This is a genomic window from Streptomyces sp. NPDC059785 (assembly GCF_042732375.1).
Classification (GTDB): domain Bacteria; phylum Actinomycetota; class Actinomycetes; order Streptomycetales; family Streptomycetaceae; genus Streptomyces.
This window is the reverse complement of the sequence record NZ_JBHWHV010000073.1, coordinates 1-45,891: the sequence shown is the minus strand read 5'-3', so window position 1 is coordinate 45,891 and position 45,891 is coordinate 1. Positions and strand designations below refer to the sequence as shown.

Annotated in this window: 39 protein-coding genes; 24 read left to right on the top strand and 15 right to left on the bottom strand. The window is 73.7% G+C overall.

The features are described 5' to 3' along the window. From treS to glgB, 3 genes are all read left to right on the top strand, one after another. A partial coding sequence (gene treS / locus ACFV6E_RS37090; RefSeq protein ID WP_385467739.1) for a maltose alpha-D-glucosyltransferase occupies positions 1 to 1,297 on the top strand: 1,297 nt, incomplete at its 5' end. Positions 1,298 to 1,322: 25 nt separating this feature from the next. Continuing rightward, positions 1,323 to 2,714 carry a maltokinase gene (locus ACFV6E_RS37085; RefSeq protein WP_385467737.1) on the top strand — a complete coding sequence of 464 codons (1,392 nt, stop codon included), beginning with the start codon at positions 1,323 to 1,325 and terminating at the stop codon, positions 2,712 to 2,714. Further along, positions 2,645 to 5,068 (top strand): 1,4-alpha-glucan branching enzyme, encoded by a 2,424-nt coding sequence (gene glgB, locus ACFV6E_RS37080; protein ID WP_385467734.1) that lies wholly within the window; start codon positions 2,645 to 2,647, stop codon positions 5,066 to 5,068. The genes ACFV6E_RS37085 and glgB overlap by 70 nt, the downstream gene beginning before the upstream one ends. 87 nt (positions 5,069 to 5,155) lie before the next feature. On the opposite strand, the gene ACFV6E_RS37075 is transcribed toward glgB, so the two are convergent. Further along, a complete protein-coding gene (locus tag ACFV6E_RS37075; protein ID WP_385177727.1) occupies positions 5,156 to 5,938 on the bottom strand; it encodes a PIG-L deacetylase family protein in 783 nt (260 codons plus the stop codon). 137 nt (positions 5,939 to 6,075) lie between these two features. Here ACFV6E_RS37075 and ACFV6E_RS37070 point away from each other — a divergent pair, with 137 nt between their 5' ends. Next, complete coding sequence (locus ACFV6E_RS37070; RefSeq protein WP_385467731.1) at positions 6,076 to 6,984, top strand: Gfo/Idh/MocA family protein; 909 nt, start codon at positions 6,076 to 6,078, stop codon at positions 6,982 to 6,984. 83 nt (positions 6,985 to 7,067) lie between these two features. Here ACFV6E_RS37070 and ACFV6E_RS37065 read toward each other — a convergent pair whose 3' ends face one another. The 4 genes from ACFV6E_RS37065 to ACFV6E_RS37050 form a co-directional block, all read right to left on the bottom strand. Then, complete coding sequence (locus ACFV6E_RS37065; protein WP_385467728.1) at positions 7,068 to 8,531, bottom strand: MFS transporter; 1,464 nt, start codon at positions 8,529 to 8,531, stop codon at positions 7,068 to 7,070. Between the two features lie 1,648 nt (positions 8,532 to 10,179). Beyond that, positions 10,180 to 12,285 carry a xanthine dehydrogenase family protein molybdopterin-binding subunit gene (locus tag ACFV6E_RS37060; RefSeq protein WP_385467725.1) on the bottom strand — a complete coding sequence of 702 codons (2,106 nt, stop codon included), beginning with the start codon at positions 12,283 to 12,285 and terminating at the stop codon, positions 10,180 to 10,182. A 28-nt stretch (positions 12,286 to 12,313) separates the two neighbouring features. Beyond that, a complete protein-coding gene (locus ACFV6E_RS37055; protein ID WP_385172976.1) occupies positions 12,314 to 13,312 on the bottom strand; it encodes an FAD binding domain-containing protein in 999 nt (332 codons plus the stop codon). Continuing rightward, positions 13,309 to 13,869 (bottom strand): (2Fe-2S)-binding protein, encoded by a 561-nt coding sequence (locus ACFV6E_RS37050; RefSeq protein ID WP_385172974.1) that lies wholly within the window; start codon positions 13,867 to 13,869, stop codon positions 13,309 to 13,311. The genes ACFV6E_RS37055 and ACFV6E_RS37050 overlap by 4 nt, the downstream gene beginning before the upstream one ends. A 720-nt stretch (positions 13,870 to 14,589) precedes the next feature. On the opposite strand from ACFV6E_RS37050, the gene ACFV6E_RS37045 reads away from it, so the two are divergent. The 10 genes from ACFV6E_RS37045 (at position 14,590) to ACFV6E_RS37000 (ending at position 26,741) form a co-directional block, all read left to right on the top strand. Further along, positions 14,590 to 15,771, top strand: coding sequence for a PP2C family protein-serine/threonine phosphatase (locus ACFV6E_RS37045; protein WP_385467723.1), 1,182 nt, complete (start codon positions 14,590 to 14,592; stop codon positions 15,769 to 15,771). Positions 15,772 to 15,934: 163 nt separating this feature from the next. Beyond that, positions 15,935 to 16,291 carry a hypothetical protein gene (locus ACFV6E_RS37040; protein ID WP_385172968.1) on the top strand — a complete coding sequence of 119 codons (357 nt, stop codon included), beginning with the start codon at positions 15,935 to 15,937 and terminating at the stop codon, positions 16,289 to 16,291. Between the two features lie 232 nt (positions 16,292 to 16,523). After that, positions 16,524 to 18,809 (top strand): hypothetical protein, encoded by a 2,286-nt coding sequence (locus ACFV6E_RS37035; protein ID WP_385467720.1) that lies wholly within the window; start codon positions 16,524 to 16,526, stop codon positions 18,807 to 18,809. A 291-nt stretch (positions 18,810 to 19,100) separates the two neighbouring features. Next, entirely contained in the window at positions 19,101 to 19,622 is a 522-nt protein-coding gene (locus tag ACFV6E_RS37030) for a hypothetical protein (RefSeq protein ID WP_385172963.1), read from the top strand. A gap of 160 nt (positions 19,623 to 19,782) precedes the next feature. After that, positions 19,783 to 20,979: a glycoside hydrolase family 64 protein gene (locus ACFV6E_RS37025; protein WP_385467717.1), complete on the top strand. Its 1,197-nt coding sequence runs from the start codon at positions 19,783 to 19,785 to the stop codon at positions 20,977 to 20,979. A gap of 153 nt (positions 20,980 to 21,132) precedes the next feature. Then, complete coding sequence (locus ACFV6E_RS37020) at positions 21,133 to 22,233, top strand: substrate-binding domain-containing protein (protein WP_385467715.1); 1,101 nt, start codon at positions 21,133 to 21,135, stop codon at positions 22,231 to 22,233. Positions 22,234 to 22,371: 138 nt separating this feature from the next. Next, the gene (locus tag ACFV6E_RS37015) at positions 22,372 to 23,406 is read left to right on the top strand and encodes a hydroxyacid dehydrogenase (protein WP_385467712.1); all 1,035 of its coding nucleotides are present in this window, start codon (positions 22,372 to 22,374) and stop codon (positions 23,404 to 23,406) included. Continuing rightward, entirely contained in the window at positions 23,403 to 25,292 is a 1,890-nt protein-coding gene (locus ACFV6E_RS37010; RefSeq protein WP_385467710.1) for a DUF2264 domain-containing protein, read from the top strand. The genes ACFV6E_RS37015 and ACFV6E_RS37010 overlap by 4 nt, the downstream gene beginning before the upstream one ends. A 64-nt stretch (positions 25,293 to 25,356) precedes the next feature. Further along, positions 25,357 to 26,031, top strand: a complete 675-nt coding sequence (locus ACFV6E_RS37005; protein WP_385172950.1) for an AIM24 family protein — start codon at positions 25,357 to 25,359, stop codon at positions 26,029 to 26,031. A gap of 83 nt (positions 26,032 to 26,114) precedes the next feature. Next, positions 26,115 to 26,741 carry an alpha-ketoglutarate-dependent dioxygenase AlkB gene (locus ACFV6E_RS37000; RefSeq protein ID WP_385172947.1) on the top strand — a complete coding sequence of 209 codons (627 nt, stop codon included), beginning with the start codon at positions 26,115 to 26,117 and terminating at the stop codon, positions 26,739 to 26,741. On the opposite strand, the gene ACFV6E_RS36995 is transcribed toward ACFV6E_RS37000, so the two are convergent. The 4 genes from ACFV6E_RS36995 to ACFV6E_RS36980 form a co-directional block, all read right to left on the bottom strand. Continuing rightward, the gene (locus tag ACFV6E_RS36995) at positions 26,707 to 27,033 is read right to left on the bottom strand and encodes a hypothetical protein (protein WP_385172945.1); all 327 of its coding nucleotides are present in this window, start codon (positions 27,031 to 27,033) and stop codon (positions 26,707 to 26,709) included. The two genes, ACFV6E_RS37000 and ACFV6E_RS36995, sit on opposite strands and share 35 nt — an antisense overlap. Before the next feature lie 19 nt (positions 27,034 to 27,052). Continuing rightward, complete coding sequence (locus ACFV6E_RS36990) at positions 27,053 to 27,637, bottom strand: TetR family transcriptional regulator (RefSeq protein ID WP_385172942.1); 585 nt, start codon at positions 27,635 to 27,637, stop codon at positions 27,053 to 27,055. A 5-nt stretch (positions 27,638 to 27,642) separates the two neighbouring features. Further along, positions 27,643 to 29,124 (bottom strand): MFS transporter, encoded by a 1,482-nt coding sequence (locus ACFV6E_RS36985; protein WP_385467707.1) that lies wholly within the window; start codon positions 29,122 to 29,124, stop codon positions 27,643 to 27,645. A gap of 111 nt (positions 29,125 to 29,235) precedes the next feature. After that, on the bottom strand, positions 29,236 to 30,432 hold the full coding sequence (locus tag ACFV6E_RS36980; RefSeq protein WP_385172936.1) for an FAD-dependent monooxygenase: 1,197 nt from the start codon (positions 30,430 to 30,432) through the stop codon (positions 29,236 to 29,238). A gap of 119 nt (positions 30,433 to 30,551) precedes the next feature. Here ACFV6E_RS36980 and ACFV6E_RS36975 point away from each other — a divergent pair, with 119 nt between their 5' ends. Further along, entirely contained in the window at positions 30,552 to 31,037 is a 486-nt protein-coding gene (locus ACFV6E_RS36975; RefSeq protein ID WP_385172933.1) for a hypothetical protein, read from the top strand. Positions 31,038 to 31,244: 207 nt separating this feature from the next. Continuing rightward, positions 31,245 to 31,697 (top strand): SRPBCC family protein, encoded by a 453-nt coding sequence (locus tag ACFV6E_RS36970; protein ID WP_385175229.1) that lies wholly within the window; start codon positions 31,245 to 31,247, stop codon positions 31,695 to 31,697. Between the two features lie 12 nt (positions 31,698 to 31,709). Here the strand turns inward: ACFV6E_RS36970 and ACFV6E_RS36965 are convergent, their stop codons facing one another. The 3 genes from ACFV6E_RS36965 to ACFV6E_RS36955 all read right to left on the bottom strand — a co-directional run bounded on the left by ACFV6E_RS36965 (position 31,710) and on the right by ACFV6E_RS36955 (position 34,433). Then, complete coding sequence (locus ACFV6E_RS36965; RefSeq protein ID WP_385175226.1) at positions 31,710 to 32,438, bottom strand: ribonuclease H; 729 nt, start codon at positions 32,436 to 32,438, stop codon at positions 31,710 to 31,712. After that, positions 32,419 to 33,459: a helix-turn-helix domain-containing protein gene (locus ACFV6E_RS36960; protein ID WP_385467704.1), complete on the bottom strand. Its 1,041-nt coding sequence runs from the start codon at positions 33,457 to 33,459 to the stop codon at positions 32,419 to 32,421. Before ACFV6E_RS36960 ends, ACFV6E_RS36965 begins: the two co-directional genes overlap by 20 nt. A gap of 176 nt (positions 33,460 to 33,635) precedes the next feature. Beyond that, positions 33,636 to 34,433, bottom strand: coding sequence for a VOC family protein (locus ACFV6E_RS36955; RefSeq protein WP_385175220.1), 798 nt, complete (start codon positions 34,431 to 34,433; stop codon positions 33,636 to 33,638). 170 nt (positions 34,434 to 34,603) lie between these two features. Between ACFV6E_RS36955 and ACFV6E_RS36950 the strand changes: the two genes are divergently transcribed. After that, on the top strand, positions 34,604 to 35,635 hold the full coding sequence (locus tag ACFV6E_RS36950) for a zinc-binding alcohol dehydrogenase family protein (RefSeq protein WP_385175232.1): 1,032 nt from the start codon (positions 34,604 to 34,606) through the stop codon (positions 35,633 to 35,635). Here ACFV6E_RS36950 and ACFV6E_RS36945 read toward each other — a convergent pair. Next, the gene (locus tag ACFV6E_RS36945; protein WP_385175217.1) at positions 35,622 to 36,839 is read right to left on the bottom strand and encodes an SGNH/GDSL hydrolase family protein; all 1,218 of its coding nucleotides are present in this window, start codon (positions 36,837 to 36,839) and stop codon (positions 35,622 to 35,624) included. The two genes, ACFV6E_RS36950 and ACFV6E_RS36945, sit on opposite strands and share 14 nt — an antisense overlap. A 239-nt stretch (positions 36,840 to 37,078) precedes the next feature. Between ACFV6E_RS36945 and ACFV6E_RS36940 the strand changes: the two genes are divergently transcribed. The 3 genes from ACFV6E_RS36940 (at position 37,079) to ACFV6E_RS36930 (ending at position 40,384) form a co-directional block, all read left to right on the top strand. After that, positions 37,079 to 38,014: an SGNH/GDSL hydrolase family protein gene (locus tag ACFV6E_RS36940; protein WP_385175215.1), complete on the top strand. Its 936-nt coding sequence runs from the start codon at positions 37,079 to 37,081 to the stop codon at positions 38,012 to 38,014. 66 nt (positions 38,015 to 38,080) lie between these two features. Then, a complete protein-coding gene (locus ACFV6E_RS36935; protein WP_385467701.1) occupies positions 38,081 to 38,488 on the top strand; it encodes a hypothetical protein in 408 nt (135 codons plus the stop codon). Between the two features lie 132 nt (positions 38,489 to 38,620). Further along, a complete protein-coding gene (locus ACFV6E_RS36930; RefSeq protein ID WP_385175209.1) occupies positions 38,621 to 40,384 on the top strand; it encodes an ABC transporter ATP-binding protein in 1,764 nt (587 codons plus the stop codon). A gap of 113 nt (positions 40,385 to 40,497) precedes the next feature. Here the strand turns inward: ACFV6E_RS36930 and ACFV6E_RS36925 are convergent, their stop codons facing one another. After that, the gene (locus tag ACFV6E_RS36925) at positions 40,498 to 40,980 is read right to left on the bottom strand and encodes a VOC family protein (RefSeq protein WP_385175206.1); all 483 of its coding nucleotides are present in this window, start codon (positions 40,978 to 40,980) and stop codon (positions 40,498 to 40,500) included. A gap of 90 nt (positions 40,981 to 41,070) precedes the next feature. Between ACFV6E_RS36925 and ACFV6E_RS36920 the strand changes: the two genes are divergently transcribed. The 3 genes from ACFV6E_RS36920 (at position 41,071) to ACFV6E_RS36910 (ending at position 43,647) form a co-directional block, all read left to right on the top strand. Next, on the top strand, positions 41,071 to 42,282 hold the full coding sequence (locus tag ACFV6E_RS36920; RefSeq protein ID WP_385467698.1) for an epoxide hydrolase family protein: 1,212 nt from the start codon (positions 41,071 to 41,073) through the stop codon (positions 42,280 to 42,282). Between the two features lie 125 nt (positions 42,283 to 42,407). Beyond that, entirely contained in the window at positions 42,408 to 43,043 is a 636-nt protein-coding gene (locus ACFV6E_RS36915) for an ATP-dependent Clp protease proteolytic subunit (RefSeq protein WP_385175200.1), read from the top strand. 1 nt (position 43,044) lies between these two features. Then, a complete protein-coding gene (locus ACFV6E_RS36910; RefSeq protein WP_385175197.1) occupies positions 43,045 to 43,647 on the top strand; it encodes a ClpP family protease in 603 nt (200 codons plus the stop codon). Positions 43,648 to 43,726: 79 nt separating this feature from the next. Here the strand turns inward: ACFV6E_RS36910 and ACFV6E_RS36905 are convergent, their stop codons facing one another. Next, positions 43,727 to 44,206 (bottom strand): helix-turn-helix domain-containing protein, encoded by a 480-nt coding sequence (locus tag ACFV6E_RS36905; protein WP_385175194.1) that lies wholly within the window; start codon positions 44,204 to 44,206, stop codon positions 43,727 to 43,729. Between the two features lie 175 nt (positions 44,207 to 44,381). Here ACFV6E_RS36905 and ACFV6E_RS36900 point away from each other — a divergent pair, with 175 nt between their 5' ends. Next, a complete protein-coding gene (locus ACFV6E_RS36900; protein WP_385467695.1) occupies positions 44,382 to 45,848 on the top strand; it encodes an FG-GAP repeat protein in 1,467 nt (488 codons plus the stop codon). The last annotated feature ends 43 nt before the right edge of the window (positions 45,849 to 45,891 follow it).

Here is a 45,891-nt window from a genome sequence, read left to right as displayed (position 1 = left end):
GGACGACGACAAGCAGTACCAGGACGCCCGCATCATCTTCGTCGACACCGAGGCGTCGAACTGGACCTTCGACCCGGTGCGCAAGCAGTACTACTTCCACCGCTTCTTCTCCCACCAGCCGGACCTGAACTACGAGAACCCGCGGGTCCAGGAGGAGATCCTGGCCGCCCTCCGGTTCTGGCTCGACCTCGGCATCGACGGCTTCCGCCTCGACGCCGTCCCCTATCTCTTCGCCGAGGAGGGCACGAACTGCGAGAACCTGCCGGCGAGCCATGAATTCCTCAAGCGGGTCCGCAAGGAGGTCGACACCCACTACCCGGACACCGTGCTGCTCGCCGAGGCCAACCAGTGGCCGGAAGACGTCGTGGACTACTTCGGCGACTATTCCTCGGGCGGCGACGAGTGCCACATGGCGTTCCACTTCCCGGTCATGCCGCGCATCTTCATGGCCGTCCGCCGCGAGAGCCGCTACCCGGTCTCCGAGATCCTGGCGAAGACCCCGGCCATCCCGTCGAAGTGCCAGTGGGGCATCTTCCTGCGCAACCACGACGAGCTGACCCTCGAAATGGTCACCGACGAAGAGCGCGACTACATGTACGCGGAGTACGCCAAGGACCCGCGGATGCGCGCCAACATCGGCATCAGACGGCGGCTCGCTCCCCTGCTGGACAACGACCGCAACCAGATCGAACTCTTCACCGCGCTGCTGCTCTCCCTGCCCGGCTCGCCGATCCTGTACTACGGCGACGAGATCGGCATGGGCGACAACATCTGGCTCGGCGACCGCGACGCGGTGCGCACCCCCATGCAGTGGACCCCGGACCGCAACGCCGGCTTCTCGACCTGCGACCCCGGCCGGCTCTCGCTGCCCACGATCATGGACCCGGTCTACGGCTTCCAGGTGACCAACGTCGAGGCGTCCATGTCCTCGCCGTCGTCACTGCTGCACTGGACCCGGCGCATGATCGAGATCCGCAAGCAGAACCCCGCCTTCGGTCTGGGCTCGTACACCGAACTCCAGTCCTCCAACCCGGCCGTCATCGCCTTCCTGCGCGAGGCCCCCTCGACCGAGGGAAGCACGGACGACCTCGTCCTGTGCGTCCACAACTTCTCCCGCTTCGCCCAGCCCACCGAGCTGGACCTGCGGGAGTTCGACGGACGCCACCCGGTCGAGCTGATCGGCGGAGTGCGCTTCCCCGCCATCGGCGAACTGCCGTACCTGCTGACGCTCGCCGGTCACGGCTTCTACTGGTTCCGGCTCCGTGCCCTCGCACCCCGCGTCATCCGGCGTTCCTGAACGTGCACACCTGAAAGGACGCGCCATGCCGAAGAGCACTTTGCTAAGACCGGGCGGCCCCGGCCTCGACCGCGCTCCGCTGCTGGGCTCGCTCGCCGAGCTGCTGCACGCGTGGCTGCCGCGGCAGCGCTGGTTCGCCGGGAAGGGCCGGACGATCACGGAGCTGACCGTGCTGTCGGCCACCGAGCTGCATCCGGGCTGTCTGCACCTGCTGGTGCGCGCCGGGCACGGGACGCCGGGCGGGCACGGACCGGGCGCCAATCAGCCCGACGACTGCTACCAACTCCTCCTCGGCGTCCGCGACGTACTGCCGCCCCGGCTCGCGGGCGCCCTCATCGGACGCGCCGACGAGGGCCCGCTCGCGGGCCTGATGGTGTACGACGCGCTCCAGGACCCGGAGGCGGCCGGGCTGCTCCTGGAGCGGCTGCGCCACCCGGGCACGGCGGGCCCGCTGCGCTTCGAACGCGACGCGCGGGTCCCCGTCCCCGGCGGTCTGTGCCCCCGGCTGCTCGACGCGGAGCAGTCCAACACCTCGGTGGTGTACGGGGACGCCTTCATCCTCAAGGTGTTCCGGCGCGTCCAGCCCGGCGTCAACCCGGACCTGGAGGTGCCGGAGGCGCTGGCCCGGCAGGGCTGCACCCGGGTGACCGCGCCCGCGGCCTGGTTCCGCACCTCGCGGCCAGGACCGGCGACGCTCGGTGTCCTCCAGCCGTACCTGCGGGGCGCCGCCGACGGGTGGGCGCTCGCGGTGGACTCGCTCGGCTCGGAACGGGACTTCTCCGCCGAGGCGTTCCAGCTCGGCCGGGCCACCGCCGAGGTGCATCTGTCGCTCGCCTCGGCCTTCCCGCTTCAGACCCCGGCCCGCCGCCACAACCGGCGGCTCGCGGAGGCGATGACCGAGCGGCTGCACGCCACCGCCCGTGCCGTACCGGCGCTGCTGCCGTACGTGCCAGGTCTGCAGAGCGCCTACGACGCGCTCGCCCTGCTCGACACCGCACGGCCCGCGCAGCGCGTCCACGGCGATCTGCACCTCGGCCAGGTGCTGCGGGCCGGACGGCGGTGGTACGTCATCGACTTCGAGGGCGAACCGGCCCGTCCACTGGCCGAGCGGCGGCGCGCCCAGTCACCGGCCCGCGACGTCGCGGGCATGCTGCGCTCCTTCGACTACGCCGCCCGCTCCGGCCGTCCGTGGCGCCCCGAATGGGCCCAGCAGTGCCGCGAGGCGTACTGCGCGGGTTATGCCGCCGAGGCGCGCTGGGACCCGCGCCAGGAGCCCGAGGTGCTGCGCGCGTACGAGACGGACCGGGCGGTGTACGAGGTGCTGTACGAGGCCAGGCACCGGCCCGAGTGGCTGCCGGTCCCGATGGCCGCGCTCACCCGTCTCGCCGAGACCCGGCTGAATCCGCCACGTCAGTGAAGGCCGTCCTTTTCCGTTTGTTCCCGCTTGTCGTCCGAGGAGGCTGCAGAACCGTGGCACCCCACACCACCCATGTCCCCGAGCCGTCCCCCGTGCTGCCGTACGAGGCGCCCGGAGCCGCACCGCCGACCCCGCCGGAGCCGGAGTACGGGCTGCTCCCCGGGCGGCCCGCGGAGGCGATGGACGGCGCGGACCGCGGCCGCCTGCTGGCGGGCGCCCATCACGACCCGCACTCCCTGCTGGGCGCGCACCCGGTGCCCGGCGGGGTGCGGTTCCGGGTGCTGCGGCCGTACGCCGAGTCGGTGCGCGTCGTGGTGGACGGGGAGCCCGAGACGCTGGCCCACGAGGGCGACGGGCTGTTCTCCGGTGTGCTGCCGCTCGACGCCGTGCCCGCGTACACGCTGCTCGTGACCTACGACGGCCACGAGACCGGGACGGCGGACCCGTACGGCTTCCTGCCCGCGCTCGGTGAGTTCGATCTGCATCTGATCGGCGAGGGGCGGCACGAGGAGCTGTGGAAGGCGCTCGGCGCGCACCCCATGGTCCACCAGGGCGTGGTCGGCACCCGCTTCACCGTCTGGGCGCCGAACGCCCAAGGCGTCCGGGTGTGCGGCGACTTCTGCCACTGGGACGGCGCCGCCTTCCCGATGCGTTCGCTGGGCTCGTCGGGAGTGTGGGAGCTGTTCCTGCCCGGTCTCGGCGCGGGGGCCACGTACAAGTTCGACATCACCCGGCCCGACGGCGGTCGCACGATGCGGGCGGATCCGATGGCGCGGCGCGCCGAGGTGCCGCCGGCGACCGCCTCGATCGTGGCCGAGTCGTCCCACGCGTGGACGGACGGCGACTGGCTGCGCCACCGCGGGGACCGGCCGGTGCACGAGGCGCCGTTCTCGGTGTACGAGGTCCACCTGCCGTCCTGGCGGCCGGGGCTGACCTATCGCGAGCTGGCCGAGGAACTGCCCCGCTACGTCGCCGACCTCGGCTTCACCCATGTCGAGCTGATGCCGGTGGCCGAGCACCCCTTCGGCGGCTCCTGGGGCTACCAGATCACCGGCTTCTACGCGCCGATGTCCCGGCTCGGCACGCCCGACGACTTCAAGTATCTGGTCGACGCCCTGCACCGGGCCGGGATCGGCGTCCTGATGGACTGGGTGCCCGCGCACTTCCCGCGCGACGACTGGGCGCTGGCGGAGTTCGACGGCACCCCGCTGTACGAGCACGGGGACCCGAACCGGGCCGCGCACCCCGACTGGGGCACGCTGGTCTTCGACTACGGGCGCCGCGAGGTGCGCAACTTCCTGGTCGCCAACGCCCTGTACTGGGTCGAGGAGTTCCACATCGACGGGCTGCGCGTCGACGCCGTCGCCTCGATGCTGTACCTGGACTACTCGCGCGAGGACGGGCAGTGGACGCCCAACATGTTCGGCGGGAACGAGGACCTGCACGCCGTCTCCTTCCTCCAGGAGATGAACGCCACCGTCTACCGCCGCAACCCCGGCGTCGTCACCATCGCCGAGGAGTCCACCGCCTGGGACGGCGTCACCCGGCCGACCGACGGCGGCGGTCTCGGCTTCGGGCTGAAGTGGAACATGGGCTGGATGCACGACTCGCTGGTCTACGTCTCCAAGGACCCGGTGCACCGCAAGTACCACCACGACGAGATGACCTTCTCGATGGTGTACGCCTACAGCGAGAACTACGTCCTGCCGATCTCCCACGACGAGGTCGTGCACGGCAAGCAGGCGCTGGTGTCCAAGATGCCGGGCGACTGGTGGCAGCGGCGGGCCGGCGAGCGTGCCTATCTGGGCTACATGTGGGCCCATCCCGGCAAGCAACTCCTGTTCATGGGGCAGGAGTTCGCGCAGGGCGGCGAGTTCTCCGAGGCGCACGGGCCCGACTGGTGGCTGCTCGACCCGTCGTACGACGCGGAGCCCGATCACCGGGGTGTGCGTGATCTGGTCCGCGACCTCAACGCCGAGTACCGGCGGGCGCCCGCGCTGTGGGAGCGGGACACCGATCCGGCCGGGTTCTCGTGGGTCGCCGGTGACGCCGCCGAGGACAACGTGTTCGCCTTTCTGCGGCATGCCGCCGACGGGGCCCCGCTGCTCTCGGTCAGCAACTTCTCGCCCGTGGTGCGGCACGACTACCGGCTCGGGGTGCCGGACGGGTATGCCGTGTGGCGGGAGGTGCTCAATACGGATTCCGTCCGGTACGGGGGTGGGGGTGTCGGGGTCGGTGACGGTGACGGTGACGGGAGGCCCGTGATCGCGGCGCCCGAGCCCAGTCATGGGCGGCCGGCCAGTGTGCGGCTGACGTTGCCGCCGCTTGCCACGGTCTGGCTGCGGCCGGTCTAGGGGTTTCGCCCCCTCCGCCCCTTCCCTGCCCGTGGTTCTGGGGGCTGCCGCCCCCAGACCCCCGCTTCGGCCTGCACGGCCTCGTCCTCAGACGCCGGACGGACTGTAAGTCATCTGGTGGACGTCGAAGAGGATCGCCGACTCCGTGCCCAGGGCTGGGCCCGACATCTTGGCCGCCCAGGTCAGGAAGGGGCCCGGCTCGAAGCCCTGGGTGCCGAGGCCCTTGGTGTACTCGGCGTGTGCGGCCAGCGAGGCGATGCCGCGGGTCAGGGGGGCGCCGGTGACGTCGACGCCGTGGGTGGGGCGTTCGGCGCCGGCGAAGCAGACCATCCGCACCCCGTCCCAGGGTTCAAGGCCATCGTCGGCGAGTTCGGGGAAGATCCAGCGGTTCCCGGCGTCCCGGGCCGCGTCCAGGGCGGCGAGCCCTACCGCCCGGTGGTCGGCCTGGTTGGTGAAGCCGCCGGTCATCCGGACGGTGAACGCGCCGGAGACCAGGACCTCGGGGCGGTACCGCCTGATCACCCGGACGATGTCGCGGCGCAGCGCCGGTCCGTACTCGACCACGCCGTCGCGGTGGTCGAGGAACTCGACGGTGTGGACGCCGACTTCGGCGGCCCCGGCCCGTTCCTCCGCCTCCCGTAGAGGTTTCGCGCGGTCGGGGTGGAGGGAGTCGATACCGGCCTCGCCGCGCGTCGCCAGCAGATAGGCGACCTCCTTGCCCTGGGCCGTCCAGCGGGCGACCGCGCACGCGGTGCCGTACTCGATGTCGTCGGGGTGGGCCGCCACCGCGAGACATCGCCGCCAGTCCTCCGGCAGCGCGGGCAGGGTGGGCCCGCCCGTGACGCCGTCTTTGTCGTGAGTGGGATCCATGCACCGAATGATGCCGCCCTGTTCCTTCCGCGGAACAGAGGCGCGGGGGCCGTGGTGCACGGTGAGCCCAGCGGGCCTGGTCAGGGGCGCGGGTGACGTGATGGAGTGCGTACGGCGGCGGACGATCAGGGGGCTTCATGAGCACGGGTACGAGCACGGTCACGTCGGAGTGGTCCGGGGAAGCGGTGCGGGTCGGGCTCGTCGGTGCGGGGCCGTGGGCGCGCGGTGTGCACGCCCGGGTGCTCGCCGCGGGGCCCGAGACGCGGCTGACCGGCGTGTGGGCGCGCCGCCCCGAGGCCGCACGGGAGACCGCCGCCCCGTACGGAGCCGCGGTCGCCGCGAGTTTCGAGGAACTGCTCGACGGCTGCGAGGCGGTCGCCTTCGCGGTGCCGCCCGCCGTGCAGGCGGAGCTCGCTCTCCGTGCCGCACGGGCGGGCAAGGCGCTGCTGCTGGAGAAGCCGCTCGGCATCGACCTGGAGTCGGCGCGCCGGCTGGCCGACGCGGTGGCGGAGGCGGGGGTCGTCTCGCAGGTCGTGCTCAGCAACCGCTACCACCCGGTGGTCCGGCAGTTCCTGGCGACCGCGCGGACCCTCGATGTCTCGGGCGCCCGGGCGAACATGCTCAGCGGCGCCTTCCTGGGCGGGCCCTTCGCGACGCCGTGGCGCCTTGAGCACGGCGCGCTGCTCGATCTCGGGCCGCACGTCCTCGACCTGCTCGACGCGGCGGTCGGTCCCGTCGCCGGCATCCGCGGCACCGGCGACCCGCGCCGGTGGTACGAGCTGACCTGCGAGCACGCGAACGGCGCCGTCAGCCAGGCGTCGCTGTCCGGCTCGGTGAACGTCCCGGAGGGCGTCACCCGCGTCGAGCTCTACGGTGCCCGGCCGCCGCTCGTGCTCGACGGCGCCGGACTCGACCACGAGGAGGCCTGGCCGGTGCTGCGCCGCGAGTTCGCCACGGCCGTGCGGACCGGGGTCCCCGGGGAGCTGGACGCCCGGCGCGGACTGCGGCTCCAGACCTTGCTGGACCAGGCGCTCGGGCAGCGGTGACGGCACACCGCAGAACCCCCGCCGGACACCGGTGACGGCGTCCCGCAGGGCCGCTCGGTCCGCCGCCGGGTCCCGCGGTGCCGTCAGATCCTGTACCGCCGCAGCGCGGGTGTCGCGAAGGCCAGTACCAGCATGGCCGCGACCACCAGCAGACCGCCGCCCGCGACGGCCGTGCGCGTGCCGAGGGCGGAACCGGCCGTGCCGTGCAGGACGTCGGCGAGGCGCGGGCCGCCCGCGACGACCACCGTGAAGACGCCCTGCATACGGCCGCGCATCTCGTCGGTGGCGGCCGACAGCAGGATGGCGCCGCGGAAGACCATGGACACCATGTCGGCGACCCCGGCCGCGGCGAGGAACGCCACGGCGACCCAGAGGTTGCCGCTGAGTCCGAAGCCCGTGACGCAGACGCCCCAGGCCACCACCGCGGCGATCACCATCAGGCCGTGCCGGCGGGCGCGCGAGAAGGTGCCGGACAGCAGTCCGCCGAGCACGGCGCCGATGGGGATCGCCGCGAAGAGCAGCCCGAGCGCCAGGCCCTCGCCGTAGGGCGCGAACGTCTCGGCGGCCAGCTCCGGGAACAGGGCGCGGGGCATGCCGAAGACCATGGCGATGATGTCGGCGAGGAACGACAGCAGCAGCACCTTGTGCAGCGAGATGTAGCGGAAGCCCGCGGCGACCTCGCGCCAGCCCGCGCGCCGGGCCGGCGCGCCGGCCGAGGCGTTCAGGGGCGGCAGGGCGGGCAGCCGGTACACGGCCCAGACGGTGACGCACAGGGCGAGGGCGTCGAGCAGGTACAGCTCGGGCAGGCCGATGACGGGTATCAGCGCGCCCGCCAGCAGCGGCCCCGCGACCAGGCCGGTCTGCATGACGGTGGAGCCCAGCGCGTTCGCCGCGGGCAGTTCCTCCGCGGGCACGAGCCGGGCTATGGAGGCGGTGCGGGCCGGGCTGTTCAGACCGAAGAACGCCTGCTGGAGGGCGAGCAGCACCATCAGCACGAGCACCGAGTCGAGGTCGGTCACCGCCTGTACCCAGAACAGCAGCGAGGTGACGGCGATGCCGGTGTTGGTGATCAGCAGCAGCTTGCGCCGGTCCATGCTGTCGGCCACCGCGCCGCCCCACAGGGCGAAGACCACCAGCGGGACGAGGCCGGCGAGGCTCGCGTAGCCGACCCAGGCCGAGGAGCCGGTGATGTCGTAGATCTGCTTGGGCACGGCGACGGCCGTGAGCTGGCTGCCGACCGCGGTGACGATCGTGGACGACCAGAGCCGGCGGAAGGCCGGGCGCCGCAGCGGCCGGGTGTCCATGGCCCAGCGGCGCCACCCGCCGCGCTCCGCGCCGGCCCCGCCCTCCTTCGACTCCGGCGACTCCGGTGACTTCGGTGGCTCCGGTGACCCCGGTGGCTCCGGTGGCTCCGGTGACCCCGGTGACTTCGGTGGCTCCGATGACCCCGACGGTCCCGGTGGCTTCGGTGGCTCCTCGTGAGGATCCGTCTCGTTTCCGGTGGTGCTCTCGCTGGTGTCCACGACCATCCTGGCTGCTCGATACATCTATCTCTGCAAGGGTGCACTATGGCCCACCCGAGCGGCCGGGCGCCCGGGTGTCTCACCCCGGCCGCACACGTCGCGCCCGGCGACGGCGCCCGAACGGCGGCGGAACTCACACGACTGCCGCACCCGGATGGCGGGGCAGGTGGCGACGGCCTAGTAATGGTCTGCATCCGCTTGCTCATCGCGCCTCGGGGAGCGAGGGCAGCCGCACAACTCTGCATGGGAGTCGAACATGACCACCCGCCCTTTCTCTTTCTCGCCCGGTCCGGACGACCACCCCGGGATATCCGACGACAGCGCGACACAGCCGCCCGTGCAGCCCTCCGTGCCGCCCCGCCCCACCGAGGCCCCGCCGCTCTCCCGTCCGACCCGCCCGCCGCTGCCCGTGCGGGAGGCGCACGTGTACGAGGCACAGATGCCGCGGGAACCGGCCCGGGACGCACCCGTGCCGCAGGCCCCCGTGCAGGGCGCACCCGTCGGTGAGGCGCACGTGCGCGAGGCACCAGTGCCGGAGGAACCCGTACGGGACGGCCCCGACGCCGAGCCCGAGAAGCCCCTGAGCGGTTCGGTGGACGGCCTGGTGCACGCCGCCGTGGCCGACCGGCCGCTGGAGGAGATCGTCCGGCTGATCACGCTCCTGGAGGAGTCCCCGGAGTACGCGCGCGCCACGGTCGACGCCCTGCGCGCGGTCGGCGTGAGCCGGTCGGTGGAGGACGTCACCCGCCTCGTCGTCCTGCTGACCCGCCCCCCGCGCGACCCGGAGAGCGCCGACGAAGCGATCCGTGCCGCCGCCGAGCACCGTCCCGTCGAGGACGTCACCCGGCTGATGACGCTGCTGCACCGCTCGCAGCTCGACCCGCGCTGCGGCCGGGAGGCGCTGCGCGCCGCGGCGTCCCGGCCGGTCGAGGAGCTGGTGCAGCTCATCGGACGGCTGGAGGAGGAGCAGGAGCTCAACTCCCCGACGTACGGTTCCGGGACGCTGCGGCAGCACGCCGCCGAGGAGGCGGCGGCGGACGGCGACGGGGACCGGTCCGGCGAGCTGCCCGGCAACCTCCCGAAGGGTCTCGCGGCCGAGCTCGCGACGGCGGGCCGCAAGCCCGGCGGGCGGCGCCGTACGCCGCGCGCCGCCCGCCCGCGCAGGACCGGCTCCGTACCGGCCTGGCCGAGCTGGCTCGCCGCGGGCGCGCTGCTGCTGTGCGGGCTCTCCTACCTGCCGCTGCACCGCGGCGGCGCGACCGCCGCCGCGTACGGGATCGACCTGGGTGTGCTGGGCATGTGCCTGGTCCTGGCGATCGCCCTGGTCCTGAACGGCGGTCTGCCGGTCCTGGCCGCCTGTGTGGTGGTGCCCGCCGCGCTGGCCGCCCTCCAGCTCTTCGCGGGCCGGCTGCACTCCACGAGCCTCAGCCGCGCCCTGGACCTCGCCGCGGCGCCGTCCTGGTTCGCCGGGCTGATGGCGGTGCTCGCCGCGCTCGCGTCGCTGACCGCGCTGCTGGCGGTCCTGGCGTCGGAGAAGCTCGCCCGGCACCCCGAGGCGGCGGGGGCCCCGCCCCCCCCCGCCCCCGCGGCCCCCCCCCCCCCCCCCCCCCCCCCCCCCCCCCCCCCGCGCGGCCCCCCCCCCCCGCCGCCCCCGCGCCTCGCTGTGCTCGCGTCAGTGGCCGCCGGCCAGTGCGGCCAGCACCCGGTCCGGGGTGAGCGGCAGCTCGCGCAGCCGGACGCCGGTGGCGTGGTGGACGGCGTTGCCGAGGGCCGCGGCCGTGCCGACGATGCCGATCTCGCCGATGCCCTTGCTGCCCATCGGGTTGAGGTGCGGGTCGTCCTCGTCGATCCAGTGCGCCTCGACGGCGGGGACGTCGGCGTGCGCGGGCACGTGGTAGGAGGCGAGGTCGGACTCGACGAAGTCGCCCGAGGCGGGGTCCAGGGTGCTGCCCTCGGTGAGCGCCATGCCCAGGCCCATGGTCATGCCGCCGATGAACTGGGAGCGGGCGGTTCGGGCGTTGAGGATGCGTCCGGCGGCGAACACGCCGAGCAGGCGCGGCACCCGTACCTCGCCGGTGACGGTGTCGACGGTCACCTCGGCGAAGTGGGCGCCGAAGGCGTGCCGGGCGTAGGGGACCTCGGCGTCGGCGCTCCCGGTGGTGTCGGCGCTCGCGTCGAGCCCGCCGTCCGGCAGCGGTCCCTGGTGCGCGGCGAGCCGTTCCCGCAGCCGGGCGCACGCCTCGTGCACCGCCCAGCCCCAGGACCCGGTCCCGGAGGAGCCGCCGGCCAGCGGCGCGGACGGCAGGTCGCTGTTGCCCACCTCGGCGCGGACCCGGTCCAGCGGCACCCCGAGGGTGTCGGCGGCGACCTGCGCGAGGACGGTCCTGGCGCCGGTGCCGATGTCGGTGGCGTTGATGCGGACCACGTAGGTGCCGTCGGGCAGCGCGTGCGCGGCGGCGGTGGACGGCGAGATCATCACCGGGTAGGTGGCGGCGGCCACGCCCGAGCCGATGAGCAGCGGCCCGGCGGTCCTGGACCGCGGCCGGGGGTCGCGCTCGGCCCAGCCGAACCGGCGGGCGCCCTCCCGCAGGCACTCCACCAGGTGCCGGCTGCTGAACGGCCTGCCGCTGCCGGGCTCGTCGTCCGGGTCGTTGGCGACGCGCAGCTCCACGGGGTCCGTGCCGAGGGCGACGGCCAGTTCGTCCATCGCCGACTCCAGGGCGTACATGCCCGGGGCCTCGCCGGGGGCGCGCATCCAGGACGGGCTGGGCACGTCGAGGCGCACCACCCGGTGGGTGCTGCGCAGGTGGGGCGTGCCGTACATGACGCGGGCGGGCACGGCGGCCTGCTCGACGAACTCCTTGATCCGGGAGGAGTGGGTGGTCACCTCGTGGATGACCGAGGTGAGGGTACCGTCCGCGGTGGCGCCGAGCCGTACCCGGTGCAGGGTGGGCGCGCGGTGGCCGACGACGCCGGGCAGGAACCGCCGTGGCAGGGCGACGGTGACCGGGCGGCCCGTCTCCCGGGCGGCCATCGCCGCGAGCACCACGTGCGGGCGGGGCGTGCCCTTGGAGCCGAAGCCGCCGCCGACGTGTTCGGAGACGACCGTGACGTGGTCCTCCGGCAGTGCGAAGAGCTGGGCGAGCACGGTGCGCACGGTGGTGGCGCCCTGGCTGGAGTCGTGCACGACGAGCCGGCCGTGGTCCCAGCGCGCGGTCGCGGCGTGCGGTTCCATCGGGTGGTTGTGCAGCGGCGGCACGTGGTAGTCGGCGTCGACGCGGACCGCGGCGGCGGCGAACGCGGCCTCGGGGTCGCCGAGTTCGTGGTGGGCGGGGAACCCGCCGTTGGCCTCCTCGGGCGTGTATGCGTCCGGGTGGCTCTCGGTGAGCGTCACGTCGTGGTCCTCGGGCGCATAGTCGACCCGGACGGCGGCGGCGCCGGCCCGGGCCGCCTCCAGGGTCTCGCCGACGGCCAGGGCGACGAACCAGCCGTGGTGCGGCACCCGGTCGTCCTGGAGCACGGCGAGCGTGGGGTCGTCCGGTTCGGCGAGGCGGGGCGCGTTGTCGTGGGTCAGTACGGCGAGCACGCCGGGCAGGCCGAGCGCGGCCGCGGTGTCGACGGCGCGGACCGAGCCCCGGGCGACGGTGGCGATGACGGGCCAGGCGTGGGCCCGCCCCGGCATCGGGTGTTCGGCGGCGTAGCGGGCGGTGCCGGTGACCTTGTCCCGGCCCTCGAGCCGCTCGGCGGGCGCGCCGAGCACGGCGGTGGTGTCGGCCATGAAGTCCTCCTGGTGCGGGCGCGGTTCCTCAGCTGGTGCTGGTGGTGGGCGGGGCGAGCAGGCCGAGTACGGAGACGGCGAGATTGCGGGCGAGGGGCACCTTGAAGGCGTTGTCCCGCAGGGGCTGCGCGGCGGCGAGTTCGAGGTCCACGGCGTGTTCGAAGGCGGCCGTGGTGGGGGCGGCGCCGAGCAGGGCCGCCTCGGCCCGCCACGCCTTCCAGGGGCGGTGGGCCAGTCCGCCGAAGGCGAGCCCGACGTGCTGGATCACCCCGTCCGCGACGTGCAGTACGGCGGCCACCGAGGCGAGCGCGAAGGCGTACGAGGCGCGGTCGCGGGCCTTGCGGTAGCGGGAGGGCAGCCCGGCCGCGGTGGCCGGTACCCGCACGCCGGTGATGAGTTCCCCGGGGCGGAGCTCGGTGTCGCGTTCCGGGCGGTCGCCGGGCAGCCGGACGAAGTCGGCGACGGGGATGGAGCGGGCGCCCTCGGACCCGTACAGCTCGACCTGCGCGTCGAGCGCGGCCAGGGCGACGGCCATGTCGGAGGGGTGGGTGGCGACGCACTGCTCGGAGTGGCCGAGCACGGCGTGGTCACGGTGGACGCCCTCCAGGGCGCCGCACCCGGAGCCCGGCTGCCGCTTGTTGCAGGGCTTGGCGACGTCCTGGAAGTACGGGCAGCGGGTGCGCTGGAGCAGGTTGCCGCCGGTGGTGGCGACGTTGCGCAGCTGTCCGGACGCACCGGCCAGCAGGGCCTGGGACAGCACCGGGTACCGGTCCCGTACCACCGGGTGGGCCGCGAGGTCGCTGTTGCGGACCGTCGCGCCGAGCCGCAGCGCGCCGTCGGGCAGCTCCTCCACGGTGTCCAGGGGCAGCCGGCTGACGTCGACGAGGGTGGCGGGCTGTTCCACGCCGAGCTTCATCAGGTCGACCAGGTTGGTGCCGCCGCCGAGGTAGCGGGCGCCGGGGTGGCTCGCGTGGGCGTCGGCGGCCTCCTCGACGCTGCCGGCGCGTACGTAGGCGAAGGGTTTCACCGGATCACGTCCTCGACGGCCTCGACGATGTGCGGATAGGCGCCGCAGCGGCAGAGGTTGCCGCTGAGCCGCTCGCGGATCTCGTTCCGGCCGAGCGGTACGGGCCCTCCGGAGGGGGTGGCCGGGTCGGTGACGTGCGAGGGGTGACCGGCCTCGGCCTCGGCTACCGCCCCCACGGCGCTGCACAGCTGGCCCGGGGTGCAGTAGCCGCACTGGAAGGCGTCGCGGTCCAGGAAGGCCCGCTGGAGCGGGTGGAGTTCCCCGCCGGCGCCGCCCAGGCCCTCCACGGTGGTGATGTCGCTGCCGTCCAGGGCGACCGCGGGCAGCAGACAGCTGTTGACACGACGGCCGTCCACCAGGACCGTGCAGGCGCCGCACTGGCCGTGGTCGCAGCCCTTCTTGGCGCCGGTGAGATCGAGCGTCTCGCGCAGCACGTCCAGGAGAACGGATCGGTTGTCGACGGTGAGCGCGTGCGGTGTGCCGTTCACCCGGAGGGTGATGTCCGAGCGGTGCCGCTGGGACGTGGCGGTGGTGCCGGGCGGGGAGACGGGATCCACGGGGACCTCCAGGACGGTCGGAACGGGCGGAACGGTCGGGGCGGTCGGGGTTGCAGGGACGACGACTGAGGACGGGTGCCCGGCGGACCGCCGCCGGAACCCGGCACCGCCCGCGACCGGACCGAGGGGGCCATCCGGTCTTGGGAGAGCCCTTCCGGTCTCGGGAGGGCACCCTCCGGTCGCGGGAGGGCACCTTCCGGTCGCGGGAGGGCACCCTCCGGTCGCGGGAGGGAACCCTCCGGTCGCGGGAGGGAACCCTCCGGGACCGTCCGCCGTCCGTGGCCGGACGGAGGGGGCTTCCGGTCCCGGCCGTGTCCGTCACCGGAAGGCGGGCCCTCGCACGGCCCGCCCGTCCAGGCTGCGGCACAGCACGCGTTCCGGCACGTCAGGGGCGCCCGGCGGACACGGTGGGTGACCGGCGGCCGGGCGCGGCACCGGACTGCGGGCCGCCCGCCGTACGGAGCCCGCCCGGCCGCCGGTCGACGTCCGCCTGCCCGCCACGCGACAGGTCCGCCGCACGACGCCCGGCAAGCGCGGCCCGTCACCGGCGTACGGGGGTCGCCCCGCACCACCCGCCACACAGCACCCGCCCAACCGCCGTACGCGGTCAGCCCGCCGCACGGCGCCCCGCCCCGCCGGGCGCGCGCCGGGCCCCGCCCGGTGTGAGACTGCTGGAAAGTGCCCGGGCCGGGTGCGCGGGATCGGACGACGGGAGTCGAGGTGGCGGCGGCGGAGACGGAAGAGGGGCTGCTGGCGGAGTTCCTCGCCGACACGCACAACGCCGCGCTCGACCTGACCACCGCGGTGGCCCGCTGCTCGAAGGCGCTGGGGATCCAGCACTCCGTGGTCTACCTCTCCGACATCCAGCAGCGCCGGCTCGTCCCGCTGACGGACGTGGTCTCGACGCTGCCCATCGACGACTCCATCGCGGGCTGGACGTACCGCACCCAGTCGCTGCGGGTGGAGGAGTCCGAGTCCGGCGGGCTGACGGCATGGCTGCCACTGGTGGACGGAGCGGAACGGCTCGGCGTACTGGCCGTGCAGTCGCCCGTGCTCGACCCCTCGATCCTGCGCCGCGGACGGACGCTCTCGGCCCTGCTCGCCATGATGATCACCTCCAAACGGGCGTACAAGGACTCCTTCGTGCGGCTGACCCGCACGGAGCCGATGCACCTGCCCGCGGAGATGCTCCGCGCCTTCCTGCCGCCCCGCACGATCGGCAATCTGCACGCGCTGTCGACGGCCGTGCTGGAGCCCGCCTACCAGATCGGCGGGGACGCCTTCGACCACTCGCTGACCGAGACGACGCTGCACGCCTCGATCCTGGACGCGATGGGGCACGACCTGGCGTCGGGCCTGACCACGGCGGTGTCGCTGGCCGCCTGCCGCAACGCCCGCCGCACCGGCGCCGACCTGCCGGAGCTGGTGGAGTGCGTCGACAGCGCCCTGTCCCAGTGGCTGCCCGACCAGTTCTGCACCGGGGTCCTCATGCAGCTCGACATGTCCACGGGCCTGCTGCGCTGGAGCAACTGCGGGCATCCGCCGCCGCTGCTCATCCGCGACCAGCGGGTGGTGCCGGGCGCCCTGGACCGGGAGTCGGACCCGCCGATGGGGCTGCCCTCGCTGCTCGCGGGCCGGCCGCGCCAGGTGCACGAGCTGGACCTCAAGGCCGGGGACCGGGTGCTGCTGTACACCGACGGCGTCACCGAGGCGCGTACGGAGGACGGCGGGCTGTACGGGCTCACGCGGTTCACCAACGAGATCATCCGCGCGACGGCCGGCGGCGAACTGGCCCCGGAGGTGCTGCGGCGGCTCATCCACTCGATCCTGGACTCCCAGTGCGAGGGTCTGCGCGACGACGCCACGATCCTGTTGTTCGAATGGCGCCCGCCGCCGCGGTGACCGGGGCGCGCGACGGCCGCGGTGACCGGGGCGCGCGACGGCCGCGGCGACCAGAGCGCGCGGCGGTCCCGAACGCCTGCGGGACGGCCGGTTCCCGTACCGCGTCACCGGCCGGCTCCCCCGCACCGCCGACAACGGCCGCCGGGCGATCTACCCTCTCGGCATGGAACAGACGGAGATCATCCTGCGCGCCATCGGCGTCCTCACCGAGACCAACGCGATGGTGCGCAGGATCGCCCGGGACGAGAGTCCTGACTTCGATCCCAACGCGAACCAGCTCGGCGCCCTGGTGACAGAGGCGTTCCCGACCGTCGAAGTGCCCGCCGACGCGGGCCCCGCCGAAGCCGGACAGGCCGTCGCCGACGCCTACTTGCCGGCGGCGGTGTCCCTCGTCGGCGCCTTCGCCTTCCTGTTCTCGGAACTCGCCGAGGTGCACGACTCCGGACGCACCGACATCTCCTCGGCCGACCTCCTCCAGGATCTGGCGCTGCGCATGTCGCAGGCGGACGACGACACCTGACCGGCGCCCGCCCCCGACCGCGGACGCCCGGATGCCCGGGCGTCCGCTCCCGCGCCCGCCCCGTACGGGGGCGGCGTCGTATTTCTGCTGGACAACGGAAAGGACCGTTGACGCCCCCGCGGCGCGGTGCCAACGTGCCCACCAGTCCTCCCGGCCGGCCGGGACCCAGGTGGCAGCCCCTTCGGGCGTCACCACCGAACGGCACTCTCAGGCGAACGGAGGACCTGTCGCCATGACTACAACCAGCGGGGACCCCACCACCGGGACGGCCGACTTCTCGGCTTCTCCCCTGGCGGACACCGGCCTGGCCGAGGAGTGGGAAAGCAGCGGCACCGGCACGGAGACCGCCGCACCGCAGGCGGCCGGCGAACAGCCCGTGGAGGGCGCCCGGACCGCCGGGTACGGCGCCGCGCCGGCGCCCCACCGGCCCGTCCGCGGCCGCTACCGCAGCACGGGCGGCGCCTTCGAACTGGAGCTGCGCGTCGACGTCGACAGCACACCGGGCGGCCCCCGGGTGCTGAACAAGGTCAGCGGCGATTTCTTCACCACCAGCGGCGGTACGACCACGTACTTCGGCTCGTTCGTCGTGCACGCGCCTGCCGTCACCCGGTCCGCCGCGCAGATCGTCATCAGGGGCACGGGCACCTACACCTGGTCGGCGGCGTACCCGGTCGTGCAGGTCACCGTCCCGCGGCGGCGCACCGGTCAGCCGCCCGGCGCCGCCACGGTCCAGTTCCTCCGCTCCACCGGCCAGATGGGCGCCTCGTACGTGTGCCCGTGGGTCTCGCCGTACTTCCGCACCGTGCAGTGGGAGCAGGACTCGGTCACCGGGAGGGTGCCCTTCCTGTCGTACGACACCGGTTCGCTCCCGCAGCCGGCCGGCAGCCCGGCCCGGGTGCTCACCGTGCCCCGCGCCTACGCCGAGGCCGGGATAGAACTGCTGGTGTCCGGCGTCCCGAACGTCATCGCCGACAGCGCCGGCGGCTGGACGAACACCGAGCTGCACGCCGCGATGGCGGCCAACTTCAGTCTGTGGCGCAACATCCCGCAGTGGAAGGTGTGGCTGCTCGTGGCCGGCAGCTACGAGGGCATGGCGGGGGTGCGCGGCATCATGTTCGACGCGGCCGACGCCTTCCAGCGGCAGGGTTGCGCGGTCTTCTACGACCTGATCAAGGGCACCGACGCCGCCTCGCAGCGCGCCCAGTTGCGGACGTACGTCCATGAACTCGGCCACTCCTTCAACCTGCTGCACTCCTGGCAGAAGAACCTGGCGCGGCCGCCCGCACCGCTCGGCGGCAACAACGGCTTCGCCGACCTGTCGTGGATGAACTACCCGCAGAACTACCGCCCGCTGTCGGGCGCCGGCGGCGAGGCCGCGTACTGGGGCGCCTTCCCGTTCCAGTTCACCGACAACGAACAGATCCACCTCAGGCACGGCTTCTACCGCAACGTCGTCATGGGGGCCGACGCCTTCACCGTGGGCGCGGCCGAGGTCGAACCCGAGCTGTTCGACGAGCCGATGCGGGACGAGTCGGGGCTGCGCCTGGAACTGCGCGCCAAGAGCGGCTTCGCGTACGGGGAACCGGTCGTCGTCGAGCTCAAGCTGGCCACGACCGACCTGCGCGGCCGGTCCACGCACGGTCATCTGCACCCGGACGACGAGCTGGTGAACATCGCCGTCCGGCAGCCGTCCGGCCGTACGGTGCTCTACCGGCCGCTGCTGCGGCGCTGCGTGGACCAGGACGACACCGTCCGCCTGGACGGCGACCGGCCCGCGGTCTACAGCAGCGCCTACATCGGCTACGGCCGCGACGGGCACTACTTCCAGCAGCCCGGCACCTACCGGCTGCGCGCCTCCTACCTCGCCTCGGACGGCTCCCGGATCGTGTCGCCGGTGCTGCGGATCGACGTCAGGCACCCCGTCAGCCAGAGCGACGTCGAGCTCGCCGAACTGATGATGGGCGAGGAGCAGGGCACGATCCTCGCCCTGCGCGGCTCGGACTCGCCGGCGCTGCGGGCGGGCAACGACGCGCTGCAGGAGGTCATCGAGCGGCACGCGAGCCATCCGTTCGCGGTGTACGCGCGGCTCGCGAAGGGACTCAACTACGAGCACGAGTTCAAGAGCCTGAGCCCGGACAAGTCCGAGCTGACCGTGCGGCCGCCGGACACCAAGTCCGGCATCGAGCAGCTCACCCAGGTCGTCAAGGTCTCGGAACACGGCAAGGGTGTCGACAACCTCACCCTGAACATGGCGACGCGCCGGCTGGCCCGCGCGTACGCCCGCCAGGGAGACCTGGAGGAGGCCGGCTCCACGCTGGACAAGATGGTCCGGTTCTTCGAGCGGAAGGCGCTGAAGCCGTACGTCGTGGAGGCGGTCCGCGACCAGGCGGAGGCCACGAAGGCCCGCCTCGTCGCCGACTTCGGCGACGGCACGGACACGGACACGGACCCGGGCAAGGAGACGGGCACGAGCAGGGGCACGAAGAAGGACGGTGGCTCGGGGTCGGCGTCCGGTTGAGCTTGAGCGCCCCCCGGGCCGGCAGCGGCCCGGCAACAGCCCGGAAACAGCCACACAGCGGCCCGGCGGGGACCGCTCGCGGACGCGCCGAGTCCGCGGGCGGCCCCCGCTCCCGGTCCGCGGCGAACGAGCCATTCCCGTGGGCTCCCGCCCGCGGGTGCGCGCGGCTGTGGCAGCCTCACAAAGGCCGAGCAGAGGCCGAACAGAGGCCGAACAGACGCCGCGGACGACGCAGTCGGCCATCGCCGAGGCCGGTCGCCGTCGCCGTCGCCGTCGCCGGAAGGAGCCGAAGTGCTCGAACTCGTTCTGCACGGTCCGGGCGCTCCCCGGACCGTCGGCCACCCCGCACCGCCCCGCGTCGAGGTCCGCAACGCCGGCGACGGCGACGTCTGGATCGCCGGCGTGCTGGACGGTTCCGAACACGGGCTGCGCTACCCGCGCTACACGCCCGCCGTCGTCCGGGTCGGCGGCGCGGGCGGCAACGCCGTGGTCGCCGCGCCCGCCCCGGCGGAGGACCCGCTGGTCGGCCCGCTCCGGCCGGACGACCTGCGCCGGCTGGCCCCCGGCGAGTCCTTCGACCCGACCACCGGACCCGGCTGTCTGCCGCTGCTGACCTTCGCCACGTTCGCCCCCGCCGCCCCGGGCCGCTACCGCTACACCCTCACGCTCTCCACCGACGCCGACCGTCCGGAACAGTGGCTGGGCGGCTTCAGCCTCCCGAAGGGCGCCGACCGCGAGACCCTGCTCGCCCTGGTCGCCCGGATACCGCGCACCACGGTCTCGGCCACCCCGGCAGAGGTGACATTCCGCTGACCGGGCAGCCCGTGCCCTGACCGGGCAGCCCGTGCCCACGGCAGACCCGTTGACATGTACCCACCCTCACACCGATTCTGAGAGCGCTCTCAGATTCAACCGGTCGGCTGCTCGTGGCAGTTGGCCGTCCCTCTACCCCCACCTCGAGAGGAGACCGGGAGTGCGCAGACGATTCCGGTGGCCGGCCGTCGCCACCGCCGCGGCCACCTTCGCCGCCGCGCTGCTGACCTTCGGCGCCCCGTCGCACGCCGAGGCCGCCGTACCGGCGACGATCCCGCTGACCTTCAAGAACGACTCCGGGCGCAGCGACCCGGTCTACATCTACAACCTCGGCACTTTGCTGACGACGGGCCAGCAGGGCTGGGCCGACGCGAACGGCACCTTCCACGCCTGGCCCGCGGGCGGCAACCCGCCGACCCCCGCGCCCGACGCGTCCATCGCGGGACCGGCGAGCGGGCAGTCGAAGACGATCCGGATCCCGAAGTTCTCCGGGCGCATCTACTTCTCCTACGGCAAGAAGCTCGACTTCCGGCTGACCACCGGCGGGTTGGTGCAGCCGGCCGTGCAGAACCCGAGCGACCCCAACCGCAACACGCTCTTCAACTGGTCCGAGTACACGCTCAACGACGCCGGGCTGTGGATCAACAGCACCCAGGTCGACATGTTCTCGGCGCCGTACGCCGTCGGGGTCAAGGGCGCCGACGGGACCACGAAGAGCACCGGTCACCTCAAGGCGGGCGGGTACAGCGCGTTCTTCAACTCGCTGCGGGCGCAGTCCGGCGGCTGGGCCGGTCTCGTGCAGACCGCGAGCGACGGGACCGTACTGCGGGCGCTGTCGCCGGGGCACGGCATCGAGACCGGTGCGCTGTCCTCCGGTGTGCTGAGCGACTACATCAACCGCGTCTGGACGAAGTACAGTTCGTCGACCCTGACGGTGACCCCGTTCACGGACCAGCCGTCCGTCAAGTACTACGGCCGGGTCTCGGGGAACGTCATGAACTTCACCAACAGCGCGGGCGCGGTGGTCACCAGCTTCCAGAAGCCGGACTCCGACAGCGTCTTCGGCTGCTACAAGCTGCTCGACGCCCCCAACGACCAGGTGCGCGGCCCGATCTCCCGCACCCTGTGCGCGGGCTTCAACCGCTCCACGCTGCTGACCAACCCCAACCAGCCGGACACCGGTGCCACCGGCTTCTACCAGGACTCGGTCACCAACCAGTACGCCAAGAAGATCCACGAGCAGATGGCCGACGGCAAGGCGTACGCGTTCGCCTTCGACGACGTGGGCGCCCACGAGTCGCTGGTCCACGACGGCAACCCGCAGCAGGCGTACGTCACCCTGGATCCGCTGAGCTAGTGCCCCGGCGGGCACTGGAACCCGGCGGGCTCCGGCCTGCTCCCCGGCGGGCGCCGGGCCCGTCCTCGCGCCGCTATGCTCGCCCCCTCGAAACGCTCAAACGAACATCAGGCGTCCGGACCCCCGGTCCGGACGCCGCGAGGGGGCACGGGCATGCGCGAACCGGGCGAGGTCAGACGGCAGCGGATCCTCGCGGTCGTGCAGGCGCGCGGCGCCGTCCGGGTGGCGGACCTCGCCGCCGAACTGGAGGTCTCCGTCGTCACGGCGCGGCGGGACGTCGAGGAGCTGGCCCGGGCGGGCCGGCTGCGCCGCGGCCACGGGATCGCCCGCCCGCTCACGGCCGCCGGGGAACCGGCCGCCGCACCGCCCGCGCGGACCGCCTCCCCGGACGGTCCGGTGGCGCTGGTGGTGCCGGAGCGCCACACGTACCTGTACGAGATCATGGACGGCGCGCGGGCCGTCCTGGCGGCGGCCGGGCTGCGCACCGTCCTGCACATCACGCCGTCGGCCCCCGGCACCGAACGCACCGTCGTGGAGCGGGCCCTGGCCGACGGCGCGCAGGGCCTGCTGCTCGCGCCGCGCTGGCGCACCGCCGCCCTGGAGGAGGCCGACGCCCGGTGGCTCGCGGGCACCGGGGTGCCCATCGTGCTGATGGAGCGGCGGCCGCGCCCCGGCAGCCCGCTGCACGCGGTCGACTCGGTCTGCTCCGACCACTGGTACGGGGCGTGGCTGGCGGTGGAGCACCTGGTGTCGCTCGGGCACCGGCGGATCGTGCTGGCCGCGCGCGACGACAGTCCGACGGCCCGGGCGCTGCGCGCCGCCTTCGCCGACGTGATCGCCGCCCGCCCCGAGGTCGAGGACACGGAGGTGGTGCTGAGCGCCCGGGACGCGGGGCCCGATCCGGCCGCCGCGCCGGCGTCCCTGGCGGCGCTGCTGCGGGCGCGGGGCGCCACGGCCGCGGTGCTGCACGGTGACGTGGACGCGCTCCTGCTGGTGCAGCAACTGGCCGACAGCGGGCTGCGGGTCCCCGAAGACTGCTCCGTGGTGGCGTACGACGACGTGGTGGCGGCGCTCGGCAGTACCCCGCTGACGGCGGTCGCGCCGCCGAAGCGCGAGGTCGGGCGGGTCGCGGCCGGGCTGCTGCTGGAACGGCTCGGTGAGCTGCCGGATGAACCGGCGGGCCGCCCGCGGCGGGTGGAGCTGCTGCCCGAGCTGAAGGTGCGCGGCTCGACCGAAGCCCGTTCGATCGTTTGACCGTTTCGGGCTCCTCTGGGTTTCTTCTGATCGTTCTCTTGACCCGAATCGCTCAGTCGATCAGGATGCCCGTGTCCCGCAGCATGCCCGTGTCCCGAGCACGCCCGTGTCCCGCCCCGAGCCGCGGCAGGAGAAACGATGCGCACTTCTCCCGGTGACCGTTCCGCGCCGCGGACCGCTCTCGCCATGGGACCGGCCGCCGCGGCGGCCGTCTTCCCGCCCGACGCCCTGGCCGCGCTCGGCCGGGTCTGCGACCTCGTCCCGCCGCCCGCCCTGGACGACTTCACCACCGAACGCGCCCGCGCTGTCCTGCGCGACGTGGAGATCCTGGTCACCGGCTGGGGCTGCCCCGCGCTCGACGCGTCCGTACTGGCCGCCGCGCCCCGGCTGCGTGCCGTGGTCCACTCCGCCGGTTCGGTGCGCGCGCACGTCACGGCGGCCTGCTGGGACCGCGGCGTCGAGGTGTCCTCGGCCGCCGCCGCCAACGCGCTGCCCGTGGCCGAGTACACGGTCGCGATGATCCTGCTCACCGGCAAGCGGGTCCTGGAACGCGCCCGCGACCTGCGCAGGACCCGCCGCCGCGACGACCCGCTCGACACCCCGCGCACCGTGGGCAACTTCGGGCGCACCGTCGGCATCCTGTCCGCGTCCATGGTCGGCCGCCGCGTCGTCGAACTGCTGCGTCCGTACGACTTCCGGGTGCTGCTGCACGACCCCTGCGTCACGGCCGCGGAGGCGGACGCGCTCGGCGTGACGGCCGTCCCCCTCGACGAGCTGTTCGCCCGCTCCGACACCGTCAGCGTCCACACCCCGCTGCTGCCCGATACGCGCGGGCTGGTCGGCCGGCGGCTCATCTCGGCGATGCGGCCGGGCGCCGTCCTGATCAACACGGCCCGGGGCGCGGTCGTCGACCAGGAGGCGCTGACCGAGGCCGTGCTGCACGGCCGTGTCCGGGCCGTCCTCGACGTCACGGACCCCGAAGTGCTGCCGCCCGGCCACCCGCTGTGGGACCACGACGGCGACAACCTCCTGATCACCCCGCACCTCGCCGGTTCCCAGGGCAACGAGTGGGCGCGCCTCGCCGACCTCGCCGTGCGCGAGGTCGCGCGCTGGACCGCGGGCGACGGCTTCGCCCATCCCGTACGCCGCGAAAGACTGGACCGCCTCGCATGACACTGCCCGGACTGCCCGCCGACGACCGCGGGGCGAGCCCCCTTACCGGCTACACCCGGGACCACTGGGAGACGGCCGCCGACCTGCTGCTGCGCGCCGCCTGGCGGTGGGCCGGGCCGGGCGGCGCCCTCCTGGACCTGCCGGGCCGCCCGTCCAGCTCCGGGGTCCGCTCCGACGGCCTGGAGGGTTACGCCCGCACGTTCCTCGCCGCCGCCTTCAGGACCGCGGGCGCCGGCGGCGAGGACCCGCACAACTGGCTGGAGCGGTACGCCGGAGGGCTCGCCGCGGGGACCCGTGCGCCAGGGCGGGACGACGCCGAGTCCTGGCCGCTGATCATGGACCACCACGTGCGGGGGCAGCCGATGGTGGAGTCGGCGTCGGTGGCGCTCGGCCTGCGGCTGACCCGCCCGTGGCTGTGGGACCGGCTCGACGCGGACGTACGGGACCGGGCCGAGGAGTGGTTGCGCGGGGCCCTGCGGCACGTGCCCTCGCCGAACAACTGGTACCTCTTCCCGTACACCGTCGCCGGTTTCCTGGAGTCGGTCGGGCGCGGCGACGCGGAGACGGCCCGGGTCCGGCAGCGGGCGCTCGACCTGCTGGAGGGCTGGTACCGGGGCGACGGCTGGTACGCCGACGGCGACGGCCGGGCCTTCGACCACTACAACGGCTGGGCCCTGCACCTGTACCCGGTGCTCGACGCCCATCTCGCCGGGGACACCTCGCCCACCCCGTACGGGTCCCGGCTGCGCGAGCATCTGGACGGCTACGCGCTGCTGTTCGGCGCGGACGGGGCGCCGGTGCACTTCGGGCGCTCGCTGACCTACCGCTTCGCGGCGTCGGCGGCGGTGGCCCTCGGCGCCGTCACCGGCCACACGCCGCTGACCCCCGGCACCTCGCGGCGGCTGATGAGCGGTTCGCTGCGGTACTTCCTCGACCGGGGCGCGGTCGGCGGCGACGGGCTGCTGAACCTCGGCTGGCACGGCCCGCACGAGGCGACCCTCCAGTCCTACTCGGGTCCCGCCTCCCCGTACTGGGCGTCGAAAGCGTTCGTCGGGCTGCTCGCCCCGCCCTGCCACCCGCTGTGGACGGCGGCCGAGGAGCCCGCGCCGAGCGAGGGCCCCGACCGGGTGCTGGCGCTGCCCGCGCCCGGGTTCCTGGTGCAGAGCACGCGGGCGGACGGCGTCGTGCGGCTGCACAACCACGGCAGCGACCATGTGCGCCCGCACGAGGGCGAGTCGGCCGCCGAGGCCGATCCGCTCTACGGGCGGCAGGCGTACTCGACGCGGACCGGCCCGACCGCCGCCGCGAACCCGGCCGACAACCATCTCGCCCTGGTCGTCGGCGGGGTGCGCAGCACGCGGCGCCGCATCCGTCCGCTGGGTGCGGGCGGCGGGGACGGCTGGGGCTGGGCCGCCTCCTGGCACCGGCCGGTGTTCGCCGCCGGACCGCCGATGGTGCCGGGGCTGCGGGTGGAGAGCGTCACCGTGGTCCGGGGCCGGTACGAACTGCGGGCGCACCGCGTGGTCGGCGCCCCGCCCGGCGCCCGCGTCGAGCAGACGGGCTGGGCGACCGCCCCCGACGACGACGCCCTCCGCTCCGGGCTGCATCCGCTGCACGGCTACGCCGGCCGGGACGAGGTGCGGGCGCCGCGGGGTACCGCGTTCACCGCCTTCGCGCGGGTGCCCCGGCTCACCGCGGAGGCCGAGGGGACGGCGGTGTTCGCCTGTCTGGCGACCCTGACGGGAGAGCCGGGACCGGCGGCCCTCGCGGACGCGGTGACCGACGTGCTCGTGCGGGACGCGGTCGTCGAGGTGTGCTGGGCGGCGGACGGCGCGGTGACCCGGATCGCCTTCGAGCCGTTCGGGGTTGCGCACCACGGCACTTGACGGTTGCACATCCGAGACCTCCGCGATCTTGGCGGAACGGAGTCTTCCGGGACAGGATGCCCGCATGAAGGGTGATCTCTTTTCCAGTGACCACATGGTGCAGCCGGCCGCGGCTCCCGGGATGACCGTGGAGAACGCCAAATCCATCAAGTACGCGGTGAACGGCGAGATGCACGCGCGGCAGGGCTCGATGATCGCCTGGCGCGGGGCGCTCCAGTTCGAGCGCAAGGGCCAGGGCGTGGGCGGCATGCTCAAGCGCGCGGTCACCGGCGAGGGGCTGGCGCTGATGGCGGTGCGCGGCCAGGGCGAGGCGTGGTTCGCGCACGAGGCGCAGAACTGCTTCATCGTCGAGATCGAGCCGGGCGACGTGTTCACCGTCAACGGCCGCAACGTGCTGTGCTTCGACGCCGGTCTGGCGTACGAGATCAAGACCGTGAAGGGCGCGGGCATCTCCGGCGGCGGCCTCTTCAACAGCGTCTTCACCGGCCAGGGCCGCCTGGGCCTGATCTGCGACGGCAACCCGCTGGTCATCCCGGTCTCCCCGCAGCAGCCGGTGTACGTGGACACGGACGCGGTGGTCGGCTGGAGCGCCGCGCTGCACACCTCGCTGCACCGCTCGCAGTCGTTCGGCTCCATGATCCGGGGCGGTTCGGGCGAGGCCGTGCAGCTCAAGCTGGAGGGCGAGGGCTTCGTCGTCGTCCGCCCCAGCGAGGTGACACCGCAGTCACAGCAGCACTGACCGTCCCGGGGTCCGCGGGCCGCCGGACCGGCGGCCGGCGGGCTTATGGAACACACATTCGAATATCGGGGTAGGGTGCACGCATGTCCATGCACCTCCAGGCCTCGCTGCTCGACCAGACCGACGACCCGGGCCTCGGCCCGCTCGGCGGGCTGCGCCGTACCGAGCTGGGCGACGGGGCCTGGATCGATACGCTGCCGGGCTGGCTGAGCGGCGCCGACGCCCTGTTCGAACGGCTCGTCGCCGGCGTCCCCTGGCGGGCCGAGCGCCGCCAGATGTACGAACAGGTCGTCGACGTCCCCCGCCTGCTCGCCTATTACCGGGCCACCGACGAGCTGCCCGATCCCGTGCTGTACGAGGCGCGCGACGCGCTCTCCGCGCACTACCGGACCGAGCTGGGCGAGCCGTTCGTCACCGCCGGACTCTGCTACTACCGCGACGGACGGGACAGTGTCGCCTGGCACGGCGACCGCATCGGCCGCGGGGCGCGCGAGGACACCATGGTGGCCATCCTCTCGGTGGGCGCGCCGCGCGACCTGGCGCTGCGTCCGCGCGGCGGCGGGGACGTCCTCCGCCGCCCCCTGGGACACGGGGACCTGATCGTGATGGGCGGCTCCTGCCAGCGGACCTGGGAGCACGCCGTCCCCAAGACGACGCGCGCCGCGGGCCCGCGCATCAGCATCCAGTTCCGCCCGCGCAACGTGAACTGAACGCCACGACGGTCCGGCCCACCAGCGGTCCCAGTGCACGGCCTCGGCCACCGGCCGGCGCAGCACCGGCCCGAACCGGCCCGCCGGCCCGGGTCTCCGGGCCGTCCGGGGCGATCCGGGACTCGGGTATGCGGTAGCAGGGGACGACCAGCGCCGGGGTGTCGGCGAAGTGGTCGCGCCGGTACTCGACGGCGGCGGCCAGCCGCCCGCAGACCACCTCGTCCATGCCTTCTCGCCCCTGCATGCTGCCGCCGCTGGGTGCCCGGACGGCGGCCTGTATCAGCTGCTCCACCGCCAAGTCCCCTGCCGCCTCACGGCGTGAGCTGTGCCTGTACCGCCGGGGCGTAGAGGTCGGCGACGTGTTCGGCGTCGGCCTCCCTGATGCGGGTGCCGCGGGCGATGCCGTACATGACGCCGAGGCCGAGCAGGGTGCTGAGTGCCAGTTCGGCGCGGAGTCCCGCGTCGGGTCCCGGCAGCCGCCGGGCGAGGCGCTCGCTGACCTGGGCGCGGAAGTTGGCGCGCAGGATGTCGCCCTGCTCGCCCTGGAGCGGGGCGAAGACGATGCGCAGGATCGGGTCGGCGCCCCGGTCCCGCTGGCCGAGGAGCAGGTGCAGGACCATGTGGCGGCCCAGCTCCGCCAGCGGTGCGTCCAGCAGGGCGCCCGCGTCCTCCTCGAAGGACATGACGCGGGAGAAGAGCGCGTCCTTGTTGCCGAAGTACTTCAGGATCAGCGGGGCGCTGACGCCGGCCCGCTCGGCGACGGCCTTCAGCGTGATGTCGCCGTGCGCGTGCCGGGCCAGCAGGTGGCGGGCCGCGCGCAGGATGGCCGCCTTCGTCGCTTCGGCGTCGCGGCGCGCGGGGGCGGCCGCCGCGAGGCCGGACGGCGGGGTGGTCATGTTCCTCAGGCTCCTTCCAGTGCCTCGTCTTCCCTGGCCCCGTCGCGCTCCGGCGCGGTGCGCGACGGGACCGGAAGGCGGGGTCCGCGGCGCGCGGCGTCACCGGGTATGGACAGGGCGGCGGCACAGGCCACCAGGGCGACCGTACCCGCCATGGCGAACGCCAGCAGATAGCCGTGCAGGGTGGGCACCGGCGCCCCGCCGACGAGGCTGGTGTGGTGGACGAGCACGGCGGCGACGGCGGCGCTGCACATGGCCTGTCCGATGGTCCGCATCAGGACGTTGACGCCGTTGGCGGACGCGGTCTGCCCGGCCGGGACGGCGCGCAGGATGAGGGTGGGCAGCGCCGAGTAGGCGAAGGTCGTGCCCGTGGAGATGACCGTGGCACCGAGGATGATCACCCAGAGGTCGCGGCTGTCCACGATGCGCACCGCGTAGCCGAGCGCGATGACGGCGGCGCCGATGGCCAGCGTCACGCGCGGCCCGCGGGCGGCGGAGATGCGCGCCGAGACCGACGAGAGCAGCAGCATGGTCACGCCGCCGGGCAGCAGGCACAGGCCGGTCGCCACGATGGACAGTCCGAGCCCGTAGCCGGTCTCCTTGGGCGCCTGGACGAGCTGCGCGGTCACCAGGGAGTTGGCGTAGAAGGAGAACCCGGTGAGGAGCGCGGTCAGGTGCGGCAGGGCGACCCGGGGCCGGGCGGCCAGCTTCAGGTCGACCAGCGGCCGTTCGGCGCGCCGCTGCTGGACCCACCACAGGGCGAGAACGACGACGCAGGCGGCGAACAGGCCCAGGACGCGGGGGCTGCCCCAGCCCCACTGACCGCCCTGGGAGACCGCGAGCAGCAGACAGACCAGACCCGCGGCGAGCCCCAGCGCACCGACCGTGTCGAAGCGGCCCGGCTCCCGGACCGGCGACTCGCGCACGGCCCACCAAGCGAGCGCGAGTCCCGCGGCGCCGAGCGCGCTCGTCGCCCAGAACATCACGTGCCAGTTCGCGTACTGGACGATCAGCGCGGCGAGCGGCAGGCCGAGGGCGGCGCCGATGCCGACGGTGGAGCTCATCAGGGCGACCGCACTGCCCGTGCGCTCCGGCGGCAGTTCGTCGCGCAGGATGCTGATCGACAGCGGTACGACGGCGGCGGCCGCCCCCTGGAGGGCGCGCGCGGCGATGAGCACGCGGATGTCGGAGGTCAGGGCGCACATCACCGACCCGACGGTCATCAGGGCGAGCGCGGACAGCAGCACCCGCCGCTTGCCGTACATGTCGCCGGCCCGGCCGAGCACCGGGGTCAGCACCGCGCCGGACAGCAGGGTGGCGGTGACCATCCAGGAGACGGCGCCCGCGGAGGCGCCGGTCAGCCGGGGCAGGTCGGGCAGCAGCGGCACCACGACCGTCTGCATGACGGCCATCAGGATCCCGCCGAAGGCCAGGACCGGTACGGCCAGCCGGTCACGGAAGCCCCGTACTTCCCGTACGGCTGTCATGAGTACCCCCGGAACATTCGGCGCCGACAAGCGAGGTGAATTTCTATTCACCATATCGAGTGAATAGAAATTCACCAACACGGCACCCGGCGGACCCGGAGCGCGCGGCCCCTAGCGGGCCTCGATCGTGCGCGCCAGCCGCGGGCCCAGCCACCGCTTGAGCCGGCGCAGCGCGCCGAGCCGGCCGGCCGCCCGGTCGAGCCGGTAGTAGAGCTGCGGGGGTACGTACGGCAGCAGCGGGGAGTGCCGCTGGCCCAGCAGGGCGAACATCCGCTCGGGCGGGAGATGGATGTAGCGCGGCAGGTTCTCGTACCACTGGGCGCTGTGCCGGGCCGCGCTGCGCACCGGCAGGAGCGCCGACTTGCGTACGCGTTCGTAGTGGCCGAGGGCCGCGTGGGGGTCGCGGTGCGCGTGCAGGGCGTCCGTCAGGGCCATGGCGTCCTGGAGGGCGAGGGTGGTGCCCGCGCCGATGGAGTAGTGGGTGGTGTGGGCGGCGTCGCCGAGCAGGACGACGTTGTCGCGGTGCCAGGTGCGGTTGCCGATGGTGCGGAAGTGCAGCCACTGGGCGCTGCCGTCCGCGTGCGCCCGGCCGATCAGCCGGTGGCCGTCGAGGACGCGGGCGAAGAGGCGCTCCAGCAGCGCGAGCCCCTCGGCCTCGCCCGCCCGGTCGAGGCCGAGGCCCCGCCAGGTCTGAGGGGCGCACTCGACGACGCAGGTGCTGTGCTCCGCGCTGTACCCGTAGCCGTAGCACCAGATCCAGCCGTGGCCGGTCTCGACGAAGGAGAAGGTGAAGGAGTCGAAGACCTTCGTGGTGCCGAGCCAGATGTAGCGGTTGCGGCCGAGGGCGACGTCGCTGCCGAAGTGGCCGGCGTACCGCTCGCGCAGCGCGCTGTGCACCCCGTCGCCCGCGACCACCAGGTCCGCCTCGGGCAGGGGGTCGCCGGCCGCGATCTCGTGCTCGTACTCCAGCCGTACGCCCAGGGAGCCGGCGCGCGCGGCGAGCAGTTCGAGCAGCCGGCGGCGGCCGATGCCGAAGCCCTCGTCGCCGTGGTGCACCGTCGTGCGGTCGCCGACGTGCGCCACGCCGTCGCTCCAGCGCACGGAGTTCTCCTCGACCGCGCGCGCCGATTCGGGATCGCGCTCCCTGAGTTCGCCGAGCAGCGCGCCCCAGTAGGTGACACCCCAGCCGTACGTCGCACCGGGCCGGTTCCGCTCGTACACGGTGATGTCGTGCGCGGGGTCCTGGCGTTTCATCAGGATCGAGAAGTAGAGGCTCGCGGGTCCGCCGCCGACGCACGCGATCTTCACGCGCATTCCCCTTCGTGTGTTCGCCGTACAGAATCGGGCCATTGCATCGAATCATTGAATCGGGCAATTACCAACGAACAGCGACAAGAGTGTGGATATCTTCTTCCGGAGGCTCCGTCATGCGCCCGCACCCCGCCCCGCTCGTCGCCGCCCTGGACGAGCCCGCCCGTGACGTCACCGGCCGGCCGGAGCCCCTGTGGCACGGCGCCGGGCCTGACGCCGCCCCGGATGCGGCGACCGTCCGGCTGCCGCCGGGCGGAGCGGTCGAGCGGCCGGTCGACCGCGAACTGCTCGTCGTCGTCCTGGAGGGCGCCGCTCATCTGCACGCCGCGGACGGCAGCCGGGAGCTGACCGCGCGGACGGCCGTGTGGCTGCCCGCGGGTCCGCACGTCCGGCTGCACGCGGGCGACGACGGCGCGTTCTGTCTGACGGTGCGCCCCGCCCGGACCGGGGTGACCGTGCCGCCCGCCGGTGCGCGCCCGGTCGCGGCCACCGGCGGCGATCCGGCCTGTCTGCTGCATCTCGTCTGCGCCGAGTGCGGGCGCATGGCCGCCGAGAGCGACGCCCGCTACTGCAACCGCTGCGGCGCCCCGCTGTCCGGCTGAGCTGACCGCTCACCGCCGCGCGCCTAGGGCGTGTTGCGAAAGTCCCGTCGTTCGCCCGAAGGGCGGGCCGCGCGGCGTCAGGCGGGACTTTCGCAACACGCCCTAACCGGGGCCGTCCGGGCGGAAGTCGGGGATTCGGCTCCGGGGGCCCGGGTACCCGCGCCGTCGTGTCCGGACGGTCCGGACACGGCGACAAGGAGGTAAGGCGTGTCTCAGGTCGAGGAATCCATCGAGGTCGCCGTCCCCGTGCACACCGCGTACAACCAGTGGACGCAGTTCGAGACGTTCCCCGAGTTCATGAGCGGCGTGGAGCGCATCGAGCAGCGCGGCGACACCCTCACCCACTGGGTCACCAACGTCAACGGCGTGCACCGGGAGTTCGACGCCGAGATCACCGAGCAGATACCGGACGAGCGGGTCGCCTGGACGACCGTCGCGGGCGAGGCCAGGCAGGCCGGTGTGGTCACCTTCCACCATCTCGATCCGGGCCGCACGAAGGTGATGCTCCAGCTCGAGTTCCAGCCCGAGGGCCTGACGGAGACCGTCGGCGACAAGCTCGGCCTCGTCAAGCGTCAGACCAAGGGGGACCTGGAGCGCTTCAAGCGGTTCATCGAGTCCCGGGGCCTGGAGACGGGCGGCTGGCGCGGCACCGTCGCGTGACCCCCGCCGCGCCTACGACGCGGCCTCGGCCCCGGCCGTACGGCACTCCGGGTGCCCCCAGCCCTGCGGGTTCTTCGCGATGGGCTCACCCGCGCCGTAGGAGCGCCCGCAGACGCACCGGCCGGGGAACTTGGCCTTGATCGTCCGCGCCGGGCCGCCCGTACGCGACGTGGCGGCGCCGGTCCGGGACGGCTTGCCGCCCGGCTTGCGGCGCGGGGCGCCCGCCTTGGGGGTGTCCGGGGACGGCGGCGGCTCCGGGGAGCCGAGGTCGCTGCCCGCGGGCTCCTGGACGGTGGCCGCCTGGCTCGCGGCACGGTCCGCGAAGTCGTTCAGGCGGTCGCCGTCGACCTGGTGCGCGGGCACGTAGCGGAACTCCACGGAGCGGCCCGCGAGCAGTTCGTCGATGCGGACGACCAGCTCCTGGTTGGCGACCGGCTTGCCCGCGGCGGTCTTCCAGCCCTTGCGCTTCCAGCCGGGCAGCCAGGTCGTCACGGCCTTCATGGCGTACTGGGAGTCCATCCGGATCTCCAGCGGGACGTCCGCCGCGACCGCCGTCAACAGGCGCTCCAGCGCGGTCAGTTCCGCGACGTTGTTGGTCGCCGTGCCCAGCGGTCCCGCCTCCCAGCGGTCCGGGGTCTCGGCGCCGTCGGCGACCACCCAGGCCCAGCCGGCGGGTCCGGGGTTTCCCTTCGACGCCCCGTCACAGGCGGCCACAACGCGTTCAGACATGCCCCCGATCATGCCACGGGCCGGTGGCCGCTCCGGGCCGGGGTCGGCCGCCGCTGCCGGTGATCAGCCGGCGGCCCAGCGGCGTGGCGGTGTGCAGGACGTACTTGCCGTCGCGGTGGCTGGCGACCAGGCCGCCGTCCCGCAGCACCCCGATCTGGTAGCTCACGCTGGGCAGCGAGATCCCGACCGCCTCCGCCACCTCCGAGCTGCTGCGGGCGCCCGGACCCGCCACCGCCGTGAGCACCGTGGCCCGGGTCCGGCCGAGCAGCTTCTCCAGGCCGTCCCCGCCGGTGCGGGCGGCCGCCGGCGGGATCTTGGCCACCGGGTAGACGAGCACCGGGTCGAGCCCGGGGTCCGCGAGGGCGGTCGGCCTGCGCCAGCAGAAGAAGGAGGGGACGAGGAGCAGCCCGCGCCCCTCCAGATGCAGTTCGCGCCGGACCGGATAGTCGACCTCCAGCACCGGGGCGCGCCAGTGGGCCAGCGGGCGCAGCCCGTCGAGCAGGGCCTGGGTTCCGCCGTCGAGGAGCGTGCGGCCGCGCAGAGCGACGTCGTCCGCGACGGCGGAGCGGATCTGCGGCCAGTACGGCTCCAGGAGGGTGCGGAAGGAGCGTGCGAGCGCCTGGGTGAGGAGTCCGAGGCCGTCGCGCGCGCCCGGCCGGCCGAGGGTGGTGGCCCAGGCGGGGACGGGGCGGGACTCGGCGAGCCGGGTCAGCTCGCGGACCAGCCGGGGGCGCGGGGTGCCGCGGACCAGCTCCAGGCCCGCGGACAGGCCCTCACCGGTGACCGGCGGGGTGAGGAAGTCCGGGATGTAGCCGGCGGCGGGGACCAGTTGCCGCACCGGGCCGAGGGCGTGGGCCGCGGCCGGGTCGGCGGCGATGCGGGCGCGCGCCGAGCGGCGCCAGTGGCCGAATTCGAGCGGTCCCTGCCCGGTTTCCAGCCGGCAGACACCGCAGATCAGCTCCCACAGCGGGTCCGGTTGCCGGGCCACGCGGACGTTCTGCAGATCGTGCGGGGTGAAGTGGATACGGAGCATGCGTGTCTGTCACTCCCGGTCCCGGTGGAGGGTGGGCGAGCCGCGCGGGACGGCTGCGGTCGCCGGGAGAGACGAGGACACGCGCGACGGCGGTTGCCGTCGTTCCGGCCGCAATCCACCGGCCGGGGGCGCGGCCCCCGGCCGATGCGCTCCAGAGCGCTCCGCCTCACGTCACGTCACGTCACGTCGGAGAGCTTGGGCAGCTCGCCCTTCGTGGTCGTGGTGTCGATGACGGAGAAGGCCGCGCCCTGCGGGTCGCCGATCGCGGCGAAGCGCCCGAACGGACTGTCCGTGGGGCCGTAGCGCAGGACGGCGCCGCGCTCGGTGGCCTTCGCGACCGTGGCGTCGCAGTCCGCGACGGCGAAGTAGACGTTGACGTACGGCGGGACCTCGGGCGGGAAGTCGTCGGCCATCCGCATCCGGCCGAGGACCGGCTCCGCACCGAGGCTGTAGCCGCGGAAGTCGATGTGCTCGTCCTCCATCCGCTGCATGCGGTAGGGGAAGACCGCCGGGAAGAACGCGTCCGACTTCTCCGGCTCGCGGGTGAACACCTCGGCCCAGCAGTACGCGCCCGGTACCGCCGTCGCCTCGAAGCCCTCGTGGGTGCCGCCCTGCCACACGCCGAAGACGACGCCGCCCGGGTCCCGGGCCAGCAGCATGGTGCCGAAGTCGCCGACGCGCATGGGCTCCATCAGCACCTCGCCGCCGTTGTCCCGGATCGCGCGGGCCGTCGCCGCCGCGTCCGGTGACGCCAGGTACAGGCACCAGGCGGACTGCCCCTCCTGCCCGGGCATCGGCGGTACGACGGCGGCGACCGCCCTGCCGTCCGCGTACGCCTGCGTGTAGTTCCCGTACTCGGTCGACGACTCGCCGAACGTCCAGCCGAGCACGTCACCGTAGAAACGCTTGGCTCCCTCGACGTCGCCGAACATGGCGTCGGCCCAGCAGGGTGTTCCTTCTGGTTGTACGGCCATGACTCCGACCTTCCTCGATCGGGTGAATGGTGACGTGTCTCACGCTAGTCAGCGCGCGGCCGGACCGCGCGGCCGGTGCGCGAACCCGCCGGGCCGGGACGGGCGCGGCACCATGGGAGCAGGGACGGACGGCCGCCGACGGGACGCGGGGTGCACGCATGGCCGCGATGATGCACGCATGGGAAGTGGCCCGCCCCGGGCCGGTCGAGCGGGGGCCGCTGCGCTGGGTGGAGAAGCCGGTCCCGGTACCGGCGGCGGACGAACTCCTCGTCCACGTCAGGGCCTGCGGGGTGTGCCGCACCGACCTGCACGTCACCGAGGGCGACCTGCCCGTGCACCGGCCGGGCGTCGTCCCGGGGCACGAGGTGGTGGGTGTGGTGGCCGCGACGGGGACCGGGGTGAGCGGCTACGCGCCGGGCGACCGGGTCGGCGTCGCGTGGCTGCGCCGTACCGACGGCACGTGCGCGTACTGCGCGCGCGGCGCCGAGAACCTCTGTCCCGGCTCCCGCTACACGGGCTGGGACGCCGACGGCGGCTACGCCGAGTACACCACCGTGCCGGCCGCCTTCGCCCACCGGCTGCCCGCGGACGTCGGCGACGTGGCCCTCGCCCCGCTGCTCTGCGCGGGCATCATCGGCTACCGCGCGCTGCTGCGCTCCGCCCTGCCCGAGGGCGGCCGCCTCGGCCTGTACGGGTTCGGCGGCAGCGCCCATCTGTGCGCGCAGGTGGCGCTCGCCCAGGGCGCCCGCGTCCACGTACTGACACGGGACCCGGTCGCGCGGCGGCTCGCGCTGGAACTGGGGGCGGCCTCGGCGGGCGGCGCGTACGAGGCGCCGCCGGAGCCCCTGGACAGCGCCATCCTGTTCGCACCCGTCGGCAGCCTCGTCCCGGTCGCCCTGCGCGCCCTCGACCGCGGCGGCGTCCTGGCCGTCGCCGGCATCCACCTGAGCGACGTGCCCCCGCTGCGCTACGAACGGGAGCTGTTCTACGAGAAGGAGGTGCGCAGCGTCACCGCCAACACCCGTGCGGACGCGCGGGAGTTCCTCGCCCTGGCCGCCCGGTACGGCGTACGCGCCACGACGCACGCCTATCCGCTGTCGCGGGCGCCCCAGGCCCTCGCGGACCTGAAGGCGGGCCGCTTCGAGGGGGCGGCCGTCCTGGTGAACGACCTGCCGGGCGGCGCGGGCGCTACAGGGTCCTGAGGTCGACGGCCGCCGCCATCGCCGCGTACCCGGCGTCGTTCGGGTGCAGGTGGTCGCCCATGTCGTAGGCGGGCAGGATGCGCAGCGGGTCGGCGGGGTCGCGCACGGCCCGGTCGAAGTCGACGACCTCGTCGAAGAGGCCGCTGGTGCGGATGTAGTCGTTGACGGCGAGGCGGGTCGCCTCCAGCGTCTCGTCGTAGACCTGCCAGCCCTTGAACGGGGTCAGGGTGGAGCCGATGACCTTGATGCCGTGCGCGTGCGCCTGCCGCACGATCTCCCGGTACGCGGCCGTGATCGCCGCGGGGTCCGTCTGGTGCGGATCCTGCTGGATGTCGTTGATGCCCTCCATGAGGACCAGGGTGCGCACGTCGGTGCGGGAGAAGATGTCCTCGTCGAGCCGGTCGAGGGCCTTCACGCCGAAGCCGCCGCCGTCGAGGAGCAGCCGGTTGCCGCTGATCCCGGCGTTGAGGACACCCAGTTGACGCGAGCGCGGCAGCTTCTGGAGCCGGTCCGAGAGATAGTCGGGCCAGCGGTGGTTCGCCCCCTGGGTGGAGCCGTAACCGTCGGTGATCGAGTCGCCGAAGGCGACCACCGCGCCGCGGGCCGGGCGGTTCACGACGTCCACGCCCGTCACGTAGAAGCGCTGCCCGCTGGTCGCGGTGTAGGCGGCGCCCGAGACGTCGGCCGCGTGGTCGGCGGACCTGGCCACGTAGGCGGTCTGCTGGGCCAGCGGGTGGACGGTCTGGAGTCCGGGCACGCGGGGCAGGTGGGCGCTCACCAGCAGGTCGCTGTCGGGGGCGACGTCGATCGCGACCGGTTCGCTCACGGCGTCCCGTCCGGCGGGGACGGTACGGCTGCGGAAGGAGACCCGCCGTACCGAGCCGGGCACGGCGTCGGCGCCGTCCGCCCGTACCGCGACGGTCACCCGGCCCAGGACGAGCGGCTCGGCGCCGAACTCGTTGGACAGCCGGACACGGATCCGCGGACCGCCGACGCTGACGTGCACGACCTGGCGCAGCGAGTCGCCCGCGGCGACGTCGGCCGTGGCCGCGCCGACCGTCGAGGGCGACTCCCAGGTGCCGACCCAACCGTGGGCGGACGGCGGCGGGGCCGTCGCCTCCTGCGCCACCGCGGGCGTGGCGGCCCCCAGCAGCACGGCGAGCGGGACGAGCAGCGCCTTGGCGCCTTTGAACACGGCGTTCACCCCTTGCAAGCGTCATGTCGCAACCAGCGCCGGACGGACAGAGGAATTCGATCGGAGGACGGGCGGGGCGTCAATGACGAGAACACGACAATCACTCGGAAGGGTTCCGGCCACCCGCCCCCTGCCTCTCTCGTGCCGCTCCCCTGTCTGTCCTCCGCCTGTCCTCCGCCTCTCTTCCGCCTTCTTCGCGGCTGTGCTTGCCTGGGGGCCCTTTCGGTGCGCGGGGCGGGAGTTGCTGCATGCGGAAGCCATGGGTCCCGGGGATCGCGCAGACCATGCTGGTCGTGCTGGCCGGGCTGCTGCTCGGCGGCTGCGGCGATCCGGTGTCGCCGTCCGGGGCGGCACCGCCCGCGCCCGCCACCACACACCAGCGGGCCGCCGGCCCGTCCGGCACGAGTCCGGGCCCGAGCCCCGCCGGAAGCCGGGCCTCGGTCCCCGCCCCCACCGTCCTCTACCTCGGCGACTCGCTCGCGATGGAGAACCAGCGGGTGCTCGGACAGGCGCTGCGTACGCAGTTGCACGCCCGGTACACCAGCGCCCCCTACTCGGGCACCACCCTCTGCGACTACCTGGAGGGCACCGCGGACCGGTCCCTCGTGCCCGCCGCCGACAAGGCCGCCGCGCTGGTCCGCTCGGTGCGGCCGGACTTCGTCGTGCTCCAGTTCTGGGGCAACTCCTGGGGCTACACGCCCTGCATGGACGGCATCACGTACGACAAGGCGCGCGGCACCTACTTCACGCGGCTCGCCGCCGACGCGGACCGGCTCGCCGAGCAGATCGCGGCGGCCGGCGGCACCCGGCGGCCGGTGATCGTCTGGGTGGCACAGGGCCCGGACCCGGTCACCCCGGACCGGGTGCGGCGGGTGAACGGCCTCTACGCGCGGCAGGCGAAGGCCTCGGGCGGTCTGGTCGCCGACGCGGGCCGGACGGTCGCCCCCGCGTCGGCCCGCTACACCTGGTCCCAGTACCTGCCGTGCACCGCGTACGAACGCGACCACCCGGCGTACTGCACCCGGCCTGAGCAGGACCGCACGGCGCTGCACCGGGACGACGACCCCCTGCACTTCTGCCTGGCCCCCACCACGTCGAAGCCGAAGCCGTGCCCGGTCCGCTCCCCCGGTATCGAGCGCGTCACCCGCGAGATCACCCGGACGATCGCCGCGCACTCCCGCTGACGGGCCGGGCCCGGACGGGAGCCGCCCGCGCGGAAGTTCACGATTCCCTGATAATCACTGGTACCGATGACCACGACAGCCACCACCTCCGCCTCCACCTCCGCCCGGCGCCGACGGGTCCTGCTCGTGCCGCCGCTCGCCGCCGCGGCGGCCGGACTGCTCGCCGCGCGCCTGGCCTTCGACTCCGACACGCATCAGGACTGCCGCTGTCCGGGACCCTCCCCGCGGATGTACGTCACCTCGTGGGCAGGGGTCATGTGCGCGGTGGGCTGCCTGCTGGTGTTCGCCGCCGTGCGCCGGGGCGGGGCCGGGGCGGCGGTCTGGCCGAGGCGGCTCGCGGCGGGGTCCGCGTGCGTCGCGCTCGCGGTGCTCCTGGCGCTGCTCGCCACGGTGTACTGGCTGTACGCCCTGGACCCGTCGGGCGGTCAGGGCTGCTCGGGCCTGGACCTCCTCGTCCGCTCCCTCGCCATGTGATCGCCGCAACCGCGTGTAGCCTGCCGCGGCTTGGGCAGTAAGCGCTTGCCACATCGCTGGTCACACTGTTTGCCACACCACTTGCCAGACCGCTTGCCACACCGCTGGTCACACTGGGGAGGACAACCGCCGATGGCGTCCGTGGAGAGGCCGCTCGACCACCGCTACCGGGGCGAGCACCCGGTCCGCACACTCGCCTACCTGTTCCGCGCCGACAGGTGGCGGCTCGCCGCCGCGATCGTCGTCTTCACCGTCAAGCACAGCCCGGTCTGGCTGCTGCCGCTGATCACCGCGTCGATCATCGACACCGTCGTCCGGCACGGACCGATCCGCGAGCTGTGGCTCAGCACGGGGATCCTGATGTTCATCCTCGCGGTCAACCTGCCCCTGCACCTGCTCTACGTCCGCCTGCTGTACGGCAGCGTGCGGCGCATGGGCACCGGGCTGCGGTCGGCGCTCTGCACCCGGATGCAGCAGCTGTCCATCGGCTACCACTCCCGGGTCAGCGCGGGCGTCCTCCAGGCCAAGGTGGTCCGGGACGTCGAGACCGTCGAGCAGATGGTGCAGCAGACCGCAGAGACCGGGCTCGGCGCGCTCACCGTGCTGACCGGCGGCCTGGTCATCATCGCGGTGCGCACCCCGCAGTTCCTGCCCGTGTTCCTGTGCGTGGTGCCGGTCGCCGCCGCGCTCGTGGCCCGGCTGCGGACCCGGCTGCGCAGCCACAACGAGGACTTCCGCCACGAGGTCGAGCACCTCTCCTCGCAGGTGACCGAGATGACCCGGCTGATCCCGGTCACCCGGGCGCACGGCCTGGAGCGCAAGGCGCTGCGCCGGATGGACCACACCCTGAGCAAGGTCCTCAGTTCGGGGCTGCGCCTCGATCTGCTCAACGGGCGGTTCGGCTCGCTGGCCTGGGTGTTCCTGAACGTGGTCGGCCTGCTGTTCCTGACCGGCGCGGCGCTGATCGCGTACTACGGCGTCTGGGACATCACCGCGGGCGACGTCGTCATGCTGAGCGCGTTCCTGACCACGCTGACCAACTCCACGACGACGCTCGCCGCGCTCGCGCCCGTCATCACCAAGGGCCTGGAGTCGGTGCGCTCGGTGGGCGAGGTGCTCCAGGCGCCCGAGCTGGAGGACAACGAGGGCAAGGCGGAGCTGCGCTCGCTGCGCGGCGCCGTCGCCTTCGAGCACGTCGGGTTCGCCTACGACGAGGACCGCACCGCCGTCCGCGACTTCTCGCTGCGGGTCTCCCCCGGCGAGACCGTCGCCCTCGTGGGCGCCTCGGGCGCCGGCAAGTCGACGGTGCTCAACCTGGTGATCGGGTTCATCCGCCCCACGTCGGGCCGGCTGCTGCTCGACGGGACCGACATGCGGACGCTGGACCTGCGGACGTACCGCAGGTTCGTCTCGGTGGTGCCGCAGGAGTCGATCCTCTTCGACGGCACGGTCCGGGAGAACGTCGCCTACGGGATGGACGACGCCGACGAGGCCACCGTGCGGCGTGCGCTGCGGGACGCCAACGCGCTGGAGTTCGTGGAGCGGCTGCCGAAGGGGCTCGACACCCGGGTGGGCGAGCACGGGGCCCGGCTCTCGGGCGGCCAGCGGCAGCGGCTCGCGATCGCACGGGCGCTGATCAGGGACCCCCGGGTGCTGATCCTGGACGAGGCCACCTCGGCGCTCGACACCCAGTCGGAGGCGCTGGTGCAGCAGGCGCTGGCCCGGCTGCTGCGCGGCCGGACCACGTTCGTCGTGGCGCACCGGCTGTCCACGATCCGGGGCGCGGACCGCATCGTGGTGATGCGCGACGGGGAGATACGGGAGATCGGCTCGCACGAGGAACTGCTGGCCCGCGGCGGCGCGTACACGGCGCTGCACGGCGGGCTGCCGGCGTGACGGGCGGGGCGGCGCGCGTGACACACCGCCGCCCCGCGCGCGTGACGTGCGTGACCGCGTGACGCGCGACGGCACCCGTCCGGGCCGCCGCCGTGCGTCACGCCGGGTCCCCGCTACCTGCCCTCGTACGCCGCCGTCAGCGCCGCGATGTCGAACTTGCCCGAGGAGAGCATGACCCGCGTCGTGCGGGCCGCCTTCTCGGGGTCCGGGTCGCTGACCATGTCGATGAGCCGGGCCGGGACGACCTGCCAGGACAGGCCGAACCTGTCCTTGAGCCAGCCGCAGGGGCCCTCCTGGCCGCCGCCCTCGGTCAGCCGGCTCCAGTAGTAGTCGATCTCCGCCTGGTCGTCGCAGAGGATCGAGAACGAAACGGCCTCGGTGAACTTGAACTCCGGGCCGCCGTTCAGCGCGACGAACTTCTGGCCGTTGGCCGTGAACGCGACGGTGACCACGGAGCCGGCGGGACCGGGACCGGCCTCCGTGTAGTGGCTGACCTTGCCGATCTGCGAGTCCTTGAAGACCGAGACGTAGAACTCGGCCGCGTCCTCCGCCTGGCCGTCGAACCACAGGCAGGTGGTGAATCCATCGGTGGACATGCGCTACCTCCTCGGGCGGAACATCGTCACCTGTACAGACCGGTCCGCGCCCCGGAACTCATCGGCGGCACGCCGTTAATCTCGCTGACCATGGACACGAACACCCCGGCCGGGCCCACGGACATCCGGCCCTTCCGCATCGACATCCCCGAGAGCGACCTGGACGACCTGCGGCAGCGCCTGGAGCGTACCCGGTGGCCCGACGAGCTGCCCGGTGTCGGCTGGGACTACGGCGTACCGCGCGACTACCTGCGGGAACTGGCCGGGTACTGGCTCCGCGCGTACGACTGGCGGGCGGCCGAAGCCCGGCTGAACGCCTGGCCGCAGTTCCGCACGGAGATCGACGGCGCCACCGTGCACTTCGCGCACCTGCGCTCCCCGGAACCGGCGGCCACCCCGCTGCTGATGACGCACGGCTGGCCCGGTTCCTTCGCCGAATTCCTCGACGTCGCCGGACCGCTGACCGACCCCCGGGCCCATGGCGGTGACCCCGCGGACGCGTTCCATCTGATCCTGCCGAGCATTCCCGGATTCGGTTTCTCCGGACCCACCCGGGAGACCGGCTGGGAATTCAAACGGACCGCCGCCGCTCTCGCGGAACTGATGCGCCGCCTCGGCCACGAGCGCTACGGCGTCCAGGGCGGTGACTGGGGCGCGGCGATCTCCCGCGAACTGGGCCGGATCCGCCCGGAGAACGTGATCGGCGTTCATCTGAACCTGCTCCCCGGATCCTCCGCGACCGCCGAACCCACCGAGGAGGAACTGGCCGCGCTGAGCCCGGCGGAGCGCGAGCGGACCCTCGCCTCCTGGGAGCGCGGCCGGCGCTGGGCCCGCGACGAACAGGGCTACGCCGACATCCAGTCCACCAGACCGCAGACCCTGTCGTACGCCCTGACGGACTCGCCCGTCGGCCAACTCGCCTGGATCGCCGAGAAGTTCAGGCAGTGGACGGACTCCGGCGAGCGCCCCGAGGACGCCGTCGACCGGGACCACCTGCTCACCAACGTGATGCTGTACTGGCTGACCGGGACGGCCGGTTCGTCGGCCCGTATCTACTACGAGCGGGCACACGCCGGTTACTGGGGCGAACCGCCCGAGCCGTCGGTTACGCCCACCGCGCTGGCCGTCTTCCCGCACGACAATTTCGTACCGCTGCGCCACATCGCGGACCGCACGAACACCATCGTGCGGTGGACGGAATTCGACCGGGGCGGCCATTTCGCCGCGATGGAGGAACCGGAACTCCTGGTCGGGGACGTCCGGGCGTTCTTCCGGGAACTGCGCGAGGACGCAGCCCGCTGAAAGCAGCTCTTCGGTTCCTCTGCTCGCGGCGAATCTGCCGCGAGCAGAGAAAAGCCTTCCGGGGGCGCGTCCGGGTCAAGAGTGGAGTGCGCGGCGACAACGGCCGCTCACGACAAGGAGACCCGATGACAGCGTTCACTCCACTCATCACCGCGGAAGAGGGCGACACCCCCGCGACCCGGTTCGACGACCATCTGGCGGCCCAGCTGCTCGGGCAGCGCATCGTCCTCCTCGGCACCCAGGTCGACGAGGTCTCCGCGAACCGGGTCTGCGCCCAGCTGCTGCTGCTCTCGGCGGAGGACCCGCGGACCGACATCAGCCTGTACATCAACAGCCCCGGCGGCTCGGTCACCGCGGGCCTCGCCATCTACGACACCATGCGGCTGATCCCGAACGACGTCGCCACCCTCGCCATGGGGTTCGCCGCCAGCATGGGCCAGTTCCTGCTGAGCGTGGGCACGCACGGCAAGCGCTTCGCGCTGCCCAACGCGCGGATCATGATGCACCAGCCGTCGGCCGGGATCGGCGGCACCACCGCCGACATCGAGATCCAGGCGGAGAACCTGGAGTTCACCAAGAAGGCCATCGAGCGGATCACCGCCGAGCACACCGGGCAGAGCGAGGAGACGATCTCCCGGGACGGCGACCGCGACCGCTGGTTCACGGCCGAACAGGCACGGGAGTACGGGATGGTCGACCGGGTCGTTGCGTCCCTGGAGGACGTCCGGCCCGCCGCCTCCCGCCGACGGATGGGACTGTGACATGGGCACCTACACGATTCCGAACGTCGTCGAGCGGACCCCGCAGGGCGAGCGGTCGTACGACGTCTTCAGCCGGCTGCTGTCCGAGCGGATCATCTTCCTCGGCACGGAGATCGACGACGGGGTGGCCAACGTCGTCATCGCGCAACTCCTCCACCTGGAGTCGTCGAGCCCGGAGAACGAGATCGCGATCTACATCAACTCGCCCGGCGGCTCGTACACCTCGCTCATGGCGATCTACGACACGATGACGTTCGTGCAGGCGCCGATCTCGACGTTCTGCGTCGGGCAGGCGGCCTCGACGGCGGCGGTGCTCCTTGCGGGCGGTGACCCGGGACGGCGGTTCGTGCTCGAACACGCCCGGGTGCTGCTCGGGCAGCCGGCCAGCGGCGGACGGCAGGGCACGGTCTCCGACCTCAGCCTCCAGGCCAAGGAGATGTCGCGGATCCGCGCCCAGGTGGAGGAGGTGCTGTCCCGGCACACCGGCCACGACGTGGCGGCCCTGCGCGCGGACATGGACCGCGACAAGGTCTTCACCGCGCAGGAGGCGGTGGCGTACGGGCTGGCCGACGAGGTGCTGAGCCGCCGGTTCGCCCGGGTGTGAGCCGGGGCCGGTCACTCGGGCCCCTGCGGTCACGGCGGTCACGGTACCGGTCGCCCCGGCCCGGCGGTCCCGGTGCCGGTCAGGCCACCAGGCACAGCCCGTTGTACCGGGACGTCGAGGCCGACGGGGTGGCGCCGCTCCGGCCGGTGCGGCTGCCCGTCCGCCGGACGCGGTCGAGGCGCACCAGCTCGCCCCGGGCGAGGCCCAGCAGATCGGCGAGGCCGAGACCGAGCGCCTGCGCCGCGGCCGCGAGGACCTCCGAGGAGGCCTCCTTGCGGCCGCGCTCCAGCTCGGAGAGGTAGGGCAGGGAGATCCGCGCCGCGTCGGCGACATCCTTCAGCGTCCGCCGCTGGGCGAGGCGTTCGCGGCGCAGCACATCGCCCACGAGGTCCCGCCACAGCGGCTCCCTGGGCGCGGGCGGCGCCTCCTGGTCCACCCGGACGGGCCGCGACTCCTGCGGCAGCCGCGCCGGGGCGGGGGCCGGCGCGGGCCTCGCCGCAGCCGGGCGCAGGGGGATGACGCGGGCTTCGTTCGGCGCTTGCGACGCTCGGTTGCTCACCCCTCAAGCCTAGGAGCGATCGCCGCCGGGGGAAGGCGCGGGCGTTGCGCTCTCGGTGGAATCCGGTACAACCCTTGCCTCCCATCCGGTGTCGAACTGGACGCCGGACGAGGAACGGGCCCTTTCCGGACATCCCCCCGCGCTGCCCGGACGTCCTCACTGTCAGGAGCCGTACATGCGCACGAACCGTTCGGCCGCCCTCGCCGCGGCCTCGTTCCTCCTCATGACCGGCGCGGTGCTCGCCGCCGCCCCGGCGGCCCAGGCGGGCACGCCGGGCGGCACCCGGGCCGGTGACCGCAACAGCGACTTCAACGGCGACGGGTACGAGGACGTGCTCGTCGGCGCGCCCGGCGCGACCGTCAGCGGCGCGAAGGGCGCCGGGCTCGTCACCGTGCAGTACGGCTCGTCGAGGGGCATCGGCACCAGTGGTGCCGCGCGGTTCAGCCAGTTTACGTCCGGGGTGGCGGGCGCGGCGGAGGCAGGCGACGCGTTCGGCCGGGCCGTCGCGACGGGCGACCTCGACGCGGACGGCTACGACGACGCGGTCATCGGCATCCCGGGCGAGGACATCGGCACCGTCGCGGACGCGGGCGGCGTCGCGGTCCTGTGGGGTTCGCAGTCCGGTCTGACGGGCGCGGCCGGTGACTGGCTCCAGGCCGAGGAGCCCGCCGCGGGCGCACAGTTCGGCACCGGGCTCGCGGCGGCGCACTTCACCGGCGACACCCCGGGCGACCTGCTCGCCGTACTCGGAAGGGACGACCTGAGGATCTACGGGTACGACGGCGCGGCGTCCGGCGCCCTGAGGCAGCGCGCGGAGCGCGGGCTGTCCGCCGCCGCCGAGCAGCGCGACATCCAGCCGGAGTCCCTGACCACCGGCGACTACGACGGCAACGGCTTCGCCGACCTCGTGGTCTCCGGCGTCAGCGTCGGCGACGAACCGGGGCACGGCTGGTCGGACCTGCTGTCCGGGCACGCCGACGGTCTGGCCTACGACCGCAGTGTGCGCGGCGGTCCGGTCGCCGCGTCCGGCGACGTCAACGGCGACGGCTACGACGACCTCGTCACCGGTGAGCCGCACTCCCCCGACGACGGCGGCGCGACGCCGACCGGCGGTGTGGTCGGCGTGCGGTACGGCGGCGCGGAGGGCCTGGGCACCGAGGCCGACTGGTGGACGCAGCACTCCCCCGGTGTGCCCGGGGTCGCCGAGGCCGGTGACGGCTGGGGCGGTGACCTGTCCGTGGCGGACACCGACGGCGACGGCATCGACGACCTGGCGGTCGGCGCGCCCGGCGAGGACATCGGCACGGTGGCCGACGCGGGCGCCGTCTGGGTGCTGCGCGGCGCGGTCCGCGGGCTGACCGGCGAGGGCGCGACGTCCTGGGACCAGGACTCGGCGGACGTCGCGGGCGTCCCCGAGAAGGGCGACAAGTGGGGCGGGCAGGTCCGGCTGACCGACCCGAACGCCGACGGCCGCTTCGGGCTGCTGGCCGCGGCGCCCGGCGAGAACGCGGGCGACGGCTTCGTCTGGGTGCTCTCCGCCGGCTCCGGCGGCATCACCGCCGCGGGTTCCTGGTCGTACGGCGCGGCCGCGCTCGGCGCGCCCGCGACCGGCTCCGCGTTCGGCGCGGCGATCGACGAGTGACGGCGGACGCGGCGGCGCGGACCGGGGACGACGCGACCCGGTC

Coding starts and splice junctions, on each gene's coding strand:
- ACFV6E_RS36915 (WP_385175200.1), top strand. CDS start 42,408: ATGACAGCGTTCACTCCACTCATCACCGCGGAAGAGGGCGACACCCCC.
- ACFV6E_RS37070 (WP_385467731.1), top strand. CDS start 6,076: ATGAGCACGGGTACGAGCACGGTCACGTCGGAGTGGTCCGGGGAAGCG.
- ACFV6E_RS37000 (WP_385172947.1), top strand. CDS start 26,115: ATGTCCATGCACCTCCAGGCCTCGCTGCTCGACCAGACCGACGACCCG.
- ACFV6E_RS37065 (WP_385467728.1), bottom strand. CDS start 8,531: ATGTATCGAGCAGCCAGGATGGTCGTGGACACCAGCGAGAGCACCACC.
- ACFV6E_RS37040 (WP_385172968.1), top strand. CDS start 15,935: ATGGAACAGACGGAGATCATCCTGCGCGCCATCGGCGTCCTCACCGAG.
- ACFV6E_RS37035 (WP_385467720.1), top strand. CDS start 16,524: ATGACTACAACCAGCGGGGACCCCACCACCGGGACGGCCGACTTCTCG.
- ACFV6E_RS36920 (WP_385467698.1), top strand. CDS start 41,071: ATGGACACGAACACCCCGGCCGGGCCCACGGACATCCGGCCCTTCCGC.
- ACFV6E_RS37020 (WP_385467715.1), top strand. CDS start 21,133: ATGCGCGAACCGGGCGAGGTCAGACGGCAGCGGATCCTCGCGGTCGTG.
- ACFV6E_RS36910 (WP_385175197.1), top strand. CDS start 43,045: ATGGGCACCTACACGATTCCGAACGTCGTCGAGCGGACCCCGCAGGGC.
- ACFV6E_RS37015 (WP_385467712.1), top strand. CDS start 22,372: ATGCGCACTTCTCCCGGTGACCGTTCCGCGCCGCGGACCGCTCTCGCC.
- ACFV6E_RS36930 (WP_385175209.1), top strand. CDS start 38,621: ATGGCGTCCGTGGAGAGGCCGCTCGACCACCGCTACCGGGGCGAGCAC.
- ACFV6E_RS36955 (WP_385175220.1), bottom strand. CDS start 34,433: ATGGCCGTACAACCAGAAGGAACACCCTGCTGGGCCGACGCCATGTTC.
- ACFV6E_RS36935 (WP_385467701.1), top strand. CDS start 38,081: ATGACCACGACAGCCACCACCTCCGCCTCCACCTCCGCCCGGCGCCGA.
- ACFV6E_RS36985 (WP_385467707.1), bottom strand. CDS start 29,124: ATGACAGCCGTACGGGAAGTACGGGGCTTCCGTGACCGGCTGGCCGTA.
- ACFV6E_RS36965 (WP_385175226.1), bottom strand. CDS start 32,438: ATGATCGGGGGCATGTCTGAACGCGTTGTGGCCGCCTGTGACGGGGCG.
- ACFV6E_RS36925 (WP_385175206.1), bottom strand. CDS start 40,980: ATGTCCACCGATGGATTCACCACCTGCCTGTGGTTCGACGGCCAGGCG.
- ACFV6E_RS37005 (WP_385172950.1), top strand. CDS start 25,357: ATGAAGGGTGATCTCTTTTCCAGTGACCACATGGTGCAGCCGGCCGCG.
- ACFV6E_RS36950 (WP_385175232.1), top strand. CDS start 34,604: ATGCACGCATGGGAAGTGGCCCGCCCCGGGCCGGTCGAGCGGGGGCCG.
- ACFV6E_RS37085 (WP_385467737.1), top strand. CDS start 1,323: ATGCCGAAGAGCACTTTGCTAAGACCGGGCGGCCCCGGCCTCGACCGC.
- ACFV6E_RS37010 (WP_385467710.1), top strand. CDS start 23,403: ATGACACTGCCCGGACTGCCCGCCGACGACCGCGGGGCGAGCCCCCTT.
- ACFV6E_RS36940 (WP_385175215.1), top strand. CDS start 37,079: ATGCGGAAGCCATGGGTCCCGGGGATCGCGCAGACCATGCTGGTCGTG.
- ACFV6E_RS37060 (WP_385467725.1), bottom strand. CDS start 12,285: ATGGCCGACACCACCGCCGTGCTCGGCGCGCCCGCCGAGCGGCTCGAG.
- ACFV6E_RS36960 (WP_385467704.1), bottom strand. CDS start 33,459: ATGCTCCGTATCCACTTCACCCCGCACGATCTGCAGAACGTCCGCGTG.
- ACFV6E_RS36990 (WP_385172942.1), bottom strand. CDS start 27,637: ATGACCACCCCGCCGTCCGGCCTCGCGGCGGCCGCCCCCGCGCGCCGC.
- ACFV6E_RS37075 (WP_385177727.1), bottom strand. CDS start 5,938: ATGGATCCCACTCACGACAAAGACGGCGTCACGGGCGGGCCCACCCTG.
- ACFV6E_RS36900 (WP_385467695.1), top strand. CDS start 44,382: ATGCGCACGAACCGTTCGGCCGCCCTCGCCGCGGCCTCGTTCCTCCTC.
- ACFV6E_RS36975 (WP_385172933.1), top strand. CDS start 30,552: ATGCGCCCGCACCCCGCCCCGCTCGTCGCCGCCCTGGACGAGCCCGCC.